Consider the following 57,671-nt stretch of genomic DNA (forward strand, 5'->3'; position numbering starts at 1 on the left):
CTTCATGAATCTCAAATCCATTTGCTGTCTTGATAATGAAGTCGGGAATAATAAAGTGTTGGTTATTGATAAAGATCTGAACTGCTTGTGTTCTGTACTGAAGTATATCTTCATCGCGTTCTAGACTAATTGCATGAGCTAGTTCTAAATTACTCTCAAGACATATGAGTCCTTGATTTTTAATGCTTGGAAAGAGCGAAACACGGCTGCCTATGCGTGATTTTATTCTACGCTCACCAATAAATTTTGATGATACATGTGTCTGTTTTTTAAAAGCATCGTCAAATTTTTCTAATAGGTTACGATTGAGGAAATGAGTTTTCTGTTGAAGATAATTTGATTGCATTGCTATTCTCACATTTTTTTAAGATGAGACAAGGCTTTGAACAACTTTGGTTATATTGCTCTAGACTTGACGGAACATTGCAATCAAGAGATACTAAAAACACGACTAGTTAGCTTTCTCTTGATTGCAAACGGGTAGAGCGGATTCTATGAATCCGCTTTATTTTTTAAGTCATATTTTTTCCTCTTTTTCAAGTAAACCCAAAGCAATTGCTATTCGTTTGCTTTCGCCTCGTTTAGGAATACGATTTGTATTTAATATCCGATAGACAAGATCACGTGAAAAATTATGCTGTATACTCCATTCCGAAATGGTGATACCAGATCTTTCAAAGTCATTTTTAATCTGTTGAATTGTCTTCATAGTAATAAGAATAATTAGATTGATATTGGCAGAATATTGCTTTTAATAAAAAAAACAACTGCTAATTTTTTAGTATATTAAATTTTGTTATGAATTTTATTTTTAAATAATAAATTAATTCTTAATTATTTTTATTATTTTTTTTAGAAATGATTAATAAATACAGTGTTCAATTTTTTTAATAATGTTATTGATATTGTTTTTTCTTTTTATAATATTGTTTACGTCATAATTAATGGTATTGATATACTTTTCTAAGCAAAAATCTAATTCTGGAATTTCTTTAATTAGATCATTAGTTAGTTGAATTTCATTAATTTTCTCAAATTCTTGTTGCTTAATTTCAAGTAATTTTTTGTTTAATATTTTAGTTGCCTTCAATTTGCAATGATCAAATCTGAATTCTTCTAATTTTGAAGTTTCTGAATAATATTTTTTTCCACTCGGACAGAAAATTTCTGTTAAGTATTCGTGCTTAACAAGCTCTTTTAGAAGCGCATAAGTCTGTTGTTTTATTTGATCAGAAATTGTATCAAATTGTGACCATATCTCTTTAGGGGTAAACATTACAAGAACAGTTTGTCGCTCCATAACTAACAAGAACTGGTCTTTAACAGCATTTTTGATTTCTTTCATATATCTTAATCTTGGAAAAAATAATTGCTAATTTTCAGCAAAAAATTGGGAAGGGGTGGTATGTCTTAAAAAATACAAAATGATATGTTTAAACAAATAGCTGACTTCCCCTATAACAAGTCAGCTATTAGCTTTTATTTTGCTAATACATACAGGTATACCAATTATCTTAGCTATCCCAAATTACGCTTCCAGATTCTAAAGGTGTTTGTTTATATCTAACACTCTGGTCACAACCGAAAGTCCAATAATAGATTTAATTATCTTCATTATAGTTCTCTTTAAATTGCTGCTTATTTTTACTTGAATTTGCGATAAAACTTTTCACTGAGCGTTCTCCTCAAAATTATCACCTATAAAAAAATTGAAAAGAAAAGGAAGTAATACTTTCCATTTACAGACATCAAAACTAAGGATTTCTTAGTGATGCAAATACTAAGTAATCCTTAGTAAAAAATCAATTCAAAACTAAGACTATCTTAGTTTTATGATTGATCTTTAAACTCATGGTAAGGCCTACATCAAATATTTTTTCTATACGTTTAAGAGAAGCCCGAAAAGCAAAGGACTTGTCTCAAGAACGTCTAGGAATATTGGCCGGTATTGATGAATCCTCGGCAAGTGCACGGATGAATCAATATGAGACAGGAAAGCATATGCCTGATTTTCTGATGGCATCTAAAATTGCAGATGTCTTAGATGTTCCTGTTGCTTATTTTTATACTGATGATGATTTGATGGCTGAAATAATTTTAAAAATTCATCTGATGTCACATCAACAGCGATTGGAATTTTCAAAACTTATTGATAGGTCAGATTAGTAGATAAATTTATCCTAATGTTGTGTTAAAAATAGGTCTATCTTGAAGATGGATAGTGTTCGTTCAAAGATAATCTACTAATAGGTAATAGAATCATTATCACGTTTTTTAATTTTGTAAGTCCCTCGACCAGTAAATCTTTTCGCAAGATCCGGATTTCGTCCAGATAACTTTTTGACCAATACTGGTTCGCTATAGGGAGCTTTGCTCCATACAATATCATTCTCTACGTAGATTGCTGTTCTAGTACGTGCAACTTCAATAAAACGTTTCTGAAGTACAAGAGCAGCAGCTTTAGCTATTTCACGTTCGTTCTCTGGGCTCTCAATTGTCATATCTAAAACCTTCAGTTGATTAGATTTCGTTGATAGTGATGTTCACTACCTCACGATCAAGTAACACTAATTATTCAATATAGATTTCTTTAGGTTAAATTCCAATGATCATTATGACTAGTGGCTATAAAACTAAAGATTCTATAAGCTTTGAAATTGATCATTTATAAAGAGTTATTCGCTGATATGAAAAGGTCAAATACCTAACAAGATAGGTATTGGCGTAAAGCTCTTGTTATTTCTCTGCTTAATGCTTTTTAAAATGGAATTGTATTTTACGTTTCTTCTTATCAATTATAGTTAGAAATGAGGTGACGGTAATTTAGCAATTGTTAAGCTAGGTGAAATTGCAAAAATATTGAATATTGATATTAAAATGCTTTTACTATGAATAGTATGTATTTTATATAAAAAGTAAGGCTGATTTTTACCTTATTACTTTAAGAACTAATAAGACAAGGGATTAAAAGTGACTCCTCAATCTACAAATTTTGGTTTTTTAGCTGAGTATGATCCCTTATTCGTTGAATTGGCTGGGGCAGCAGAAAGGGCCTTTTATAGTGATCCTAATACAACATTGATTAAACTTCGCCAGTTGGGTGAGGCTATTGCACAGCATATGGCGGTAACACTTGGTATTGAATTTCATGAGCAAACCACACAGGCTGACTTAATTTATAAGTTAAGTAGTGAGCTAAAGTTAGAAAAAGTTGTCCGTGATTTATTCCATACTTTAAGAATTGAGGGTAACAAAGCTACTCACCAATTTAAAACAAAACATAAAGAAGCTGTCAGTGGTTTAGTTATAGCAAGAAATCTAGCAATTTGGTTCCATCGTTCTTTTGGTAAAGCTGGACCAGACTTTAAACTTGAACCTTTTGTGCCTCCTATTGATCCTAGTCAACAATTGCGAGATTTACAGGCTGAAATATCGGAATTACGAAATGATCTGCAAAAAGCCAATGTTCAGCTAGATTCTAGCCAGCAGTTAAATGATTTAATTGCTAAGGAAAAGTCAGAATATGAAGCATTAGCTTTAGCAATGGATGAAGCTGCTCAGAAATTTTCGGCTCAAGCTAAAGCACATGAAGAGGCGCTTGCAAAGCAACAAAGAGAATACGAAGAGAAGGTTAAGGAGTTACAGCAACAACTTTCAAATCAGAATGAAAAAGATGTTTCTGTTAAACGTCAACAGATTGGTCGCAATGCAAGGGCTGCAAGTCAATCTATTCTATTAGACGAAAAGCTGACTCGTATTTTGATTGATCAGCAATTACAAGAGGCTGGTTGGGAAGCAGATACACAAGAACTGGATTATCGTAAAGGTGCTCGTCCTGAAAAAGGGCGAAATATGGCAATTGCTGAATGGTCGATGCAGGGAAACTTTAAAGGTCAACGAGCTGATTATGTGCTCTTTGTAGGCTTGACACCAATTGCTGTAGTTGAAGCAAAAAAAGAAAATCTGAATGTGGCTGGCGCTATCACTCAAGCTGAGCGGTACAGTCGTGGAATAATTATTGAAGCCCCATTACAAGGTGCTTGGTTGGTTGAGGGGCTATCACAACCTTGGTCTGACGGTGTTGATAGCTTCTATCGTATTCCATTTGCATATTCTTGTAATGGTCGCGAGTATTTCAAACAATCAGCAGAGCAGTCTGGAACTTGGTTTAGAGATGTACGAAGTGTGAGTAACATTAAACGTCCATTACAATCCTTTCATAGTCCAGACGGTTTATTCGATATTCTCAAACGAAGTAAAGAAGAGGCACAGCAAAAATTAAAAGATGAGCCATTTGGATATCTAAAAGTTCGTGATTATCAACAAAAAGCAATTATTGCAGTTGAAAATACTTTGTCTCAAGGTGTCCGTTCAGCGCTGTTAGCAATGGCAACAGGGACTGGTAAAACAAGAACAATCATTGGGTTGATGTATCGTTTCTTAAAGGCAGAGAGATTTAAACGTATTTTATTTTTAGTGGATCGTACAGCTCTAGGGCAACAAGCTCTTGATGCATTTAATGAAGCGCCATTAGAGCAAAACTATACCTTATCCAAAATTTATAATATAGCTGAGCTTGGCGATATGACGGCTGAGGCAGAAACGCGTGTGCAAGTGGCAACAGTACAGGCAATGGTAAAGCGCATATTTATGAGCGATAGTCCGCCTCCAGTTGATCAATTCGATTGTATTATTGTTGATGAAGCTCACCGTGGTTATACCCTTGATCAGGAAATGACGGAAGGGGAAATCGCAACGCGTGATATTGGTCAATACTTATCTAGTTATCGAAGAGTGTTGGACTATTTCGATGCAGTCAAAGTGGGGTTAACAGCAACTCCAGCAAAGCATACTAGTGAGATTTTTGGTAAACCCGTTTATACCTACTCTTATCGAGAAGCAGTTGCAGAAGATTGGTTGATTGACCATGAGCCTCCAATCCGTTATGAAACATTGCTGACCCAAAATGGGATTAAATTCACGAAGGGGGAAACAGTTAGTGCGATTAATACCCAAACAGGCTCAATTGAAAGTGCTGAATTAGAGGATGAGCTCAATTTCGAAGTCGATGCTTTTAACCGTCAAGTGATTAATGAAAACTTTAACAGAGTGATCTGTGAACAATTGGCCCAAGAAATTGATCCATTTGGTGATGAGAAAACCATGATCTTTTGTGCGACCGATGCCCATGCTGATATGGTAGTGCGTCTTTTAGGTGATGCATTTAAAGAGCTCTATAATGGTGAATATAATCAGGCCGCAGTCGCTAAGATTACAGGTAAAAGTGATAAGGTTGACCAGTTGATTCGCCAGTATAAAAATGAGCGATATCCAAGTATTGCCGTTACTGTTGATTTACTTACTACAGGGATTGATGTCCCAAAAATTTGTAATATTGTGTTTATGCGTCGAGTGAAGTCTCGTATTTTGTATGAACAAATGATTGGTCGTGCTACTCGTCGTTGTGATGAGATTGGTAAAACAGTTTTCCGCATCTATGACCCCGTGGATATTTATGCTGCTTTGCAAGATGTAAATACCATGAAGCCATTAGTTAAAGATCCGAATGTTACTCTAGAGCAACTTGTTGAAGAGTTAACGGATCCTGAAGTGTTGGATAGGGCATTAAATAGTCCTGGTGAGCAGGAAGGGGAAACACATGCAGATGTTGTTCTCAGTCAGCTAAGTCAAAAGTTGATGAGAGTTTTGCGTAAAGCGGAGATAAAGGCAGAGAATAAGCCTTTATTGAAGCAGAAGTTGAATGAATTACACCAACAATGGGATGTTGAACCTAAGGTACTTCATAAGCATTTACACGATCTAGGCCCTAAAAAGGCTGCTGAATTTATGATAAAGCATTCAGGTTTAGTCAAGCAGTTAGCTAATGTTGCTGAACTTCTTGGTTCTGACAAGAAACCAATTATTTCAGAGCACCAAGATGAACTGGTCAATCGAGAACAGACTTATGGTGCAAATCAAAAACCTGAAGATTATCTAGACCAATTTAATCATTTTATTAAAGAACAGTTGAATCAGTCTATTGCTTTAGGTGTAGTGGTAAATAGGCCTAAAGATTTAACTCGAGAACAGTTAAAAGAAGTGAAGTTGTTGTTGGATGGTAACGGGTATAATGAGGCCAATTTGCGTAGTGCTGTTCTCCAGCAAACCAATCAAGACATTGCCGCGAGTATTGTTGGACATATACGTCGAGCAGCTTTAGGAGAGGCATTAATTCCATTTGAACAACGTGTAATGCAAGGGATGCAGCGAATTTATGCTATGCATCCTTGGACATTAGCCCAACGTAAATGGTTGGAACGTTTAGCAAAACAACTTGTACATGAAGTGATTATTGACCGTGAGTTTGTTAATAACCGCTTTAGTGATCAAGGCGGTGCGAAGCAGATGGATAAAGTGTTAGGCAACCAGCTAAATACTGTTTTAGATCAATTGAGCGAAGCCATCTGGCTTTCGCAAAGTGCGTAATTTTTTAATTTGGATTGACCATGACAAATAATGATATTGTTCAAAAACTCTGGAATCTGTGTGATGTATTGCGTGATGACGGCATTAATTACTCAGATTATGTGACTGAACTGGTTTTATTATTATTTATTAAAATGGTTCATGAAAATACTGAAGCTGGCACTTTAAAGAGTCATCCTTTACCTGAAGGATGCCGTTGGGAAGATTTAAAAGGAAAATCTGGTCTAAATCTACTTAATGATTACAAGCGCATTTTATTGAGCCTATCAACTGGTAAAGACTATGATGGAAAGCAGATTCATGAAGATCCTCTAATTTCTGCTATCTATGCAGATGCGCAGACACGTTTGCGAGAGCCACGCCATTTAGAACAAATGATTAAGACACTAGATCAGATTGATTGGTTTAGTGCCACGAAAGATGGTCTAGGTGATTTATACGAAGGTTTATTAGAAAAGAATGCATCTGAAACAAAATCTGGTGCAGGTCAATACTTTACTCCGCGGCCATTAATCAACAGTATGGTGCGTTGTTTAAAACCACAAGCTGGGGAAACGATTCAAGATCCTGCTGCGGGTACTGCTGGATTTTTAATTGCCGCTGATCAATATATTAAAGAACAAACAGATGATCTATATGATCTAACAGCACAGCAACAAACATTTCAAAAGAATCAAGCGTTTATTGGTGTTGAGCTTGTTCCAAGTACGCGTCGCTTAGCACTCATGAACTGTCTATTGCACGGGATGGAAGGTGATAATGAAGGTGTAATTCATCTGGGTAACTCATTAGGTCAAGTTGGAGAAAATTTAAAACCTGTAGATGTGATTTTGGCAAATCCACCATTTGGTACATCTAAAGGTGGTGAGGCAAGTATTACTCGTGGCGATTTAACCTACCCAACCAGTAATAAACAATTAGCATTCTTACAACATATTTATCGTGGTTTGAAACCAGGTGGGCGAGCAGCAGTAGTTCTACCAGATAACGTTTTATTTGAGGCTAATACAGGTACAGATATTCGCCGAGACTTGATGAATAAATGTAATCTACATACGATTTTACGTTTACCAACAGGAATTTTTTACGCACAAGGTGTAAAAACTAATGTACTGTTTTTTACGAAAGGTAGTGTTGAAGATAAATACCAAGAAGAGAATTGTACTAAGCAAGTTTGGGTCTATGATTTGCGTACCAATATGCCAAGTTTTGGTAAGCGTACACCATTTACAGAGCAACATTTAAAACCATTTGAAGATGTTTATGGAGATGATCCTAAAGGTACTAGCCCTCGACAAGAAGGTGAACACAGTTTTGATGCTTTATCGGTGGAGTTAGCAAATGATGATGCAAACCGAAATGTGGATAAAGAGCTAGCCCATAGCCGTTGGCGTTGTTTCAGCCGCGAATGGATTGCTAAGAACAAGGATGATTCATTAGATATTAGCTGGCTAAAAGATAAAGATAGTGTGGATACTGCTAATTTGCCTGAACCAGAGGTTTTAGCGAGTGAGGCTAAAGAAGAACTTGTTTCTGCTTTAGCTGAGTTAGATTCGTTATTAGCTGCTTTAGGGGTTAATTGATGAGTCAGAAAGAATGGTTGCCTAATGGATGGGTGATAGCGAAGGTCGGTGATTATTTATTTCTAAAGAATGGGTTTGCTTTTAAAAGTAATAGTTATGTTCAACCTAATGATGTGACATATCCTGTTATTCGCATTTCTGATATTGATGGCATGTATGCATCAGATGCGGATGCGATACACGTTTCGGACCCTGTTGTTGGATTCGAAGTCTGTAAAGGTGATTTGCTGATAGCAATGTCTGGGGCAACAACCGGAAAAATTGGAGTATATAAAGGCAAAGAGCCAGCATTCCAGAATCAGCGAGTTGGTAATTTAAAATTACGCTCAGATAAGTTAGGCAGTACGAGATTTAGGAACTATCTTATTGCTTCATTAAGCGAGAATATTCTTAAAGAGGCTTATGGTGGGGCACAGCCTAATATTTCGGGAAAAGCTATTGAGAATATGGAGATTCAACTCCCACCACTAGTCGAACAAAAAATTATTGCAGATAAGCTTGATACTTTGCTGGCTCAAGTTGAAAGTATTAAAGCTCGTTTAGAAAGTATCCCTGAGATTCTTAAACAATTTCGTCAGTCTGTGCTTGCTGCTGCTGTTAGTGGGAAGTTGACTGAGGAGTGGAATGTACAGGCTTGCTTGTTATCGGACGTGGCAGAGTTTCAAAATGGTTATGCTTTTAAGAGTGAGTGGTTTTCTAATGCCGGTTCTTATCAGGTGATAAAGCTCGGGAACATTCGTGACGGTCGGCTATTTGTTGAGAATGCGCCTGCTTATGTTGATGGGAAAATTGGGCAAGAATTTGAGCGGTTTAAACCAAGTGTTGGAGATACTTTGATTAGTATGACTGGCACTAGGTTTAAACAAGATTACGGTTTTGGCTGTCTAGTAGAAACAAACCAGGATATTCTCATAAATCAGCGAGTAGGTAGATTAATTCCTCTTCGGGAAAAGATAATACCAGAGTTTCTTAATCTCTTTATAAGATCAGAGCTGTTTAGAAGGCAATTCTTTCAGGGGGAGACTGGTGGAGTGAATCAAGGTAATGTGGGTTCAAAGCATATAATCTCTTTATCTATTGATGTTCCCCGAATTGAGATTCAGATTGAAGTGGTGAATAAGGTTGTTAAAGCCTTAAATGCTGTAACTGCAATAGAAGAGCAAGTTCAATCAGCCTTAGATCGAGTAAATAATCTCACCCAATCCATTCTTGCTAAAGCATTCTGTGGTGAATTAACTGCTGAATGGCGTGAAGCTAATCCTGATTTAATCAGTGGTGAAAACAGTGCTGAAGCGTTGTTGGAGAGGATTAAAGCAGAGCGATCAGCTAAACCTGTGACGAAGCGTAGTCGAGGTAAAGCATAATGCGTTTACTTTCTTTGGAGCTTATTGGGCAATATAAAGGCTTAAAAGATCAGTACTTCGATTTTCGGAATACCGAGGGAAATATCCTTGCTTTGATTGGTCTGAACGGATCTGGTAAGTCACAGCTTCTTGAACTAATTTCAGAAACTTTTGCTTATTTAGAGCGATGGCAGCGAGAAGATTTCATTACACGCACGCCATTACCATTTGACGTAAGTGTTCAGTATTCAATAAAAAATCAGAGTCAAACTGAAGACGTGATTTTGGTAAATATTGATAAGGATGATGTCAAATCTTATAAGATTACTAATGACGGTGAACGAAATCTATTGCTTTTAGGAGCTCCATTACCTGATTTTATTGTGGGTTATGCTTCCGGGTTGAATGAAAATCTTCAGCGCGCTTTTATGAAAAACTCATTACAGTACTTTGAAATTAAAAGAATTAGTGCAAAACGCCAAAAACAGTTAAGTAGTGATGTTAATGAAGAGCAAATTTCTGAAATTAATCAACAATACCTTAAAAAATATCCTCATATATTTGAGAATATGTACTCTGATGAGTACGATGAGAATAATTATTTAAGTCTTCGAGAGGTTAACCCTAAGCCAAGTAATCACATTTATATTGACTATGACAGTGCAGGCCTTTTATTACTGAGTCTAGTGATATTGCCATCAGAGAAAATTGAACAAGTATTAGGTACGTTAGGATTCAAACATCCTATAAAAGCTAAGATTTATTATGATTTGAGATCTGGTGTAATAGACAGTGATGTGATTCGTGATATTCAAATGCTGAAACGCTTTGTAGAGCAAGATAATTTCACTCCCATAGGTAATATGACTAGTGATGAACAATTTGAACAGTTTGAACTTGATTATTTAGCTGGAATAATTGAACTTGATTTTAGTAATTCAAATATCCTAAATAATTTACGCGAAGCTAATTATCATGATCCTAGATCATTTTTCCTAAGATTGTTGAAGTTGCAACAATTAGGGAATAAGAAGTGGCCTATTGCTAACAGAAGAAAATTAGCTAAAGATGACTTTATTGAAACAGTCAAAACACCTTTAAAAACTCAGTTACCTCTAAGTGTGGTTGAGTTGAGATTTCTGAATAATAAGAATCAGGAAGTATGTTTTGATGATCTTTCGGATGGTGAAGCTCAACTTATGCAGGTGTTAGCAGCTTCGAGTATTTTTGGTCTCGGGCAGTCTCTCTTTCTATTTGATGAACCTGAAACACATCTTAATCCGTCATGGCGAACTTATTTCCACACCTATCTTGAAAATGCCTTGAACATAAATGGGGAAAATGCAGAAGATTCTCAAATATTTTTATCAACACATTCACCATTTATGATTTCTTCACTTAAAAAAGAGAATGTGTTCTTTTTTGAAAGAAATCATAATGGTTTGATTGATTTAAAACCAGTTAATGAAGAAACTTATGGGGCCTCTTTTGATGTGATTATTAAGAGGTATTTTGGGCTGAAGTCTTTGATTTCTCATAGTGTCATTGATGAGATACGCGAGCAATTAAAGCTTGGTGATGCTCAAGCGAAGCAATGGATTGAAGATAATTTAGGTCTTTCTGCTGAACGTGCGTATTTGATTAAGAAGTTGAGTAGTTAATGCTTTTTAAATTACATCCACAAACTCCAAAATTTCGAGTTTTTGAACTTTTAAATGATGAGTTAATTTATTTCTTAGAAAAATCTATTAATCAGCAGAGATTCGGGAGACGGCTGTTTAGCAATACTTCTGTTGGTAAAGCGTGTTGGGATAACTTTAAAAGTCCCGCGGGTAAATATGATTTAACACGAGATAAATTTGAAAAATTATTTGAAAATTTAAAAAGAGAGACAGAGTCTATTCGTGAACAATTACATCGGATAGTACTTGATAATCAAGATTTATCATCATTTTTTCTAACACCTAATCCAGCTTTGTTAGACTTTCTTCTTCGAGATACTTTTGAAGCATTTAAGGTGTTGGCTGCTCATTTATATGGAGCTACTAAAGATTTGCAGCCAATCATTGATGCAGCTGGCGGAATTAATATTCATAGACATTTTGAAGCTTTTCGTACAGATACTTTAAATGGAAATATTTGTAAGGCTTGTGGTATGGAAAAGCTTGCACCATTTAGAGCAAATATCGGTGTAGAGAACCAATGGCGAGCAGATTACGATCATCAATTATGCAAATCTAAATATCCGTTATTTGCAGTTCATCCTGATAATTTAATCCCACTATGTGATGTATGTAATCAGGATGCAAAAAAAGCAAAAGATTTATTTGTAGCGGAAGATACAAGTCTTAGATATAGCTTTTACCCATTTAGCGAAGAAGCTCATAGTTATGTTTTATTAGAAATTGAAAACTTAAGAGATCTTAGTCCTAGTGTTAAAGTGAGTTGGAATACGAGTGATAGTATTTTGATTAGTAAATTAGATACTTGGGATAATATTTATGAAATTAAAAATAGAGTTGAAGGTGAGTTCCGTAATTTAGATCTGATTATAGAAAATGAAATTCAGCCTGAGGACTATACTGAGTTTGAGCGTGAAGTAAATCGGAAAACTAGGGCTATTCCGGATCCAACTCTTAAAAGTAAACCTTGGGCATATTGGTATCATAAATTTTTTTGTGAATTGAATTCAATTGATAAAGAGGCTTTTTGGGAAAGAAGTCGATTCGTTCAAAATATGGCAATAGATGGCGTGGAATATATTTTACTTTCACGAGTATCATCATAGTTAGGATTATTCATACTACAATGGAATATCAAACGTTTCATATTCACAAAAAAGCCCATCTAGATAGAGGGACTTTCTTTAGGAAAGTTTGTGTTTTGTGTTAAGTAGTAAAAAAATAGAGCCAATTAGGCTCTATTTTATTTGTTAATGTAACAGTCTCGAAATATGTGTCAAAAATCTCACATCAACTGTCATTTAACGGTTTAATCTTCTAATTACCAGCTTAACGCACCACCAGTTTGGTAATCTGTTACACGCGTCTCGAAGAAATTCTTCTCTTTACGCAAGTCCATCATCTCTGACATCCACTGGAACGGGTTATTCACACCAGCGAACTGTTCAGGCAAGCCTAACTGCGCCAGACGACGGTTGGCAATGAACTTCAGGTATTCTTCCATCATACCAGCATTCATGCCAAGTACACCGCGTGGCATAGTGTCACGTGCGTATTCGATTTCCAGCATCGTACCTTCAAGAATCATCTGGATGATTTCTTCCTGGAATTCAGTCGTCCATAGCCCCGGATTTTCGATCTTGATCTGGTTGATCATATCGATACCGAAGTTCAGGTGCATTGACTCATCACGCAGGATGTACTGGAACTGCTCAGCAACACCATTCATCTTGTTACGACGGCCCATCGACAGGATCTGGCTGAAACCGCAGTAGAAGAAGATACCTTCAAGTACACAGTAGAATGCGATCAGGTTGCGAAGCAGGATCTGGTCATTTTCAGGTGTGCCGGTTTTGAAAGTAGGATCACTTAAAGACTGGGTGTATTTCAGGCCCCATGCTGCTTTACGTGCCACTGACGGAACTTCGCGGTACATGTTGAAGACTTCGCCTTCATCCATACCTAAAGATTCGATACAGTACTGGTAAGCGTGTGTGTGAATCGCTTCTTCAAACGCCTGACGCAAGATGTACTGACGGCATTCAGGGTTGGTAATGTGACGATAAATCGCCAGTACCAGATTGTTTGCAACCAGTGAATCGGCAGTCGAGAAGAAACCAAGTGAACGCATCACGATGGTACGTTCATCTTCAGTCAAGCCATTTTCAGACTTCCACAGCGCAATGTCGTGGTTCATGTTGACTTCTTGCGGCATCCAGTGGTTTGCACATCCGTCCAGATACTTCTGCCAAGCCCATTCGTATTTAAACGGTACAAGCTGATTCAAGTCAGCACGACAGTTGATCATCGCCTTGTCGTCAACCTGTACACGCTGTGCACCCATTTCAAGCTCTTCTAAGCCTGGAGCTACATCAAGTTGTTCTAGGGAAGCAGATGCTCTTGCCAGCGAATCGGTTGGATTTGATCCTCGGTTTTGAGTGGCTCTAAGGGGTTGTGCAGCTGCCACATCCGGCGATGCGTTGCCTGCATCAGATACCATCTGTGAATTAGTCGCTTTTTGCGGCTCGACGGGCGCAGGCTGCTGTTCAGGTGCAGCCGGTTTTTGCGAATCATCTTCGAAATCGTCCCAACTTAGGATAGACATGGGATTCTCCTTAAGTATAAAAAGGTGAACCCCATTTGAAATAGAGACAAGATTATAAACCTGTCTCTGTTTCAAAACCATTTCATATATTAATGAAATGGGCGGGGGTTCCTATTCCTTTAAAATGTTTAACAAATTTTGGTCAATTGGAAAAACAGCTAGTCTGTCTCTCTGATCGACACAATGCCTAAAATCTTTCATGATTTCATCACTCGATTTTGTTGTATGTAGCAACCAAATCGATTTCTGTAATCTTTCATGCTCATATTGTCCAAGAGCTTGATAAATCTTGGAATAGTTTGAGCGTGGTTTATTGTGTAGATCGTAACTTAAACACATGTAGTGCATTGAAAACTCCTTTAACTTTGGATAAGTAAGACTGTAAATTGCATTGCATTTTTAAAGCTCCTAAAAACAATGTTTTAGATTAAAAATGAGAATTAACAGTTGACTCAAAACTCAAAGTGAACGAAGATTTCGTTACTTTCTTTGCTGAAAGTTATCAGTCAACCGTGTTCTCGGTTATCTGAGATTGATGGAGGGGATACTGCAATATCCCCAACATTTTTCTCAAATCTTTTCTAAATTTCTAATTACTTTTTATCTTTCGTAATCTTCAATCTAGATTTGATTTTGTATTGCTACATAATCAAAAGAAGTAATTCGTCTAAAGAAAACTACTTATTTTGTTTACGCTGCTGGCGAACTTTGAGCCAGAAATAAGCAATTGGTAAATAAAAAGTAATGCCAAAGGAAATCAGCAATGCCGCAAGTCCTAACATGTAGTTGTGGGTCATATGGGGCATTGAGGTTTCCTTATTTGTATTAAATTCTAAATCCTCCCCAAACCCCTCCTTTAATAAAGGAGGGGTTTCCATCCACCTATTTTGATTTCTGGAAGTCCCCCTTTGTAAAAGGGGGATTTAGGGGGATTCTAGAAACTCGTCAATTACTGACAAGCCTCACAATCAGGGTTGTCAATTGAACATGCCATTGGCACTGGTGCTGCTTGCGCAAAACCATCTTCCTCTGCAGGAACTTCAGGTTTTTTCGCTTCAACCACCGGAGCGGCTGCTGCAACAGGTGCTGCAGTTGCAGTCGCTTTAACCGCGTTCAATGCGCCAGTGTTAATTGTAGATTTCTCAGCAGAAGTCGCACCCAATGCACGAAGGTAATACGTCGTTTTAAGACCACGTAACCAAGCCATCTTGTAAGTGATGTCCAGTTTTTTACCATTTGCACCAGCGATGTAAAGGTTCAGAGACTGAGCCTGATCGATCCATTTTTGACGGCGTGATGCAGCATCTACGATCCAACGTGTATCTACTTCAAACGCAGTCGCGAAGATGGCTTTAAGCTCTTCAGGAATACGGGAAATCTTCTGTACAGAACCTTCGAAATGTTTCAGGTCGTTGACCATCACTGCATCCCAAAGACCACGTTCTTTCAACGCACGTACCAGGTACGGGTTAATCACGGTGAACTCGCCAGACAGGTTCGATTTCACATACAAGTTCTGGAAAGTAGGCTCAATCGATTGAGACACGCCACAAATGTTAGAAATCGTTGCAGTTGGCGCAATCGCCATCACGTTTGAGTTACGCATACCGTCTTTTTGAACTTTGGCACGTAAAGTGTCCCAATCCAAACGTTGAGTGCGGTCAACTTCGAACATACGTTCAGGACGTGTTTTTGCAACCAGATCCAGTGAGTCGATTGGTAAAATACCCTGATCCCACAATGAACCTTTAAATGTCTCATAGGTACCACGTTCAACAGCCAAATCACTTGAAGTTGAAATCGCGTAGTACGAAATCACTTCCATTGATTCATCAGCAAACTCAACCGCCGCGTCAGAACCATAGGCCAGATTCATTTCGTATAAAGCATCCTGGAAGCCCATGATACCCATACCGACTGGACGATGTTTCAGGTTTGAATTACGTGCTTGTGGAACAGCGTAGTAGTTGATGTCAATCACGTTGTCGAGCATACGCACAGCAGTTTTTACTGTACGTGCCAGTTTTTCGCGATCCAGTACACCGCCTTGCACGTGTTGAACCAGGTTGATCGAACCTAAGTTACACACCGCGATTTCTTCTTTGCTGGTGTTCAACGTAATTTCGGTACACAGGTTAGAAGAGTGCACTACACCTACGTGTTGCTGTGGTGAACGTAAGTTACATACGTCTTTGAATGTGATCCACGGGTGACCAGTTTCAAACAACATCGACAGCATTTTGCGCCACAAATCTTTTGCACGGATTTTCTTGTGCAGCATGTTTGTTTCTTTGGCAATACCTTCGTAGTAAGCATAACGCTCAGCGAATTCTGCACCGGTCAAATCATGTAGATCTGGGGTTTCAGAAGGTGTGAACAATGTCCATTCCGCATCTTCGAATACACGTTGCATGAACAGGTCAGGAACCCAGTTCGCTGTGTTCATGTCGTGGGTACGACGACGGTCATCACCAGTGTTTTTACGAAGTTCCAGGAATTCTTCAATGTCCAGGTGCCAGGTTTCAAGATATGCACAAACTGCACCTTTACGCTTGCCACCTTGGTTGACCGCAACAGCCGTATCGTTCGCGACTTTAAGGAATGGAACTACACCTTGCGACTTACCATTGGTGCCTTTGATGTAAGAGTTTAAAGCACGCACTGGTGTCCAGTCGTTACCCAAACCGCCTGCCCATTTAGACAGCATGGCGTTATCACGCATTGCGCCATAAATATCATACAGGTCATCATCAATGGTGGTTAAGTAGCAGCTCGACAATTGTGGACGAAGCGTACCTGAGTTAAACAGGGTAGGCGTCGATGCCATATAGTCGAAGCTAGACAACAAGTTATAGAACTCGATGGCACGTTCTTCACGGTTTTCTTCATTGAGCGACAAGCCCATAGAAACACGCATAAAGAACAATTGCGGCAATTCGAAACGTACGCCATCGGAATGGATGAAGTAGCGGTCAAATAAAGTCTGTAGACCTAGGTAGGTAAACTGGTTTGAGCGTTCTGGTTGAATCGCCGCTGCCAGTTTCGCCAGATCAAAGTTAAGCAGTTCTGGTGAAATAAGCTCAAGCTCAATCCCTTTTTTCAGGAAAGTTTCAAGTGCTTCACCTTCATGCGTATCCGTAGGCAGACCCAGGAATTTCAAACCAGTCGCCACCAGATCATCACGCAACAAACGTGCGGTCACATAGGTGTAGTTCGGCTCTTGCTCGATCCGGGTACGGGTCGCCATCATCATAGTGGTGGAGATGTCAGACTCTTTTACACCGTTGTACAGGTTTTTCACGGTCTCATCGACAATGGCTTGTACATCAATTCCTTCAAGGCCTTCTGCTGCTTTAGTAACATGCGCAGTTAAAGCACTTAAATCAAGTGGCTTAAGTTGGCCTTCAGCATCGGTAATTTGCAGGGTCGGATGATGGTGTGCACCTAACTGTTTACGTGCTTCAGAACGTTGTTCACGGTAAATGACATAAGAGCGTGCAACTTTCTGTTCGCCCGTACGCATTAGCGCAAGTTCAACTTGGTCTTGAATTTCTTCGATATGAATCGTTCCGCCAGAAGGTAAACGACGTTTAAAGGTATTCAGTACCATTTCCGTCAGTTGCTCGATACGATCATGGATTCGGCTCGAGTCAGCGCTTTGCTGGCCTTCAACCGCCAAAAACGCTTTACCAATTGCGACAGAAATTTTTTCTGCATCAAAAGCGGCAACATCACCGGTGCGTTTAATCACCTGAAGTTGACCAGGAGTTGAAGTGATTACGCTCATGTTAGCATAGCTCCATTGTCATCTATTTTTATGTTTATGGACCGTTTGAACTGGGCAAGTTTCATGCACAGTGTTTGAGGAATAAACACAAGACCTAGTGGTTTTAAAATTAATTGAACACAAGATACGGGAAAATTTAGGGTAGATCAATATTGACATTTAGCTAAATATTTTTCTTAAGTTTTGCTTTAATCCTTGTAAAAATATCGCTATTTTTATTGATTTTTGTATAAGCCTTATCAGGCAAGGCATAGCATAACAAAGTCCCGGGAAAGTGCTTATAGATAACATTGTGGATAACTAAAAAGTGCTGAATCAAGCAGTCATATTTTGTTCATGTAATAGTTGTGTAAATCACAAATCAGATCTAAATCACTGTTTCAAGCATAGTTGCCCAAAAAATGCACGATAAAATATTACAAAATGCTATCTTGATGTATCAGTTTGGTGAACGCTATCTTGTTTACAATGTAAACGTGTGTATATTGCAAGCATATTAAAAACGTATCTATTGGATTTCAAAAGGATACGCCTATAGCGTAGATCCACCAAATAAGGGGCAATACATGAGCCAAGAAGAAAAGTTACCCAAGATTTTAATTGTTGAAGATGATGAGCGTCTTGCTCGTTTAACGCAGGAATACCTCATTCGTAATGGACTTGAGGTTGGGGTGGAGCCAGATGGTAACCGGGCCATTCGCCGGATTATCGCTGAGCAGCCAGATATGGTGGTGCTGGATGTGATGTTACCAGGAGCGGATGGTTTGACCATTTGTCGTGAAGTGCGCCCGCATTATCATCAACCGATATTGATGTTGACTGCGCGTACTGAGGACATGGATCAGGTCTTGGGTCTGGAAATGGGTGCCGATGACTATGTCGCTAAACCGGTACAACCACGTGTATTGCTGGCACGTATTCGTGCATTACTGCGTCGTACGGACAAGGTGCCTGAAGATGAAGTGGCACAGCGTATCGAATTTGATGATCTGGTCATCGACAATGGTGGTCGTTCAGTCACTTTAAATGGTGATCTGGTTGATTTTACCAGTGCGGAATATGACCTATTGTGGTTGCTTGCATCAAATGCTGGCCGTATTCTTTCCCGCGAAGATATTTTCGAGCGTTTACGTGGCATCGAATATGATGGTCAGGATCGTTCAATCGATGTGCGTATTTCGCGTATCCGTCCAAAAATTGGTGACGATCCAGAGAATCCGAAGCGTATTAAAACCGTGCGTAGTAAAGGTTATCTATTTGTTAAAGAAACTAATGGTATTTAAGCAAATGTACGTTGTTGCTTGAACGAGCGGGATAAACTATAGGTGTTTAAACACAGTATATTTTTGCGTATATACGCAGGACTCGTCATCCTTGTCGTGTTGGTGGCTGTGTTCGGCTATCTGTTGGTACAGATTATCAACTATCAGCGTGCGCAAGAATATCGTGAGTCTCTGACTGATGGTATGGCCTATATCATCAGTGAGGGGGTCGCGCGCCAGCCAAATCTTCAGCAAAAGATGGATTGGGTTTCCGATGCTTCTGATTTGCTGGAATTGCCAATTCACTATGTAGAAGCCAGCAAGGTGGATATCACCCGTGCTGAAGGTCGCCGTATTGCAGATCGTAAAGCCGTGGTGCGCTGGGATGCCAAAACCGGCATTGCCTATATTGTGGTGGGGCTGCGCGATGACCCGAATCATTACCTGTATATAAAGGCCGACAGTATCACCGAGCGCCAGATGAAGGCGCTGCCGGTCTTTATTCTGGATTATCTGGTCTATTATCCGGGTCAGGAAAAAGAATATCTGTCCGCTATTCAGGATCATTTTTCTTATCCGGTATCGATTGAAAACGTACAGAGCTTACCTTTAGATTCCGAGCAGATCGGGCGCTTGCGTCTTGATCACAGTATCATTTTGTATCGGGATAGTGCCTCAATCCGTGGCACTACCATTTCAATTATTTCGCCAATTCCAGGTTCGACCTCACAAGTCTTGGTGATGGGGCCGGTGCCATTGTTTAACTGGATGCCATTCCAGTTGGCCACCGGTATTACTTTATTGAGCCTGTTTGTGCTGAGTCTGGGGGTGTATGGTTTGCTGGTGCCGATGCAGCGCAAGTTGCGTGAAGTCAGCTATGCCTTAAACAAAATGAAAACCGGTAATATGTCATTGCGTCTTCCTGTAGAAGGAAGTGACGAAATGGCAACGCTGGCCTCTAGCTTTAATAATATGTCTGATCATATTCAGCGCCTGATTGAAGCCCAGCGTGAACTGATGCGTGCGGTGTCGCATGAACTGCGTACACCAGTAGCACGGATTCGTTTTGGTGTGGAAATGATGGCAGATGAAGATGATTACGATTATCGTCTGCAACAGGTCGAACAGATTGATAAAGATATTGAGGCGCTGAATACCCTGATTGACGAGATCATGACCTATGCCAAGCTAGAACAGGGCATGCCTTCGATCGAGTTTGAAAAGGTCAATCTGTTTGAAGTGCTGAATCAGGTAGCTCTGGAAACTGAAGCATTAAAAACCCAGAAAATCATTGAGCTACATTCAATGCCTGATGTGGTGGTTGAGGCAGAACGCCGTTATCTGCATCGCGTAATTCAGAATCTGGTCGGCAATGCGGTGCGTTATTGCGACAATAAGGTGCTGATCAGTGGTGGTCTGGATCAGGATGGTCAGGCCTATGTCTCTGTTGAAGATGATGGCCCCGGAATTCCGGAAGTGGATCGTGCCCGGGTCTTTGAAGCCTTTGCCCGGCTGGATGACAGCCGCACCCGTGCTTCGGGTGGTTATGGTTTGGGTTTATCCATTGTCAGCCGGATTGCGTACTGGTTTGGTGGCAAGATTCACGTGGATCAAAGTCCGAGCTTGGGTGGTGCGCGCTTTATCATGAGCTGGCCTGCACAGCGTTATGTAAAGAAGAGCAAGCGCAAGTTGGCAGAAAAGACTGAGGAAATCAGTGATCATTCAGCTTGATGTTATATAAATGCTTTTGAGTTATAAAAAAACGATGCCTGAGCATCGTTTTTTTTATTGGGGAAGAATTTTATTCCTGAATGGTGGCATCCGGCTCAATCAATGGTTTGCCTTCTTTTAGGCCATGCAGGGCTTCAGGATTGAAGTCGATCATTAGCTTGGTATTTTTTCCATCAATGCTATAGCGCTGGATCAGCCTCTGATCACCAGATAAAGTTTCGACTTTGTATTCATCGGCAATATTCATGATGCCATCCAGATTAATGCTGGAAGAGGCATGATCCTCTTGAAACAGTGCATGAATATCGCGCAAGTCAAAAGCGACCTGACTCATATTGGGGTGTTTCTGAACATAATCTTGGATATGTCGCACCAGTAACTGGGCAAATAAAAAATAATTCGGCTTATGCGAGAAGCGTAGAGACATGCAAGGACTCCTTATTGTTACTTTATTAATGTCATTATGTGGCTTAGAAATACAAATAACATATTCTGAATCAGTCTGTTGGGTGTGTTGCAAAAAGATACAATTGCTTGCCTTGAGTGAGGCTGGGCTTAAAGTGCTTTAATCCAAGTTAAAATGTGAAAATCATGTTAAATATCAAATTAAATCAAAAGCTTTATCCGCTGAAAGTTATGGATAGAATAAGTTTTTGTCTGATTTTTCTTTGCTTTGGCCGTGAAAGGGGCTATATCTAAGCCAGAGGCCAAGCAAGAATGATCTGAAATGGATTTATTTTTCAGGAATGCTGTTTATAGAAAAATTAATAGAAAATTAAAACTTAATCCAATAAAACGATTAAATCGGATGTTGAGAGATCAAACGCAAATTAAATGCTGAAATGCCTAAAAAATCATCCCAAAGACTAAGGCTTATAAACTAGCAAGTGAAATCCAAAATCAGGTACAATTGGCGGGATTAATTTTGTGTTTGGTGTATTTGAAGGCCAATACATACATTCTTTGTTAACAAATAGGCCTGCCAGGAGTTATCCCCGCATGAGTGCTATTACTCCATACGAATGGGCAATTATTGCCTTCGTGATCGGCGTTACATTTTTATGCGTCTTTATGCTGACCGTCCCATTACTCCTCGGGGGTAAATCATGGGGCCGTGCCAAGCAGGAGCAGTTTGAGTCAGGTGTTGTTGGTGCAGGTGGGGCTCGTATCCGCTTGTCTGCAAAGTTCTATTTAGTTGCAATTTTCTTCGTGGTGTTTGATTTAGAAGCACTTTATCTATATGCATGGGCGGTTTCTGTTCGTGAAGTAGGTTGGATTGGTTTTGCAACTGCAGCTATCTTTATTTTAGTTTTACTTGTTGGTTTGGTTTACGAATTATCCACAGGCGCACTCAACTGGGCACCTTCAGACAAACGTAAAGCCGCAGGAATTAAAGCTAAGATTGGTTCGCCAAATATGGATCTAGCAGAAATTACGCGCTTTAACTCAATTGAAGAATTGGTAATCGACCCTACAGGTCAAATCCCAGCTCAATCCTCTGGTCGTGTGAAAAGCTCACCGGCTAAATCATCTGATAAGGAGTAAGACGGGATGAAATATACATTAACCCGTGCGAATCCGGATGCTGATCAATATCCACTTCAAGAGCGTATCCTTGTAGAAGATCCGTTACTTGAAGAAGAAGTGAATAAGAATGTATTCATGACTCGTTTAGAGGATGTGGTACATACAGCAGTCAACTGGGGTCGTAAAAACTCAGTTTGGCCGTTTAACTTTGGTACATCATGCTGCTATGTAGAGTATGCGACGACCTTAACCGGTGTGCATGACTTGTCACGTTTTGGTGCCGAGGTGATTCGTGCTTCACCGCGTCAGGCGGATTTAATGATTGTGGCGGGTACCTGCTTTGTGAAAATGGCGCCTGTCATTCAACGTTTGTATGAACAGATGCTTGAACCGAAATGGGTCATTTCAATGGGGGCATGTGCCAACTCAGGTGGGATGTACGACATTTATTCAGTGGTACAAGGTGTGGATAAAATCATCCCGGTCGATGTTTATGTTCCCGGCTGCCCACCACGTCCTGAAGCTTTGATTCAGGCATTAATGCTGTTGCAAGACCAGATTCAACTCGAGCGTCGTCCGCTTTCTGCGGTGATCGGTGATGATCTTAAGCCAGTGTATAAGCCAAAGATGATGCCGGAACGTGACCGTAAGAAAGATCAGCGTGTTGCTGTGAAGAACTTGCGCTCTATGGATGAAATTAAATAATTTAAACGACTGGTCTTTTTTGCTGCACCCGCTATGGGTGTAATTGTCGTTTAGGTTGACTGAATTTGTATTAAATAGGAAGCCAAGCCAATGGCTGAAACTGACATTGCTATGCCAGAATCAACACCAGTTGATTCACGCCCAGCATTTGCCATCATTGAAGAACTCAAAACCAAATTTGGTGAGAACTTCTATGTGCAAACGACTTTCGAGGATTTCCCGACAGTCTGGGTTGAGCGCGCACGTGTACAAGAAGTTTTAATGTTCTTGCGTACAGTATCACGTCCTTACGTGATGTTGTTCGACTTGTCTGCGGTAGATGAGCGTCTGCGTACGCACCGCGACGGTTTACCTGCGTCTGACTTCACAGTGTTCTACCACTTGTTGTCGCTCGAGCGTAATACTGACATTCGTATTAAGGTTGCCTTAGCTGAAAGTGATCTGAATCTTCCGACGGCAACCAACATCTGGCCAAATGCCAACTGGTACGAACGTGAAGCTTACGATATGTTTGGGATCAATTTCGAAGGGCATCCAATGCTCCGTCGTATCTTGTTGCCAACCTATTGGGAAGGTCATCCGCTACGTAAAGAATATTCTGCACGTGCGACTGAATATACCCCGTATTTGCAAGACAAGGCCAAGCAGGACTACGAACAGGAACATCTGCGTTTCGTGCCTGAAGATTGGGGTATGAAGCGCGGTAATGCCGATGAAGACTTCATGTTCCTGAACTTGGGGCCTAACCATCCATCTGCGCACGGTGCATTCCGTGTGATTTTGCAGCTGGACGGCGAAGAAGTGAAAGACTGTGTGCCTGATATCGGTTATCACCACCGTGGTGTGGAAAAGATGGCTGAACGTCAAACCTGGCATTCATTCATTCCGTATACAGACCGTGTCGATTACTTGGGTGGTTGTGCACAAAACATGCCTTATGTGATGGGCGTGGAGCAAATGGCGGGCATTACTGTACCGGACCGTGCGCAATGTATCCGTGTGATGATGTCGGAATTGTTCCGTATCAATAACCACTTGTTGTTTATTGGTACTGCAATTCAGGATGCCGGCGGTATGACCCCAGTATTCTATATGTTCGCTGACCGTCAAAAGATTTATGACGCGATTGAAGCGATCACGGGTTACCGTATGCACCCAGCTTGGTTCCGTATTGGCGGTACTGCGCACGACCTTCCAAACAACTGGCAGCACCTCATTCGCGAAATCCTCGACTGGATGCCGAAGCGTATGAATGAATACTACACAGCTGCATTACGCAACTCTGTATTCATGGGTCGTACCCAAGGTGTAGCGCAATATGACGCTAAATCTGCATTGGCTTGGGGTGTAACCGGTACTGGTCTTCGTGCAACAGGTATTGACTTTGATGTTCGTAAATATCGTCCATACAGTGGCTACGAAAATTACGACTTCGAGGTTCCTTTAGAGTACGAAGGCGATGCTTATGCACGTGTCATGGTTCACTTCCGTGAAATCGAAGAATCACTGAAAATCGTCAAGCAATGTCTAGACAACATGCCGTCTGGTGCCTACAAAGCAGACCATCCACTGGCTGTTCCACCACCAAAAGACAAGACATTACAAGATATTGAAACCTTGATTACGCACTTCTTAAGCGTATCTTGGGGTCCTGTAATGCCGGCAGGTGAAGCATCTGTGATGGCGGAAGTGGTGAAAGGTGCGTCGAACTACTACTTGACTTCAGACAAGTCAACCATGAGTTACCGTACCCGTATTCGTACACCAACCTTCACGCATTTACAGCAAATGCCTTCTGTGATTAACGGCAGCCTCATGTCTGACTTAATCATTTATTTAGCGACCATTGACGTCGTAATGGCTGACGTGGATCGCTAAGGGGTAAACGCATTATGATGATTTTGACTGATAAAAAGCCACGTGTGAACGTTGAAGGAATTTTGACTGCGGACGAAATTCACGATATCGAACATCACATGGGGCACTATCCATACCCACGTGCGGCGTGTCTGGACGCGCTAAAGTGTGTACAACGCCGTAATGGCTGGGTAGATGATGCGCAAATGAATGCCATCGCGCAAATGCTGAGCATGAGCGTTGCAGATCTGGAAGGTGTGGCAACCTTCTATAACCGTATTTACCGTCAGCCGGTCGGTCGTCACGTAATTTTGTTATGTGATTCGATCGCGTGCTTCTTGATGGGTGCGGAAACTTTGGCAGAAGCATTCCAGCGCGAATTAGGCATTCAGTTTGGTCAAACGACTGCAGATGGTCGTTTTACCTTGCTGCCAATTTGCTGCCTGGGCAACTGTGACAAAGGTCCAACCTTAATGATTGATGAAGACACGCACGGTCTGGTTGAAGTGACTTCGGTGAAACAGCTGTTGGAGAAGTATGTATGAATACTGAACCAAAACCAATTTATGGCGACGGTAACCCGGAAACGCATCCACTCACATGGCGTTTAAGCAAACAAGCGAACGTACGTAATGCAGATGATTACGAAGCGCTCGAAGGTTATGCAGGCTTTAAAAAAGCCCTGTCGATGTCGCCTAAAGATGTATTGGACGTGGTGAAGGCAGCGACTGTTAAAGGTCGTGGTGGTGCAGGCTTCCCGGCAGGCATCAAATGGTCACTAATGGCGCCAAATGACAATTCAGGTCCACGTTACCTGATTTGTAATGCCGATGAGATGGAACCAGGTACCTTCAAAGACCGTTTGTTGATGGAGGATCTTCCACATCAACTGATCGAAGGGATGCTGATTGCGGGTTATACACTTGAAGCAACCCACGGTTATATCTTTATCCGTGGCGAGTACATCGAAGCGGCTCAGTACTTAAATGAAGCGCTTGAGCAAGTTCGTGCCAAAGGTTACTTAGGGGATAACATCCTGGGTACCGGCTGGAACTTCGAGTTACACGTGCATACCGGTGCAGGTCGTTATATCTGTGGTGAAGAAACTGCATTGATTAACTCGCTTGAAGGCCGTCGTGCCAACCCGCGTACCAAACCGCCATTCCCGCAAGTTGCAGGTGCTTGGGGTCGTCCTACGATTGTCAACAACGTAGAGACCTACAACAACTTACCCGCCATCATGCTGCGTGGCCCTGAATGGTATATCGGCTTGTCTGCGGGCAAATCGAAAGATCCAGGTACCAAAATCTATGGTGCATCAGGTAAAGTGAAATTCCCGGGTCTATGGGAATTGCCTTTTGGTACGACTGCGCGTGAAGTGATTGAAGATCACGCGGGTGGTATGCGCGATGGCTTAACGCTGAAAGCATGGTTACCGGGTGGTGCATCAACGGACTTCCTGGCGGCCGAGCATATCGATCTTCCGATGGATGCGGAAAGCATCATGAAAGCCGGTTCTCGTTTGGGAACATGTCTGCTCATGGTGGTTGATGAAACCCAATGTATGGTTTCAGCAACACGTAACCTAGAAGAATTCTTTGCACGCGAATCATGTGGTTTCTGTACCCCTTGCCGTGATGGCTTGCCTTGGGCAGTGAAAGCGTTAAAAGCGCTGGAAAATGGCACAGGTAAACAGGAAGATATCGATCACTTACAAGAGTTAACGCGTAAGCTTTGGATCGGTAAAACTTTCTGTGCCCACGCACCGGGTGCAATGGAACCGCTCATGGGCGCACTCAAACATTTCCGTGGCGAATTTGAAGCGAAGGTGGTGAATGCCGCTGCTCAAGTTAGCTCCGTAGAACAAGCTTAAGGAATTCGACTATGGCTACAATTCATGTCGATGGCAAATCGTATGAAGTCAACGGCTCGGAAAACTTGCTACAAGCATGTTTGAGTCTTGGCATTGATATCCCATACTTTTGTTGGCATCCGTCCTTAGGTTCTGTCGGTTCTTGCCGTCAATGTGCCGTGACTCAATACGCGAATCCGGAAGATACCCGTGGTCGTTTGGTCATGTCATGTATGACGCCTGCATCTGACAATACCTACATCTCGATTGAAGACAAAGAAGCAAAAGATTTCCGTGCTTCGATTGTTGAATTCTTGATGACCAACCACCCGCACGACTGTCCGGTTTGTGAAGAGGGTGGTCACTGTCATTTACAAGATATGACCGTAATGACGCAGCATGACCGTCGTCGCTACCGTTTCACCAAACGTACCCATTACAACCAAGAGCTTGGCTCATTCATTTCTCACGAAATGAACCGTTGTATCGCCTGTTACCGTTGTGTGCGTTATTACAAAGACTATGCAGGTGGTACGGACTTCGGCGTGTATGCCAACGCATCACGTGTGTATTTCGGTCGTCCGGAATCAGGCACTTTAGAATCTGAATTCTCGGGTAACCTGACTGAAGTTTGTCCAACAGGTGTATTTACCGATAAAACTCATTCGGCACGTTATAACCGTAAATGGGACATGCAGTATGCGCCAAGCGTATGCCAAGGCTGTTCTTCAGGTTGTAACATCTCTCCGGGTGAGCGTTATGGTGAACTTCGCCGTGTCGAAAACCGTTTCAATGGTGAAGTTAACCAATACTTCCTATGCGATAAAGGCCGTTTCGGTACAGGTTATGTGAACCGCGAAGACCGTCCGCGTCAGCCACAATTCCGTAAAGGTGCGACTGTAGAAACTGTTTCAGTAGATGCAGCACTTGATACGGTCATTGCAAATATCCAGGACAAAAAAGTTTTGGGGATTGGTTCACCGCGTGCATCACTTGAATCAAACTTCGCGCTGCGTGAGTTGGTGGGTCAAGAGAACTTCTCAACAGGTTTATCTCAAAAAGAGCAAAATCTGGTTGAACTTGCAGCTTCAATCATGCAAACCGAGGGTGTTTACAACCCGAATATGCGTGAAATTGAAAGCTATGATGCAGTTTTGATCTTAGGTGAAGACTTAACCCAAACTGCGCCTCGTATGGCTTTATCTGTTCGCCAAGCTGCGAAAAATAAAGGCAAAGAGATGGCAGCGGAACGTCGTACCCAGGAATGGTTGGCTGAGCCGGTGCAACGTATTGCTCAAGATGCGAAATCTCCGATTTACATCCTGGCTGCGACACAAACCCGTCTGTCTGATGTTGCCGAAGGCGAAGTGGTTGCTTCTCCAAACGACATTGCACGTTTAGGTTTTGCTGTTGCTGCGGGCGTGAAGGGCGAAGCAATTCTCGGTTTAGATGACGATGCGAAAGCATTTGCACAAACGATTGCCGACACCTTAAAAGCTGCGAAAAAACCATTGATCATCTCGGGTACCAGCTTACAAGATGCATCAATCATGGAAGCTGCTGCACAAGTTGCACAAAATCTGGGTAATGCAGGCTTGACCTTGACAGTTCCTGAAGTGAACTCGATGGGTATGGCAATCTTCGGTGGTCAAAGCTTAGAGCAAGCCTTTGCACAAGATTATGATGCAGTGATCGTGGTTGAAAACGATCTGTATCGTCGTCTACCTGCTGCACAAGTGGATGCTGCACTGGCAGGCAAAGACCTGATCGTACTGGATCACTCTGAAACTGAAACAGTGAAAAAAGCCGACATCGTGCTTTCTGCTGCAAGCTTTGCTGAAGGTGATGGTACGGTGGTATCGCAAGAAGGCCGTGCACAACGTTTCTACCAAGTGTATGACCCGAGCTACTACAATCCTGAATTGGCAATCAAAGAATCTTGGCGCTGGTTACACGCTTTGGAAACAGGCGTGAAAGGCAAAGCGATTTCTTGGACGTTGCTGGATGATGTGATCGAGTCAGTTGCGAAAAACGTACCTGCACTTGAAGGCATTCTGGATGTTGCGCCTGATGCGGGCTTCCGTGTCCATGGTCTTAAAGTAGCACGTGAACCACGTCGTTACTCAGGTCGTACTTCGATGCGCGCGCCATTGTCTGTCCATGAGCCAAAACAGCCAGTGGACAAAGACTCTGCATTAACCTTCTCGATGGAAGGTTATGTCGGAACTCAAACACCTTCAGCACTGGTACCATTTGCATGGTCTGCCGGCTGGAACTCGCCGCAAGCCTGGAACAAATTCCAGGACAATGTCGGCGGTCATTTGAAAGGTGGTGATTCAGGCGTTCGTTTATTCGACCGTTTGGCAAAACTTCCGGCACGTACCTTTGTTGCACCGGCACCTGTTTTGGTTAATGCTGAAAGCTTCCGCCTAGTTCCAATGCACCATATCTTTGGTTCAGGTGAATTCACCGTAAAAACACCGGCAATGGAAACACGTATTCCTGAAGCGGTATTTGCGGTCGGTGAACAGGATGCAGCCCGCTTGAATGTTCAAGATGGTCAAACAATGACAGTAAAAGCAGGCGAGACCTCTATTGTTCTGCCTGTACAAGTCATTGAATACTTACCGACAGGTTATATTGGCTACCCAATCGGTCTTGCACCGACGGTATCTCTGGCAGAGCCTGTTTCAGTCGCGGTTGGAGTGTAATTCATGGAACAAGAATTAATCCGTCAAACGCCGTTGTGGGCTGAAAACTGGCCAATCGCCTATTCAGTCATTCAAGCGATCGTGATCTTACTGGTTGTGGTATTGATCGCTGCGTTGATGTCTTTTATTGAACGCCGTTTACTCGGCTTGTGGCAAGACCGTTACGGTCCGAACCGTGTCGGTCCGGGCGGTATGTTCCAGATTGTTGCCGACATGCTGAAAATCATGTTCAAGGAAGACTGGACACCAAAATTTGCTGACAAACTGACTTTTCGTATGGCGCCAGCAGTTGCGATGGCAACTGCTGTGCTGTCGTTCATGGTTATTCCTGTTTCACCTTATCTAGGTGTGGCAGACATGAGCATCGGCCTGTTGTTCTTTATGGCAATGGCAGGTATTGCAGTCTATGCAGTACTGTTCGGTGGCTGGTCATCCAACAACAAATACGCCTTACTCGGTGGTTTACGTTCTGCGGCTCAGACCATTTCTTATGAAGTGTTCCTGGGGATCTCGCTGATGGGTGTGGTGGCAATTGCCGGCTCATTCAACATGCGTGAAATCGTTGAAGCACAACGTGATGTCTGGTTCGTGGTGCCTCAGTTCCTTGGCTTCCTGATCTTCGTGGTTGCGGGTGTTGCGGTGACGCATCGTCATCCATTTGACCAACCAGAAGCAGAACAAGAACTGGCTGAAGGTTACCATGTCGAATACGGCGGCATGAAGTGGGGGATGTTCTTCGTTGCGGAATACGTCAACGTAGTACTGATCTCTGCTTTAATCGTGACGTTATTCTTCGGTGGCTGGCTCGCGCCATTCAACCTTGAAATTCCGTTCCTTCCAGCAGCATTCTGGTTCATTATCAAAACAGCATTCTTTGTAATGATGTTCGTGTTGGCACGTGGTTCATTAATGCGTCCACGTTATGATCAGGTAATGAACTTTGGTTGGAAAATTTGCTTGCCATTAGCTCTAGTCAACCTGTTGGTGACTGGTGCCGTGATCTTGTGGTAAGGGCAGGGAGAACAAAATGTTTAAATTTCTAGCTGGATTTGGATCGATTGTTCGTTCGCTTTGGATGGTGTTTAGCCATGTAACGCGTAAACGTGACACGATTTTATATCCAGAAGTGCCGGCCGAAGAAATCGTGCCACCACGTTTCCGTGGTCGTATTGTATTAACGCGTGACCCTGATGGCGAAGAGCGTTGTGTCGCATGTAACCTGTGTGCGGTTGCCTGTCCGGTAGGCTGTATCTCATTACAAAAAGCAGAACGTGAAGATGGTCGCTGGTATCCGGAGTTTTTCCGTATCAACTTCTCACGTTGTATTTTCTGCGGTATGTGTGAAGAAGCCTGTCCAACCACAGCCATTCAAATGACCCCGGATTTCGAACTCGGTGAATATGTTCGTCAAGACCTGGTCTATGAAAAAGAACACTTGCTGATTTCAGGTCCTGGTAAATATCCTGACTATAACTTCTACCGTGTCACCGGTATGGCAGTTGCAGGCAAGGACAAAGGTCAAGCACAGCGTGAAAGTGCACCTGTTGATGTACGGAGTCTATTACCATGATGTGGCCATTTTATTTAATGGCCCTTGTGGCCATTGTCTCTACGGTTCGCGTGGTGACTAACGCGAATCCGGTACATGCTTTATTAAGCCTGATTGTATCCTTGCTTGCTGTTGCAGGCATGTTCATGATCGTTGGTGCGCCGTTCGCGGCTGCCCTCGAAATTATTGTCTATGCTGGCGCGATCATGGTGTTGTTCGTGTTCGTGGTGATGATGCTGAATCTGGGTGAACAAACCGTTGAACAAGAACGTAAATGGTTAACTTCATCGGCGTGGGCTTATCCGGCGCTGATGAGCTTCCTGATCGGTCTGGTACTGGTATGGGTATTAAACTCTGATTACGCACAGCCTTCACTGGTAATGGGTGTGGAAATGGTGGGCCCGAAAGCCGTGGGTCAAGCACTCTTTACGCAATACTTGTTGTTGGTTGAAGTTGCCGCGATGTTATTGCTTGCTGCATTAGTAGCTGCATTCCATTTGGGTAAACGTGAGCCAGATGCAGAAGAGGAAAAAGAATAATGGGCAACATCCCTTTAGAGCATGGTTTGATCGTTGCATCTATTCTCTTTGCACTGGGTTTTTACGGTGTAATGGTGCGACGCAACCTACTATTTATTTTAATGAGCCTTGAAATCATGATGAACGCTGCTGCTTTGGCGTTCGTCCTGGCGGGCAGTGCATGGGCACAGCCAGATGGTCAGATCATGTTCATCCTGATCCTGACGCTTGCTGCGGCAGAGGCTTGTATTGGTCTTGCGATCGTCCTTCAGTTCTATCATCGCTTCCATCACCTGGATGTGGATGCTGCTAGTGAGATGCGCGGATGAGTTATTTATATCTAACAATTTTATTTCCGCTCATTGGTTTTGTCCTGTTAGCGGCGGGGCGCAACAAGCTTCCTGAAAATGTTGCAGCGATAATTGGTGTCGGTGCTGTTGGTTTATCGGCACTGTTTGCACTGATTGCAGGTCTGGACTTTGTTAACAATGGTAAAGAACTCTATGTTCAGCACCTGTGGACCTGGTTCAATGTCGGTGGTTTTGCACCGGGCATCAGCTTGCAGCTCGACGGTTTGTCTTTACTAATGCTGGGCATGGTGACAGGTGTGGGTTTCTTAATTCACATCTTTGCTTCATGGTACATGCGCGGTGAAGAAGACTTTGCACGTTTCTTCTCTTACTTCAACCTGTTCGTTGCAAGCATGTTGCTTCTCGTGCTTGGCGATAACTTGGCGTTATTGTTCTTAGGTTGGGAAGGTGTAGGTCTGTGTTCATACCTGCTGATTGGTTATTACTACCAGAACCCTGCAAATGGTCTGGCGGCAATCAAGGCGTTTACTGTTACCCGTATCGGTGACGTATTCCTGCTGATTGCCATGTTCCTGATCTTCCAGCAATTCGGTACTTTGAACATTCAGTACATCGTTGAAAATGCAGCGACTGTAATGACGCAAAGTTCTTCGCTGACCATCTGGACAGCATTGTTATTGTTCTTGGGTGCGGCAGGTAAATCTGCACAGATCCCATTACAAACATGGTTGGCCGATGCAATGGCAGGTCCAACACCTGTTTCTGCATTGATCCATGCTGCAACCATGGTAACGGCGGGTGTTTACCTGTGCTGCCGTCTGTTTGCAGTCTTTGAACTTGCGCCAGAAGTGATGGTGTTTATTTCGATCACAGGTGCGGTGACCTTGCTTGTGGCTGGTTTTGCTGCATTGGTTCAGACCGACATCAAACGTATTCTGGCTTACTCAACCATGAGTCAGCTCGGTTATATGTTTATGGCAGTAGGTGCTGAAGCATACCAGGCGGGTTTATTCCACATGCTGACTCACGCATTCTTCAAGGCACTCTTGTTCTTGTCGTCTGGTGCGGTGATTTTGGCTTACCATCACGAACAAAACATCTTCAAGATGGGCGGTTTGTTCTACAAGAACAAATTCCTGTTTGCATGTTTCGCGATTGGTGGCGGTGCCTTGGCAGCGATTCCATTCCTGACCATTGGTTTCTTCTCAAAAGACGCAATTCTTGCTGCAGTCTGGACGCAAAGTCATATTGCTGGTTTACCAGTGTATAACACGCTGTACTGGGTCGGTGTTGCAGGTGCTTTCTTAACCTCGATTTATACATTCCGTCTAATCTGGGTGGTATTCTTCGGCAAAGAAAACACGCCTTATCATGAAATCAAAGGTGCAACTTACTGGGCGCCACTGGCGATTCTTGCTGTCCTTTCGACAGGTCTGGCAATCGTACTGAAAGCACCCGTGATGAGCATTCTAGATGCAGCCCAAATTCCAGCCTTCATTATTCCTGAAGCGCTTGAAGCAGGTGCACATGGTGCTGAATACATCGCCATTGCTGTTGCATTGACGGGTCTTGTGGTCGGTGTGGTGCTGTTCGCTTTTGCTTACAATGCAGTCAAACGTTTTGCTGCCACTTCTGTGGGTGCGGGTCTGGTCAATATCTGCCGTAATGCATTAGGTTTCGACAAGCTTTATGACCTGATTTTCGTCAAGCCATATTTGCTGTTCGCTAAACTGTTCGGTCGTGATCCAATTGATGGCTTATGGCTGGTACTTCCTGCACTGGTCAAAAGTGGTCACAGCTTTACAAGTTCACGTCAAACCGGTTCACTGCGTGAATATGCATCTAGTATGGGGCTCGGTGTCGTTGTCCTACTGATGATCTTGATCGTGATTCAGGTCGTGGGGAAATAAAATGGAAGCTCCAAACAATATTATTTTGCCGGCTCTGATCCTCATTCCGTTCATTGCAGGTTTCATATGCTGGTTGGTCGATAAACTCGACCAACACTTGCCGCGTTATATCGCGCTAATCGGTATGCTGGTGACTTTGGTTTTGACCATCGTCCTTTGGCAGACTGGTACCTATAACTATGAATTAGGCGCTGCGACACCTTCGTGGGCTGCCGAATTCAAACTGCCTTGGATTCAGACCCTTGGCATTAACATTCACTTAGCCGTGGATGGTTTATCACTTCTTATGGTTGGTTTGACTGCACTCCTGGGTGTGCTGGCAGTCGGCTGTTCATGGGGTGAGATTCAAAAGAACGTTGGTTTCTTCCACTTGAACCTTTTATGGTCTTTGGGTGGTGTGATCGGTGTATTCCTGGCGATTGACCTGTTCCTGTTCTTCTTCTTCTGGGAGATGATGCTGGTACCGATCTACTTCCTGATTGCCCTTTGGGGTCATAAAGGAGCAGAAGGCAAGTCACGTGTTTATGCAGCTAACAAGTTCTTCATTTACACGCAGGTTGCCGGTTTGGTGATGCTGATTGGTATCCTGGGTCTGGTGACTGTGGGCTATACCATGACTGGCGAAATTCGTTTCGACTACAACTATTTATTAGGTGTGGCGAATACGCTTGATGCTCAGGCTCCAGCGGTGGCTTATGCATTCATGATCTGTTTATTCATCGGTTTTGCGGTAAAACTTCCAGTTTTCCCATTACACGGCTGGTTACCAGATGCGCATGCGCAAGCACCAACAGCGGGTTCTGTCGATCTTGCAGGTATCTTGATTAAGACTGCTGCGTACGGTTTATTACGTTTCGTGATTCCGTTCTTCCCGGCAGCGTCTGCACAGTTTGCAGACTTCGCAATCATTCTGGGTTTAATCGGTATCTTCTACGGTGCTTGGTGTGCTTTCCAGCAAACCGACATGAAACGCTTGTTGGCTTATACCTCTATTTCACACATGGGCTTCGTTTTACTTGCGATCTACGCAGGTAACATCCTGACTTTCCAAGGTCTGATGATCATGATGTTGGCACATGGTATTTCATCTGCTGCACTGTTCATTATGTGTGGTCAGGTATATGAGCGTGTGCATACGCGTGATATGCGTTTGATGGGCGGTATGCGTGGTCAGTTCCCGTATCTTGCATTCTTCCTGATGTTCTTCGTTGCGGCGTTGGTGGGTATTCCAGGTCTAGGTAACTTCATTGGTGAGTTCCTGATCCTGATGGGTGCTTATGCGAAATTCCCGGCGTTTACCATTCTTGCAGCAATCAGTTTGGTATTTGCGGGTCTGTACGGTCTGATCCTGATTCACAAAGCCTTGTTTGGTGTACCAAATGAAGCGCAACAGCAGCACTATACAAATCCGTTAAAAGATCTAAATGCACGTGAAATCGCATTATTGTTGATCTGTGCGTTTGGTCTACTTTGGCTTGGTCTATATCCACAAAGCTTCCTTGACGTTTCTAACTCAAGCATGGCGTGGTTAGCGAATAGCTACATTCCAGTTCAAGAAGTGGTTGAAGTTGCTGATCAAGTAACGACTCAACTTGAAAATGTGGAGATCCAATAAGCCATGAACTTCACAATGTCTTTTTCTGAGCTTATGCCTCTAGCACCTGTGATGATCGTGTCGTTAACTGCGATCGTCGTGATGTTGCTGACCGCAATCAAGCGTAACCATAACCTGGTGGCTACCACCACGGTGATTGGTTTAAACCTTGCTGCGTTCTATATCATTTTCGTTTTGTTGGCGGGCGTATTTGCACCTGCCAACGTGATGAATCTGTTCATCGTAGATCCATTTACGATGCTGTACCAGTTTGTGATTTTGATTGCTGCACTTGCATGTGCAACCCTATCTCACGCGTATATCGAAACCTATAAAGATAACCGTGAAGAGCTGTATATCCTGATGCTGACATCCGTTGCGGGTGCCATGCTGATGGTGGCAAGCTCACACTACGCATCATTCTTTATCAGCCTTGAGTTGATGTCGATTCCTGTATACGGCCTGTTGGCATACACACATCAGCGCTCTCAATCGCTTGAAGCGGGTGTAAAGTACCTGGTTCTTTCAGCAACGGCATCTGCCATGCTACTGATGGGTATGGCCTATATTTATGCCTATACCGGTACTTTAAGTTTCGTTACAGAACCGGGCAAACTGTTTACTGTATTCAGTCAACCGGCTGTGGTGATTGGTCTGGCGTTAATCGTATTTGCTGTGGCATTTAAATTATCGCTGGCACCATTCCACAAATGGACACCAGATGTTTACGCAGGTGCACCAGCACCAATCGCGACTTTCCTTGCGACTGTGGCAAAAGTGGCGATGATTGGTCTGTTTGTTCGTTATGTTTTGTCTTCAGGTTTAATCCTGGCAGACAGCTTCGTAACGATCATTTCGATTATTGCAGTATTGTCGATTCTTGCAGGTAACTTGCTGGCTGTTCGCCAAGTGAACCTGAAACGTATTCTGGCATACTCTTCAATTGCGCACTTTGGTTATTTGCTGGTTGCCATCGTCAGTTCACGTAATACCGATTTCTTACAGGTTCAAGGTTTTGCGACTTTTGAAAGTGTAAACGTGTATGTGATTACTTATGTATTAACCACGATTGGTGCTTTCGGTGTTGTGACGCTGATGTCGAGTCCGTATAACAATACGGATGAAGCGGGTAGTCTGGCTGAATACCGTGGTCTGTTCTGGCGTCGTCCAGTCCTGACTGCTGTATTAACCGTAATGATGCTGTCTCTTGCTGGTATTCCTTTAACTGCCGGCTTTATCGGTAAGTTCCTGGTGATTAAAACTGCAGTTGCAGGCGAGGCTTGGTTCCTGACTGCAATGGTGATCCTGGGTTCAGGTATTGGTTTGTACTACTACCTGCGCGTGATGGTCGTGCTGTACATGACACCACCTGAAACACCACGTCTAGATGCGGTGAATCATTGGGGGCAAAAAGTCGGTGGTATCATGGTATTACTTGCTGCACTTGCGGTACTTGTAATTGGTGTTTATCCAGATCCAGTGATTGCGATTTCTAAATATGCGTTCTTCGCAATATCACCTGAATTACAGCAATTCATTTTCACTTTGGTTCAAAGTGGTTTTAACTAATATCTGTGAAGATTGACGTTATTACAAAAAAGCCTCCATGATTGGGGGCTTTTTTATTTATACAAATCAATAAAAGCCTTTATAATAGCGGAAATTTATCTTTAACCTTTTAGGTGTTCTCCTGTGGCAATCCATGAAATCCGTCATCCGCTCATCCGACATAAGCTCGGTTTACTCCGTCGTGCAGATATCAGTACCAAAAACTTCCGCGAGTTAGCTCAAGAAGTGACCATGCTTCTGACGTATGAAGCGACTAAAGACCTGCCAATGGTTGAACATGATATTGATGGCTGGAATGGTGCTGTTACAGTTGACCGTATTGCCGGTAAAAAAATCACGGTTGTGCCGATTCTACGTGCCGGTATTGGCATGCTGGATGGTTTCTTAAACCTGATTCCAAGTGCAAAAGTATCTGTACTCGGTTTAGAGCGTGATGAAGAAACCCTGGAAGCCCGTACTTATTATAAAAAACTGGTTCCAGACGTACAAAACCGTATCGCGATGATCATTGATCCGATGTTGGCGACAGGTTCTTCTCTTGTAGCTGCAATTGATGTACTCAAAGCCAGTGGCTGTAAAGACATTCGTGTTATGGTTCTGGTTGCCGCACCGGAAGGTATTAAGCGTGTAGAGGCTGCACATCCTGATGTGATCATGTTCACTGCATCAATCGACAGCGGTTTAAATGAAAATAGTTATATCGTTCCGGGTCTTGGTGATGCTGGCGATAAAATCTTTGGTTCAGTTCAGAAAGACTAATTTTTGAACAGGACGAAAAAAGGGGCTACTACAGCCTCTTTTTTATATAATGTAGATCGGGCATTTTCAGCATAGGACAACAGCATGAAAGATGAATTATATCAGGGCAAAATCAAACAGTACGACCCTGCAAAAGGTTTTGGTTTTATTGGTTCAGCTGAGGGAGATGTGTTCTTCCATATTTCAGACTTTCCTGCGGCAGAAGGCGAGCCAAAGCGCAATGAACGTGTGAAATTTAATGTGGTAGAAAATGGCGATAAGTATAAAGCCATTAAGATTGAACGTGTTGAGGATACTTCAAAGAAAGCTAAAAAATCTAAGGTCGCTGCACATAACCAGTCAATTACTTCCGCATTACTATCAAATCTCAAGCGTTAATTAACCGTGAATTTGACTAAATGAAGAGGCGTTTTCGCCTCTTTTTTATCTAAAAATTCATGAACTATAGTCTTACCTCAGGTTTTGTAACTTAAAGCTTATACTTCGTTACGCAAACAATAAAACGTCTACCAAAGCGCTACAATCATCTCTATTCCTTCTCACTTAAAATACTATCTGTTGATTTATAGGGATAAATGTCATGTTTAGGAATGGAAAAATTAAAACTTATGATTCCGAACGTGGTACAGGCAGCATTGAGTTAGCAGATGACGCTCAAGAACTAAGTTTTAGGCTACAGGATTTACCTTCACCTGAAATTGATCCTCAAATTGGAGAACTGCTTAAATTTAGAATGATTCCTCATCAGGAAACCATAATATTGGACAATATGGTACGTCTAGATGTCAAAGTACAGGACGAGTTTGTAGCGGAAGTTGTGGCATTACCATCTTTGGCACCCACAATATCTGTTCCGTTAAAGCGTTCAATTCTTTTTAGCCCAACGCTATGGTTGGCACTGGTATCCGCAGTTGGTTTTATAATTTTGGGTGAAGTATAAATTTAAACCAGAAATTTTTAACTTTCTATTTTTAACTCGGTATTTCTCTATTCTTCAATTTAAAAAAAGCGCCTATAAGTGGTTTTTTGGTTTTTCTATTAAAGAATTTCATAAAAGCTTTTTGATGTATTTTTTATTACAATTATTAAAAATATCAAAGACAAGAGTGAATTATGTTTCAAGAGGGGAAAATCAAAACCTATCACGAAGCGCGTGGTTTTGGTTTTATTCAAATCGAAGGGGAATCTAAAGACTTATTTTTTCACATTAAAGACTTTCCCAATCAAAATATTCCACTAAAAATTGGGGAAAAATTAAAGTTTTTAATGGTTGAAGATAATGGAAAGTTTAAGGCAGACCATATTATCCGGCTGGATATTAAATCAAAATTGGCTATTAAGCAGAATAATGATTTATATGAAGATCCTGAAGCACATGTTTCTCCACGTTATGAAAAGACAAAATTATCAACTCGATCCAAACTAATCACAATATCGGGACTAATTATTATTGCGATTCTTGTTGGGCTTGTTTATAACAAATACCAAAGCTACCAAGTTCAAAAACAGCAGAAGCTTGAACAACTGATGGTAGAGCAGCAACGAATTGTAGTTGAGCAGCGAGCGGCACAAGGTGATTTAGCTATGGAGGGATTATCTGAGCAGGGTAGGCAGAATCTAGAAAATCGTGGTGCTGAGTTACCAAGCCAAAGTTACTCTATTAATCCGAAAACTTCAGAGACGGCTTCGCAATCTATATCTCAATTCAAATGTGATGGAAGAGAACATTGTAGCCAGATGGGTTCTTACGAAGAGGCTTTATTTTTTATCCGGAACTGTCCAAATACTAAAATGGATGGTGACAGCGATGGCATCCCGTGTGAAAGCCAATTTTAAGATACAATAAAAAGCACCTTAAGGTGCTTTTTGATTGAAAACAAATTTAGGCTTCACAGAAATTCATAAAGGCTCTCAGGCCTGGCCCCTGATATTTCTGGCGATGTACCAGCATAAACAATGGACGCGTTAAAGACCAGAACGGAGTATTGAGAATCACCAGTTGACCTTTCTCGCGTAAAGGCTCAATCGCAAGTTTGGAAATACAGGACATGCCGATTCCGCCGGCTACGATTTTCAAAATTGCTTCATTATGGCCAAGTGTCAGACGGATATTGGCATCTGGCACATCTTTCAAAATGGCATTATCAAAGACTTCGCGAGTACCTGAACCTTCTTCGCGCAGAATCCACTCTACAGATTTGAAATCTTCCGCGGTCAGCTCACGGTTCAATTGCGCTAGGGGATGATCCGGTGCACAGCACACCGCCAGCTCATCATCGCGCCAATGGATACATTGCAGTTGTGGCAGATGACAGGAGCCTTCGATCAAGGCCAGATCCAGCTGGAACTGATTCACCGCTTCAATCATTTGACGGGTATTACCAACTTGCAGCTGTAAATGCGCTTGAGGCTGAATTTTTAGAAAATCGGCCATCAGGTCAGGAATCAGGTAATCTGAAATGGTCAGGGTTGCACCTAAACGTAAATCGATACTTTGAAGCTCACCTTTCGCAACCTGTTCAAAAGATTCGCATCGACCTAAAATTTCCAGCGCTTGAGGGAGAAGAAAGCGCCCCAGGTCATTGAGCTGTAAACGTTTGCCTAGACGGTCAAATAATGGAGCACCCAGACCATCTTCCAGATCTGCTAAAGCCATACTAGCCGCACTTTGAGTAAGTTTGACGGCATCGCTAGCCTTCGTTACGGTACCCTCTTGTGCCACTGCTACAAAAACAGCCAATTGGCGTAAAGTCATGCGCATGAGTAGAGCCTTAACATTTAAAAAATATTAATAAATTATATTGCCATGCTACCATGAGCACAGTCTTTCATGCCACGTTGAAATCATGTCAATTGAAAAATTTAGCCTAGAAAAAGTTTTATCTGTACACCGTTGGACCAATACATTATTTAGTTTCACCATGACACGCCCGGCACACTTCAAATTCACTGCGGGGCAATTTGCGCGTATTGGCCTGCAGGTGGGAGATGAACTGGTGGTTCGTGCCTATTCGGTGGTGTCATCTCCTTTTGATGAAACTCTGGAGTTTTTTTCGATTGTGGTTCCAGAAGGTAAATTTACCTCCAATTTACAGCACCTTAAAGTAGGGGATGAGCTGTTTCTGGAAAAAATTCCGTATGGTTATCTGACGCTGGCCCGTTATCAGTTGCCCTTGCCCAAAGACTTGTGGTTACTGGGCACTGGAACTGGTCTGGCACCTTTTCTGTGTATGTTGCAAGACTTTGAAACCTGGAGCAAATACGAAAAAATCAATCTGGTATATAGCGTGCGTAGCCGGGCTGAACTCGCTTATGTGGAACGGATTCAGGAAATTGCCGAAACCTTTGGCGAAGGACATAGCGGATTTAAATTTATTCCGATTATTACCCGTGAGCCTGATGCACCTTTGCACGATCGTTTACCGGTGCTGATTGCCAATGGTGAACTGGAAAAAGCCGCAGGTATGCAGCTCAATCCGCAGACCACCCATGTCATGCTTTGCGGTAACCCGGAAATGGTCGATGATACCAAAGAAGCCTTAAAAGCCCGTGGCCTGATCATGAACCGGCGTGGCGAAGGCAATATTGCAGTCGAGAATTATTGGTAAGTCTGAATTGCAGATAAAAAAGCTCATCCTTGGATGAGCTTTTTTATCTGCAAGGTGAATAATGACAGCTTAGTGCAGAATCTTGTTCAGGAATTGCTGGGCACGCTCACCACGCGCTGTATTAAAGAAATCATCTTTACTGCAATCTTCCACAATTTTTCCCTGATCCATAAAGATGACCCGGTTGGCAACCTGTCGGGCAAAGCCCATTTCGTGGGTGACACACATCATGGTCATGCCTTCTTTGGCCAGACCGACCATGACATCGAGCACCTCATTAATCATTTCAGGGTCAAGCGCAGAAGTTGGTTCATCAAACAACATGGCAATCGGATCCATGCTCAGCGCACGGGCAATCGCGACACGTTGCTGTTGTCCGCCAGAAAGTTGTGCCGGGAATTTATTGGCCTGTGCACTTAAGCCGACACGATCCAGATAGGCAAGTCCTTTCTGTTTGGCTTCGGCTTCAGAACGACCCAATACCTTGATCTGGGCAATGCTCAGGTTCTCGGTAATACTGAGATGCGGGAACAATTCAAAATGCTGAAACACCATGCCCACGCGACTTCTTAGTTTATTTAAATTGGTTTTCGGATCATTAATTTTAATTCCATCGACCAGAATACTGCCTTGCTGAACAGGTTCCAGACCATTGACAGTTTTAATCAGGGTGGATTTTCCTGAACCAGAAGGACCACAAACCACCACCACTTCACCTTGCCGAATCTGGGTGGTGCAGTCGGTCAGTACCTGAAAATCTTTATACCATTTACTGACATGCTGGAGGTCAATCATGACTTTGGCTTCGTTCATACAGTTAACCTCTGCTGTAATTTTTTAACAATATAGGTGGCGATCATACTGATGGTGAAATAGACCAAACCGGCAAAAATAATATATTGGGTGAGTAAGCCCATCAGGTCACCACGCACATAATTGGTGCGAAAAAAGTCCAACAGGCCAATTGCATACACCATGGTGGAATCCTGAAACAAAATAATGGTCTGTTGTAATAATAGCGGTGTCATTTTGCGAAAGGCCTGAGGCAGTACAATCAGGCGCATGGACTGGCCATAGCTCATGCCGAGAGCAGAGGCCGCATCTGTTTGTCCCTTAGGAATAGACTGGATTCCGGCACGGACAATTTCGGAAAAATAGGCGGCTTCAAACAGCATAAAAGCCACAATACTGGACACCAGTGCCGTATCCACGGTCAGATATTTTCCAGTCACCCCAGTATAGATAAAAGGCACAGCGAAGTAGAACCACATCAGTACCAACAGCAGGGGAATTGAACGGAACAGGTTGACATAACCCTTGGCAATCCAGTTCAACACCTTGATTGAAGACAGCCGCATCAATGCCAGTAAGGTGCCAATAAAGACCCCGCCAATGGTGGCAAAAAATAAGACTTTTAAAGTAATACTCAGACCATGCCATAGGGCAGGTGCGGATAATTGTAAATCCTGAAAAAATGCAGTGAACCATTCCATTATTTAGTCCCCGCAATCAGACCGGGCACCTGAAGGCGCTTTTCCAGAAAGTTCATCAAGCCAATCAGGCAGACATTGATCAGGATAAAAATCAGGGTGACATAGGTGTAAATCTCAATGGTATTTTGCGTATATTCGCTGATGGTTTTCATCTGGGAAATGAGTTCCGCAACCCCGACCAGTGAGGCCACCGAGGTGTTCTTGACACAGTTGGTCAGCTCAGAACTTAAGGGAGGTAAGATCATGCGAAAAGACTGCGGTAAAATCACATAGCGATATAATTGTGTGGTGCTAAACCCCATAGCATAGCCGGCATTGATCTGCCCGGGTGGAATGGCTTCAATCCCGGTACGCACCTGCTCACAAACCCGCGCTGCGGTAAACAGTCCCAAACCAATACTGGCTGAAATCAGCGCCGTGGTATTGGCTCCCAGATCATTGATCCACCAGCTTTGAATGCTGTTCGGCAGAAAATTCGGAACCACATAGAACCAGATAAATAACTGGATCAGTAAAGGCACATTCCGAAAAATGGTGACATAAGCGCTACCAATCGCCCGGGCCGTTGGGCTGGGCAAGGTGCGCATGATGCCCAGCAGGCTACCCAAGAGCATGGCAATCGACCAGGCTACAATCGCAATGACCGCTAACCAGCCGAGGCCAGTCATGATCCAGTTGAGATAGGTGCTATCACCAATCCCGGTCGGTTGTAATAAGACACCCCAATTCCAGCTGTAATTCATGATCACTCCAAAATGGGCTTAAACAGGTGATGCTTAAGCAGATGAATAAGATTCAGAATCTATTGATCGCGATCATGCGGGGTGCTGATCAGGGCCTTCAAGTCATCAGACATGGCAAAGTTCAGGTTGATATTTTTCGGTGGAATTGGCGACTGGAACCATTTCTGGTACATGCTATTGATTTCACCGGAGCTATATGTGGCTTTAATCGCGTCATCTACCACCTGCTTAAATTCGGGGTCTCCCTTACGTAACATACAGCCATAGATTTCATTGATGGGCGCTGTACCTACAATGTGCCATTGTTGCGGATTTTTAGCCTTGGATTTTTCTCCCGCCAGTAAAATGTCATCCATCATAAAGGCAGCAGCACGGCCACTTTGCAGCATTAAAAAGGATTCTGCATGGTCTTTGGTCGAAATAATTTCACCAATGCCCAATTCTTTTTCATGCTGACGAATATAGCGTTCCGATGTGGTGCCGGCAGTGGTCACCAGTTTTTTGCCTTTCAGATCGCTAAAATCTTGAATACCAGAATTGGTTGCGGTTAATAGACGGGAACCTACTTGAAAAAAGCCGACAGAGAAATCGACCTGTTGCTGGCGTTCCTTATTATTCGTCGTCGAGCCACATTCCAGATCAACCGTACCGTTGGAGACCAGTGGAATCCGGTTCTGGCTGGTCACCAGGTTGTAGCGGATTTTTAAATCAGGAAGATTCAGCTTTTGTTTGACGGCTTCGACCACTTTTAATTGCAGGTCATGGGCATAGCCGACTGGCTGATTCGGATTGTCAGCGATATAAGAAAATGGAATCGAGGAGTCACGATAACCTAATACAATCGTGCCGGACTGTTTGATCTTATTGAGCGTGCCAGAAGTATTCTCGCTGCCTTGCTGATTGCTTGGTGCCTGATTATCACTACAGGCACTCAGTCCCAAGGTCAGGGCACTGGCACACAGCAGCGTAGCGAATTGAGTCTTTGTTTTCATCGTGAAACTCCATTTTTCATTTTCAATTATTATGAGTACGCCCGTTTTCAGGCGCTGCTAAGACAATATTCTGATTATTGCTATAAAGTCTAAGTATTCGTTTATATTCATCTTAGTTGATGATTCAAGCATGACTCAAGCTGAATTTATTGCTGAAATGTTACTGAATCAGAAAAGGAAATCTGTGGGATGCTCAAAGGAATGCAAATAAATAAAGAGATTGAACTACAAGCATAAGAAAGAAAAAGTCATAAAAAAACCTCCAAACTGGAGGTTTTTTTATCGGTTCAAGCTTAATGCACAAACATATCCATCGATTCACGAATTTCTTGAATGGCCGTTTCGACATCGGAACTGAGCCAGGTCGGTTCAAAGAATCCAGCGTAGTGCTCAAGACGATCCGCAGGGACGACTAAGCGTACCGGACAATCCTCTTCCAATAAACGCCATGGAATAATTGGCACTTCATTGTCAAGCCATGCTGTTACATCTCGGATATCGATAATCATTGCGTTGACACAGTCCGGGAAAGGCATCACGGAAAACTCTTCAGTACGACGACGGAAATACTCCAAGTCTTGCCAGCGCAGTGCAAAACTCGGTTTACTGAATTCGATAATCCCGATCAGATGCTGATCGCGAGTATGATGCAAAGTGCATTGGTGGGTGACATCAGTGTCAAGATCCAACGATACACTTTGTTGACGATACGCCATAGAGCTCGATGAAATAAAAAAATGAGGGACACATTATAGCCCATTTTATAGAAACTGAGCAGTGCTATTGTTTAGCGCAAATTTTAGTGTTGGTTCTGCCCTGAGGTCGCGTACTGAAGCTCTTGAATTTCAAAGGACTGCATACCACTCAGGCAACTCAAGCAAACTGGGATTGGAAAAGAATGGAGAAGCTAAACCTCATTATCAGATTGATTATAAAGCCTTTTTCTTTTCTGATACGCTTTATATCGCTCTATAAGAAGGTTTAAGCGAATAGTGTTGCAATTATTCAAGCGATTAGATGTGTTGATCTGCCAGTAATTTTCTATGTCATTCACATGAGGGAAAAATGAATAGCAGGATAATACTGAGTTAAACCCATTCACCATCAACCAGTAGCGATCAGTGAATTAAAAATGAGCACGATTGCTTAAAGATTATTCTAAATATTATTCATACATATAACTTACATCCCGTCACCATCTCACCATGTTTTGTCACAGAAGCTGTTTTAACTGCTTGTTATGCTAAAAATCTACTTATGAATAACAAAGAGTGAGGATGGTTATGGTCGATGATTTCAATAAAAAACCACCTTTAGATCATCAGACAGCAGTGACGCAAAAAAAGCGTATTCCTGTTTATATCTTGATTTTGGTAGGTATCTTTTTACTGGCATTACTGTTCTATATGTTTGCTGACATGAATCCAGACGCAAATGATGCACCTGCTGGACATCCGAACCCTAATGTGCAACCTGCGACACCAAACAATACGACTCCAGTCGGTGAACCTACAGAAGCTACTGCAACGCTAGGTGATGGAACAGAAGCAACAGCAACTGCGACAGATGATGCACAGGCGGCTCGATAACTCAGACATATATCAAAAGCTCTAGTGAAACCACTGGGGCTTTTTTGCAATATATTGTGATGTTTAAGCTAATGATAGCTAGCTGGCTCAAGTCTAAAAACATCAAATCTGAAGGTGAATCCGAAAGAAGAAGGGGCTGAATGTTTCAAGGATAGGCTCCCGATTTCAGATAAATAGCTTAATAACAAAGAGGGTAAAACAACATGAATGATTATATGAGAAGTCCGCGTGGCGGCTTCGACGCCATGTATTATTGGGATCAGTTTCATCCCATTCTGAGTGCAATTGCCATATTAGTCATTGGTTGGATCATTGCATTACTGGTTTCGGCAGCAGTCAAGAAAGTCTTGCAAAAACTTGGAACCAATACACACTTAAATACGGCGACAGGCCATCGCTCTAATATCGAAAGTATTATTGCCCGGGTGGTGTTCTGGATTATTCTGATTATTGCCGTAATTGGTTCACTGAATGTACTCAACCTGACCAGTATCAGTGGTCCTTTCAGTAATATGATTCAGCAATTCCTGTTATTTATCCCGCAGTTACTAGGTGCAATTGCAGTCGGATTCATAGGGTGGATTGTCGCCAACCTGGTGAAAATAGGGCTACAAAAGCTACTTGACCGAACCCAACTAGACGAAAAACTCAGTGCTGAAGTGGGTGTCAGTCCCATTAGTCAGAACATCAGTGAAATTGCTTACTGGTTAATTTTATTACTGTTCTTGCCAATCGTACTGTCTATTCTGGGACTCAACGGTCTGTTGTTACCAGTTCAGAATATGCTGACTGATGTCGTAAGCTACTTACCAAATATCTTTATTGCTGCAGTGATCATTTTTGTCGGTTATATTCTGGCAAAAATTGTTCGCGGTATTGTTGAAGGCCTATTAAACAGTCTGAATGTACAACAACAAGCTGAAAAAGTAGGTATTTTCAAAAATTCCAATGTGGCACAGGTGATTGGTTCATTCATCTTCGCTGTCGTGATCATTACTGCATTGATTATTGCTTTTGAAGCATTGGGTGTCGAAGCGATTTCTCAGCCTGCCACGGCGATGCTGTATGAAATCATGAATGCCATTCCGAATATTATTGCTGCTGCCTTAATTCTGATTCTGGCTTATGTGGTCTCTAAACTGGTCGCACGTCTGGTGGTTGAAGTGGTATCGGGTACAGGTGTTGATGAAATTCCTGCCAAACTGGATGTACAGCGTTTTTTAGGCACCACTAAACTTTCGAGTGTGGTCGGTTATCTGATCGTATTGTTCACCATGTTATTTGCAGTGTCCGAAGCAGCAGACCGTCTCGGCTTTGAACAGGTGAGCGGCCTGATTGCGATGTTTATTTACTTCGGCGCCAACATCTTGCTCGGTGCCGTGATTCTGGTGATCGGTTTCTGGCTGGCAAATATTGTCGCGAACATCGTACAACGCGGTGAATATAACAGCTCACGCTGGTTAGCGAATCTGGTGCGTGTCCTGATTATGGGCTTGGTCGTTGCCATGGGTCTACGTGCCATGGGTATTGCCGACTCGATTGTGAACCTGGCATTTGGTTTAACGCTGGGTGCTGTCGCAGTAGCATTTGCTCTGGCTTTTGGTCTGGGTGGTCGTCAGCCTGCGGAGCGAGTTTTAACAGATCTGATTGATAAAGCAAAACGCGAAGCCAAAGAACCGAATCCAGTCAAAGATCAAGCTGAAAACAGCATATTTTCAGGATTAGGTACTCAGAGTACTTCAAGTACAACGGACATGGCAGGCACGACAGGTGCAGCGATGGGGATGGGTTCTACAGATACATCAATGGGACAATACTCCGACCGTTCACAAAACATGACCGGTACTACTGATTCTTCAACCACTACGCCAGGAGCAGGTATTGTGCCAAATCAAGATTCAGACGCAGAGGGTACTACGCCAATGAGTACGGACTTATCGCATACCACACCGGCAATCCTCACCACTGCACCGCAGGATGATGAATCATTGGGTATTGATCCGGTCAATCCGGATGCGGATCAAGCCGTACCTGATTCAGTAAAAGTCGATCCGACTCATCCGCCAGTCAATAATCCATTTGGTTCAACCGGAGAAAAAGAACCAAATGTCGATATTGATCGTTCCACTCAGAAAAAAGATGACCTGAAATAACCTGTCATTTTTAACCAAAATCGGCCACGCTCATGTGGTCGATTTTTTTCAGTCACGAGGAAAAATAAATGAATAGCAAGAAACCCAACAAAGTTCTGGCTCCTTTGGTTATCGCGGGAATTACCATTGGCTTTTTTACCGCGGCCTATCGATTTATTTTTGTGAAGAGCAAACAGGACGAGCAGTCAGAGCGAGCGCTGGATAGGAAAATACCTGATAGAGACGAATTTAACTGAAAGAATTCTACTGAATAACAAACAATAGAATTTGGCCTTTAAGAAATATATAATATTCAGGTGAATACTAAAATGATTTTGGTATTCTTCTTGCATTAAAAATATAAAAAAGGGAGATCAACATCATGTGGCAAACACTATCATATACATTCAAGAACACTTCAGCAGATGAAGCACCGCTATATTTGCGAGAAGCCACTCGAAAAATGCAGCTGACGATTGACCGTTTAGGAAATACGGCCAATCTCAAGCTGTTTAAGACAGATTATCTGGAATGAACTAAATATCAGTCTTGATGATCTATTGATTAAACATATTCCGATGCGGCATGCGCGGATGACCATGCCCATTGGAAATTATAGCCGCCCAAATGCCCGGTAACATCCAGCACCTCACCAATAAAATACAGGCCTTTCTGCTTTTGACTTTCCATGGTTTTTGAAGAAACCTCGCTGGTATCCACACCGCCCAAAGTCACTTCCGCAGTACGGTAGCCTTCTGTTCCGGATGGTTTCACTTCAAAACCATGCAGCCGTGTCGCAATCTGCTCCAGTTGATTATCACTGATATTGCCAATTGGGTTTTCTGCGACGTCAGTCCAGATTAGACCCTGTAATTCAGCCACGACACTTTTCGGTAAAAATTCATTGAGTAAAGTACGCAATAACACTTTGGGCTGGCTTTGTTTTTTGGTTTTAAAGAAATCCAGCAAATCTATACTTGGTAAGAAATCGACTTGAAAGCTTTGACCGACATTCCAGTAATTGGACAATTGCAGGGAGCTTGGGCCACTTAAACCACGATGGGTAAACAGCAGTGCTTCGGTGAAACTGTTGAGCTCATTGGAGAGTGTCGCTTCTACGGCATTACCACTCAAACGAGTCGTCACCTCCTTAAATCCATCAGAGAAAGTGAAGGGCACCAAACCGGCACGGGTTGGATAAACATGATGTCCAAACTGTTTTGCGATATCATAGCCAATGCCCGAACCGCCCAGCGTCGGAATGGACAAGCCGCCGGATGCCACTACTACAGATTCAACCTCAAAATATCCAAGTGATGTAGCGACTTGAAAGCCTTGATCATCGACCGGATTGACTGCCTTTACTTCGCAGCTGGTTTTAAGATCGACCAGACCGGTCTTGTCACATTCTGCCAATAGCATTGACAGAATATCTTTTGCACCATTGAGGGTAAACAGTTGTCCATGTTTGCGCTCTTCATAAGCAATACCATATTCACAGACCAGGCCAATAAAGTCCCAATTGCTATAACGCGTTAATGCTGAAATCACGAAATGTGGATTATGCGAAATATAATGGCTTGGTTCGACCTCCAGATTGGTAAAATTACATTTACCGCCGCCAGACATCAGGATTTTTTTGCCAACTTTATTGGCTTTTTCCACCACTACGACTTTACGCCCACGTTGTGCAGCCATATACGCCGTCATTAAACCTGAAGCACCGGCACCTATGACGAGAACATCGTATTGCTTGGAAGACATAAAACACTCGAGGGAGAACAAAAGGAAAGCATTATAGACAATTTTATTTCCGCTTTCTCTATTCCTGAACAATCAACAGGCTGATTGCCGATTCGTATTAGAGTTTAAACATAAAATATTTGTAAGTCGGCTTAAAATCATGCATAGTTTTTGTACAGTTTTACAAAAATCACAATAATAAGGCAGGGCTTATGGCAACGTCAGAGGATCTAAAACAATACAACCTGATCAGTTATATTCTTTATATTCTGGGGTTTTTTCTGGGTGTGACCCCATTTATAGCCATTATCATGAACTATATTAAACGTGATGAAATGCGCGGCACCTGGCTGGAAAGTCATGTGGACTGGCAGATTAAAACCTTCTGGGTCAGTTTGCTGGGTTATATTGTTGGTGGCTTATTAACTATGATCTTGATCGGATTTCTAATCATCTTTCTGGTCTTTATCTGGCATATCTACCGCTTGGTCAAAGGGATGATTGCGCTGAATAATAATCAACCGATTCAGGCTTAAGCAATTGTAGAAGTAGTGTCAATGTTACGGCCTTGCAACCCGCCGCTATGAATCACCAGCAGTCTAGATCCTGCTGGGAAATAATCTTTTTCAATCAAATCAAAGATGCCCATCAACATTTTAGCGGTATAGACCTGCTCTAGTGGAATTGCAAATTCGGTTTCAAAATCCCGAATAAACTGTATGAGGGCTGTGCTGGTTTTGGCATAGCCGCCACAGCAATAATCATCCAGAATAGTCCAGTTGGTTTTGCTGGTTAGTTGCGCGACTTCATCTTTTAAAAATGAGCCTTGCAGCGCTGAAAATCCTAAAACCTGCTGATGCGCCTGACTGGCTTCGATCAGACCGGTGATGGTTCCACCAGTGCCTACTGCGCAGCAAACCACATCAAATTGAGTATCTTGCGGGCTCAAAATTTCCTGACAGCCCTGAATGGCCAAAGCGTTGGTTCCACCTTCAGGAATGAGATAATGCTCAGGAAATTGTTGTGCGATTTCGGCCAGATACTCAGGCTGTTGCTTGCGACGATAGTGTTCACGACTGACAAAATGTAGCTGCATCCCCAACTGCCGTGCGGTGGCTAAAGTCGGATTGAGTGGCCGATGGGCCAGCTCCTCACCCCGAATAATCCCCACACTTTGAAAACCAAACTGCTGTGCGGCAAATGCAGTGGCCGCAATATGATTGGAATACGCACCACCAAAGCTGAGAATCTGCCGATAACCCTGTCTTTGTGCTTCCAGAAAATTGTATTTCAGTTTAAAAAACTTGTTGCCTGAAATTTGCGGATGTACCAGATCCAGACGACGTATTGTTAAAATAATATCGTGAAAATTAATCTGTTGATCGGGAATATTTTGGGCAATCTCTGCAAACATAAAAATTAACACAGTCAGTTATTCGGCCATTATAGCGAAAGCAGTAAAGATCAGGGATTGAGAATAAGTCATTTTCAGGCATGAGATAAAAATTGACGCAGAATGTCACAAATATTCTGCTGATTATTTAAGCAGGGATGCTAATCTAAATACAGGAAACCCTTGAGGAGGGTAGAATAATGAAAATATTGTCCTATGCTGTTTTGGTTGGTGTAATGCTCAGTTTGTCGGGCTGTGATGATGCGATGAATAAACCTAAAACAGAGACCCGTACCATGATTATTGGTGGTGTACCGGTACATGATCAGGATTACCAACTGTTAGGCACGCAATTCATTGCTCAGGATCAATTAAAACAGTAAGCCATTACAGTAACTAAAATTCCTGACCAATACTGAAATTTTTAAAGCAAATCATCCGGTTTTTGCTTAAAATAATCCTTCAATTTTTAAGTCAGGTTATCTCGTGGAATCATTCTGGATTTTAGGCTCAATTGCTGTTGCCCTGATGTTAGGTGCAATGAGTCCCGGGCCGACTTCTATTTATGTGGCAAAAAATTCAATTGCGATTTCACGTAAACATGGTTTATTTACTGCATTGGGGACTGGTCTAGGTGCTGCAATTTTCGGTTTGCTGGCAGTACTGGGTTTGCAGGCATTTTTGCTGGCTGTGCCGTCGGCTTATCTGGCCTTAAAAATTTGTGGGGGGCTATATTTACTTTGGCTGGCTTTTAAAATTATTAAGCATGCCAAAGATCCGATTGAGGCAGATTCGAGCATTACCAAACAGATGTCTTTACGTCGCGCTTTTACCACAGGTTTAATCACGCAGTTGTCGAATCCAAAAATTGCGATTGTGTTGGCCAGTATTTTTACCGCCTTATTACCAAAAGAAATTCCGAACTATTTCTATTTTGCTTTGCCCATTTTATGTTTTTTTATTGATGCTGGCTGGTGCTCACTGGTGGCCATTGCACTTTCTGCTGAAAAGCCGCGCCGTGTGTATTTAAAGTTTAAGGCATTGTTTGATCGGGCAGCAGGTGCGGTGATGACCGTGCTCGGATTAAAACTTATTTTCGGGATGAAATAGTTTCAACACTTGAAGTCATCATCCTTGGAAAGTGATCATTCTTACTAGCTTTCCAAGGGACAGCTGATCATTTGAACTTAATCTTTAAAATGCACGGGAATCCATTGATAGCTTTTAGCATCTTTAGAATAAACATGCCCAATTCCCGGAAATGGTAAATGTGGTGCTGCCACCGTCTGGCCATTCTTTGTATATTCCGCAAAATACTTTAAGCGGGTTTCAACCGCTTTTTTCGGATCGATATCAAAATCTATAGCTGTCTGTGGACGATCAAACTGAATGGTATGGGAATGTACAATATCCCCAATAAATATCATTTCCTGACCTTGTGATTTTAAGCTAAAACCAAAATGTCCCGGTGTATGCCCAGCTGAACTGATCACATCAAAACCATTGATTTTATCGCTAGCCTTAAAGGTCTTTAACTGACCTTTGGCCTGATAAGGTGCGATGGCTTTCTTGATTTTATCGACTGTACCCAAAAAACCGGCCTGTTTTGCTTTTGGTAATTTTTCTACACTTTTAGGATTCATCCAGAAATCCAGTTCGGCTCGCGATACATAAATATTTGCATTGGCAAAATTGGCGACGCCGTTATTACTGATGCCGCAAACATGATCAGGATGTAAATGCGTTAATAAGATCGTATTGACTTGCTCAGGCTTTTGTCCAGATGCCTGTAAATTTGAATAAATAGACCCAAAGTTTGGCCCATTACAGCTAGAAGCACCGCTATCCACCAAGACCAGTTCTTTGCCTGTATTTACCAGGAAAGCATTGACGGAGGTCTGGATGCCTTTGCTTTGGTCAACATAATATTTTTTTAAAATCTGATTCACTTCTGCTTCAGGAATATCCTTAAACAAGGCTTTGGCTAAATAATTGGTGCCATCCAGCAGGGCAGTAATCTGGTAATCTCCAAAGCTGTATTGATAATATCCGGGAACCTGTTTTTGTTGTTCTAAAGTGGAAGGCGTTTGTGCGTGTGTTGGGGAAATACCTGCCAATGAACCTAAAGCAAGGAGTGATCCGACAAGAGAAGAGCTGAGGTATTTCATGGCTATTCTTATGTAATTAAAGTCAACTCTATGTATTAGCATGGATATTGATAAAAAAGAATATGAATATATTTACTATTTTTTTAAATCGAAATGGCGATTTAGCATCTGTACTAAAAATTCAGTGTGAATCTGTATATTGATTTTTTGAAAGTAAAGAATGTGTTTTTTGTAAAAATATTATTATAAATAAAATGCTTAGATGTATTTCACTTTTTATTAAAAGCTCGTTAACATAGGGTATTACGAACAAGCTTTGGATGTCGCTATGAGTTTTTGGAAAAGAAAAAACAATGCCAGCTTTGTATTCTTCATCATTACCTTATATGCGCTGATTGGTTTTGGACTGGGTTATTTCATTTGGGAATTTGTGTTGCAAGGCTAAGTGACCCAGTAATAAAAAGCCTCTAGAGATAGAGGCTTTTTTGATGGATTATTTCGAAGAAAATAGATAATTACTTAATGAGAGCATTGTATGAGCGAACCAGAGTACTCAGGAAAACCTTTAGCTTATTTAGATCAAAATATTCTAGACTTATTTAGTGAATATAAAGAAAAGCCAATGCTTAGTAGAGATTCAGATTTTTTTAGATATTTAAAAGAAGAAGTACAAGCTGTTTATTCACCCATTACTTTAGAAGAAATTTACAGATCAGTAATAAAGGGGAAAAGCAGTAAATATTGTGTTGAGTTTTTAGATATCTTAAGGGAGTTAAATGCACACTATATCGCCTTAACTACTGATGAGCATGGGACTTTAACAAATACTATTTTTAGATCCTGGGATGATCCACTAGTTCATTTTAATAATTACATTGAAAATAATTTTTTAAACAAAATGATTAATCCATCAACTAAGAATTTATTTGCTTTATATGGTGGTGTAAAGGATTTTAAAACTTTTGAATACGAACAAATTGAAGCTTTTGATAATTTATTACTATTTTTAGAAAAATCTTTAAGTGATCTTAAAAACAGTACATACAAAGATGACTATCTTTTATCAGAAATAGAAAAATTTAAAGTTAAAATTCCTAACCTAATGAATCAGCGAGATGAATATAAATTATATATTCAGAGATCGGTAAGGCATTTAGAAGAGTCTAATAAAGAAAAATCACCTCATAAATTTTTACGAGAATCATTGAATATCAATCATGATAACTTACAAAAAATTAAATTACCAAATGCTTTAAATCAAATATGGAAATTACTTCAAGAAAACAATCCTGAATTGGAAAATAATGAGTTAGATGACTTCTTTCAATTGAAAAATTTAATTGGTTCAGGGCAGGAATACTATATTTTTCAAAAAGTAAATCAAATTTATACTATATTAAATCTGATCGGTTATTATCAAGATGAAGGATTACATAAAGAAAAGCGTTTTATTGCATCATTCAGTGACATGTCACATGCATCTTATGGTTGTTTTTGTGAATATCTAATCACTCGTGATGAAGCCTTTGCACAAAAAACTAATGTTGCATATGAGTATTTAAATATTGCAACTCAAGTTTTTTGGCTCAAATTAAAATGATTTCAAACTAAAAATAGTGTTAAGCCAATACTTTATTTAAAAATCTGGTCTGTTCGATGTAATAAAAAAGTTGACTTAGTGATGGTATTAATTTAGTTGGAGGCGACATGGATGTCGCCGTTCACTTGTGGTACATGGACGTATCATCAAGTGAACAAGAGATTTTTGTTACTTTTGATCTTTCAAAAGTAAGGCAATAGTTTCTGATCTCTCCCTAACCCTCTCCTTTAAAAAAGGAGAGGGAATCTAAAGGCATAAAAAAAGCCCCTACATCAGTAGAGGCTTTTCTTATCATCTAAGATTGAAAATCTTAAGACACTTTATCACCCGGTTGAGCACCAGATTCAGGTGAAATCACCCAAACGCCTTCGCCATTACCCGCAGCTAACACCATACCGTTCGAAATACCAAAACGCATCTTACGTGGAGCAAGGTTCGCCACCATCACCACCAATTTACCTTTTAGGTCTTCAGGTTGGTAGAACTCACGAATACCGCTAAATACGTTACGTGGCTCAGCTTCACCGACATTCAAAGTCAATTGAAGCAGCTTGTCAGAACCTTCAACCGTTGCAGCTTCCAAAACCTCAGCCACACGCAGGTCAACTTTCATAAAATCATCAATATTAATAATTTCAGCTTCGCCGACTTTAGCTTCAGGCTTCGTCGATGCTTTCTTCTCTTTTTTCTTTTCCGTTTTTGCTGTTTCAGCAGGGACAGCTAAAGAATCTTTAGACGCATCGACCATTGCGGCAACCGCTTTCGGATCTACACGTTGCATCAATGGTTGGAACAATGCAATTTCGTGACCGACCAGAATCGTTTCACGAGAAGCGAAGTCGAAAGATTCTAACTGCAAGAAATCTTGAACTTGTTGCGCCAGTGTTGGCAACACCGGAGCCAAATAAACAGCCAATTGACGGAACAAGTTAATACCAACAGAACATACGTCATGCACTTGTTGTTCTTCGCCTGCAATCTTCGCTAAAGCCCAAGGCTTTTTCTCATCGATGTATTGATTGGCTTTATCTGCAAGCGCCATAATTTCACGAATCGCAGCAGAGAACTCACGTGACTCATATTGCGCTGCGATTGAATCACCCGCATCAATGAAGCTTTGAACCAATTCAGGCTCTGCACAAGTTGCAGATAATTTATTGTCAAATTTAGTGTTGATGAATTTCGCACAACGGCTGGCAATATTGACCACTTTACCAACCAAGTCAGAATTTACTTTCTGCACGAAATCATCCAGATTCAAGTCAGAATCTTCAACTTTGTCTGAAAGTTTCGACGCGAAGTAGTAGCGTAAATATTCAGGGTTTAAATGTTCTAAATAGGTTTCCGCTTTAATAAATGTGCCGCGAGATTTCGACATCTTCTGACCATTGACAGTCAAGAAACCGTTTACAAATAAACCTGATGGCGTACGGTAGTTAGCACCTTCTAGCATTGCCGGCCAGAACAGCGCATGGAAATACACAATGTCTTTACCAATGAAGTGATACACCTCATTTTTAGAATCTTTTTTCCAGTAGTCATCAAAGCTTAAATCAGGACGTTTGGTTTTGATATAGTTTTCAAAACTCGACATGTAGCCAATTGGCGCATCGACCCACACGTAAAAGTATTTGTTGGGTGCGTCTGGAATTTCAAAACCGAAATATGGCGCATCACGCGAGATATCCCAATCGTTCAGGCCATTTTCAAACCATTCATCTAATTTGTTGGCAATCGAGACCGGTAAGCGGCCTTCATCACGTGTCCATTTTTGCAGGTATTCACCAAAATTCGGCAACTTAAAGAAGTAATGGTCAGATGATTTTTCGACAGGTGTTGCACCGCTTAAAGTCGAATGTGGGTTCAATAATTCGGTTGCATTATAAGTTGCACCGCAAACTTCACATGAATCGCCATATTGATCTTCTACTTTACATTTCGGGCAGGTGCCTTTAATGAAACGGTCGGAGAGGAACATGCCTTTTTCAGGATCGAAAAGCTGGGTGACAGGACGAACCGCGATATTGCCGGCATCACGGTTTTTGAGATAGATTTCAGATGCACGTGCACGGTTGGTATCGCTATGGGTAGAATCATAATGATCGAAGTGCACCGCAAAACCGTCAAAATCACGGATATGTTCTTTTTGCACGTTGGCAATTTGTGCTTCCGGTGAAATTCCGTTGGCTTCAGCACGTAACATGATGGCTGTGCCGTGAGCATCGTCCGCGCAGACATAAGTCACATCATGACCCATTGCACGCATCGCACGTACCCAAATATCAGCTTGGATATAACCGAGTAGGTGACCCATATGAATCGGGCCATTGGCGTATGGAAGGGCGTTAGTGACTAAGATATTACGCACGGATATGACTCTCTCATTCGTATATTATGCAAGGTGGATGATTTTACCTGATGCAGGTCCGAATACAAAGCAATCCTTTAAGCGAATCAATTCCATTTCACCGCGAATTCGTGTCGAAAGGTCTTTGTATTTACAGAATGTCTTGGAAATGTAGATTTCCCTATATTGCGTTGCCAATAACAGTGATAATAGGCCATTGATCTAAAAGCTTTGAGCTAGAAAACCATGATTGACGAAGATGATTTTGATTTTGACCAACCTGTCACGCGTATTAAACAAAATGCAGCGAGTCAAAAACAGTTGGGCAGTCAGATTTTAAAAGATGCAGAAGCTTATCTTGAAGACATCTCGGCAGATGAACATACACTTTTAATCAAAAACTTATCGGGTTTAGTCGCGCAAGATGCTTATTTCCAAGTGCTGGCAGATCAGCTCGATCAACCGATTGGCGCGAAGTTTGCCAATGATGCTTTAAATTTGATGCATTTTTGGCCGGCCACTCACCAGTTTGAAGATATTGAGCAATTTAAGCTACTCGATATGATCAATAGCGAATATTTC

Annotated in this window: 53 protein-coding genes and 1 pseudogene (1 of these 54 only partly in view); 36 read left to right on the plus strand and 18 right to left on the minus strand. The window is 42.0% G+C overall.

Annotation, left to right across the window (positions count from 1 at the left end; all coding sequences use genetic code 11):
• From KT990_RS12210 to KT990_RS12220, 3 genes and pseudogenes are all read right to left on the minus strand, one after another.
• Positions 1 to 346, minus strand: a pseudogene (locus KT990_RS12210) (hypothetical protein); the annotation flags it as partial.
• A 171-nt stretch (positions 347 to 517) separates the two neighbouring features.
• Entirely contained in the window at positions 518 to 709 is a 192-nt protein-coding gene (locus tag KT990_RS12215; protein ID WP_218208858.1) for a DNA-binding protein, read from the minus strand.
• A gap of 153 nt (positions 710 to 862) precedes the next feature.
• Positions 863 to 1,345 (minus strand): hypothetical protein, encoded by a 483-nt coding sequence (locus KT990_RS12220; protein ID WP_218208859.1) that lies wholly within the window; start codon positions 1,343 to 1,345, stop codon positions 863 to 865.
• Between the two features lie 506 nt (positions 1,346 to 1,851).
• Between KT990_RS12220 and KT990_RS12225 the strand changes: the two genes are divergently transcribed.
• Positions 1,852 to 2,166 carry a helix-turn-helix domain-containing protein gene (locus tag KT990_RS12225; RefSeq protein ID WP_218208860.1) on the plus strand — a complete coding sequence of 105 codons (315 nt, stop codon included), beginning with the start codon at positions 1,852 to 1,854 and terminating at the stop codon, positions 2,164 to 2,166.
• A 77-nt stretch (positions 2,167 to 2,243) separates the two neighbouring features.
• On the opposite strand, the gene KT990_RS12230 is transcribed toward KT990_RS12225, so the two are convergent.
• A complete protein-coding gene (locus tag KT990_RS12230) occupies positions 2,244 to 2,501 on the minus strand; it encodes a hypothetical protein (RefSeq protein ID WP_218208861.1) in 258 nt (85 codons plus the stop codon).
• 469 nt (positions 2,502 to 2,970) lie between these two features.
• Here KT990_RS12230 and hsdR point away from each other — a divergent pair, with 469 nt between their 5' ends.
• Genes hsdR through KT990_RS12255 form a run of 5 tightly spaced genes read left to right on the plus strand, consistent with a single transcriptional unit; the run spans position 2,971 to position 12,200 of the window.
• Positions 2,971 to 6,486, plus strand: coding sequence for a type I restriction-modification system endonuclease (gene hsdR, locus KT990_RS12235; RefSeq protein ID WP_218208862.1), 3,516 nt, complete (start codon positions 2,971 to 2,973; stop codon positions 6,484 to 6,486).
• A gap of 20 nt (positions 6,487 to 6,506) precedes the next feature.
• Positions 6,507 to 8,069 carry an N-6 DNA methylase gene (locus KT990_RS12240; RefSeq protein ID WP_218208863.1) on the plus strand — a complete coding sequence of 521 codons (1,563 nt, stop codon included), beginning with the start codon at positions 6,507 to 6,509 and terminating at the stop codon, positions 8,067 to 8,069.
• Positions 8,069 to 9,433: a restriction endonuclease subunit S gene (locus tag KT990_RS12245; RefSeq protein WP_218208864.1), complete on the plus strand. Its 1,365-nt coding sequence runs from the start codon at positions 8,069 to 8,071 to the stop codon at positions 9,431 to 9,433. The genes KT990_RS12240 and KT990_RS12245 overlap by 1 nt, the downstream gene beginning before the upstream one ends.
• Positions 9,433 to 11,073: an AAA family ATPase gene (locus tag KT990_RS12250; RefSeq protein WP_218208865.1), complete on the plus strand. Its 1,641-nt coding sequence runs from the start codon at positions 9,433 to 9,435 to the stop codon at positions 11,071 to 11,073. The genes KT990_RS12245 and KT990_RS12250 overlap by 1 nt, the downstream gene beginning before the upstream one ends.
• Positions 11,073 to 12,200 (plus strand): hypothetical protein, encoded by a 1,128-nt coding sequence (locus KT990_RS12255; protein WP_218208866.1) that lies wholly within the window; start codon positions 11,073 to 11,075, stop codon positions 12,198 to 12,200. The genes KT990_RS12250 and KT990_RS12255 overlap by 1 nt, the downstream gene beginning before the upstream one ends.
• 215 nt (positions 12,201 to 12,415) lie before the next feature.
• Here the strand turns inward: KT990_RS12255 and KT990_RS12260 are convergent, their stop codons facing one another.
• From KT990_RS12260 to KT990_RS12275, 3 genes are all read right to left on the minus strand, one after another.
• Positions 12,416 to 13,699, minus strand: coding sequence for a ribonucleotide-diphosphate reductase subunit beta (locus KT990_RS12260; protein WP_004645882.1), 1,284 nt, complete (start codon positions 13,697 to 13,699; stop codon positions 12,416 to 12,418).
• 677 nt (positions 13,700 to 14,376) lie between these two features.
• Entirely contained in the window at positions 14,377 to 14,505 is a 129-nt protein-coding gene (locus tag KT990_RS13690) for a hypothetical protein (protein WP_257225578.1), read from the minus strand.
• Positions 14,506 to 14,648: 143 nt separating this feature from the next.
• Positions 14,649 to 17,486: a ribonucleoside-diphosphate reductase subunit alpha gene (locus tag KT990_RS12275; protein ID WP_218208868.1), complete on the minus strand. Its 2,838-nt coding sequence runs from the start codon at positions 17,484 to 17,486 to the stop codon at positions 14,649 to 14,651.
• A gap of 566 nt (positions 17,487 to 18,052) precedes the next feature.
• On the opposite strand from KT990_RS12275, the gene bfmR reads away from it, so the two are divergent.
• Together bfmR and bfmS are read left to right on the plus strand one after the other, a co-directional pair.
• A complete protein-coding gene (bfmR, locus tag KT990_RS12280) occupies positions 18,053 to 18,769 on the plus strand; it encodes a response regulator transcription factor BfmR (RefSeq protein WP_005097931.1) in 717 nt (238 codons plus the stop codon).
• A gap of 42 nt (positions 18,770 to 18,811) precedes the next feature.
• Positions 18,812 to 20,479: a sensor histidine kinase BfmS gene (bfmS, locus tag KT990_RS12285; RefSeq protein WP_005097929.1), complete on the plus strand. Its 1,668-nt coding sequence runs from the start codon at positions 18,812 to 18,814 to the stop codon at positions 20,477 to 20,479.
• Between the two features lie 70 nt (positions 20,480 to 20,549).
• Here bfmS and KT990_RS12290 read toward each other — a convergent pair whose 3' ends face one another.
• Positions 20,550 to 20,906, minus strand: a complete 357-nt coding sequence (locus tag KT990_RS12290) for a hypothetical protein (protein WP_005097927.1) — start codon at positions 20,904 to 20,906, stop codon at positions 20,550 to 20,552.
• A gap of 572 nt (positions 20,907 to 21,478) precedes the next feature.
• On the opposite strand from KT990_RS12290, the gene ndhC reads away from it, so the two are divergent.
• From ndhC to KT990_RS12375, 17 genes are all read left to right on the plus strand, one after another.
• On the plus strand, positions 21,479 to 22,024 hold the full coding sequence (gene ndhC, locus KT990_RS12295) for an NADH-quinone oxidoreductase subunit A (RefSeq protein WP_005097926.1): 546 nt from the start codon (positions 21,479 to 21,481) through the stop codon (positions 22,022 to 22,024).
• 6 nt (positions 22,025 to 22,030) lie between these two features.
• Positions 22,031 to 22,711 carry a NuoB/complex I 20 kDa subunit family protein gene (locus tag KT990_RS12300; RefSeq protein ID WP_005097925.1) on the plus strand — a complete coding sequence of 227 codons (681 nt, stop codon included), beginning with the start codon at positions 22,031 to 22,033 and terminating at the stop codon, positions 22,709 to 22,711.
• A 90-nt stretch (positions 22,712 to 22,801) separates the two neighbouring features.
• Positions 22,802 to 24,589, plus strand: a complete 1,788-nt coding sequence (gene nuoC / locus KT990_RS12305) for an NADH-quinone oxidoreductase subunit C/D (protein WP_005097924.1) — start codon at positions 22,802 to 22,804, stop codon at positions 24,587 to 24,589.
• Positions 24,590 to 24,603: 14 nt separating this feature from the next.
• Positions 24,604 to 25,113 (plus strand): NADH-quinone oxidoreductase subunit NuoE, encoded by a 510-nt coding sequence (gene nuoE, locus KT990_RS12310; protein WP_004280775.1) that lies wholly within the window; start codon positions 24,604 to 24,606, stop codon positions 25,111 to 25,113.
• A complete protein-coding gene (gene nuoF, locus KT990_RS12315; RefSeq protein WP_005097923.1) occupies positions 25,110 to 26,441 on the plus strand; it encodes an NADH-quinone oxidoreductase subunit NuoF in 1,332 nt (443 codons plus the stop codon). The genes nuoE and nuoF overlap by 4 nt, the downstream gene beginning before the upstream one ends.
• Positions 26,442 to 26,452: 11 nt before the next feature.
• Complete coding sequence (nuoG, locus tag KT990_RS12320) at positions 26,453 to 29,131, plus strand: NADH-quinone oxidoreductase subunit NuoG (RefSeq protein ID WP_005169625.1); 2,679 nt, start codon at positions 26,453 to 26,455, stop codon at positions 29,129 to 29,131.
• Positions 29,132 to 29,134: 3 nt separating this feature from the next.
• Positions 29,135 to 30,142: an NADH-quinone oxidoreductase subunit NuoH gene (gene nuoH / locus KT990_RS12325; RefSeq protein ID WP_005097920.1), complete on the plus strand. Its 1,008-nt coding sequence runs from the start codon at positions 29,135 to 29,137 to the stop codon at positions 30,140 to 30,142.
• A gap of 16 nt (positions 30,143 to 30,158) precedes the next feature.
• Complete coding sequence (gene nuoI / locus KT990_RS12330; RefSeq protein WP_005097919.1) at positions 30,159 to 30,701, plus strand: NADH-quinone oxidoreductase subunit NuoI; 543 nt, start codon at positions 30,159 to 30,161, stop codon at positions 30,699 to 30,701.
• Entirely contained in the window at positions 30,701 to 31,219 is a 519-nt protein-coding gene (gene nuoJ, locus KT990_RS12335; RefSeq protein WP_171063341.1) for an NADH-quinone oxidoreductase subunit J, read from the plus strand. The genes nuoI and nuoJ overlap by 1 nt, the downstream gene beginning before the upstream one ends.
• On the plus strand, positions 31,219 to 31,527 hold the full coding sequence (nuoK, locus tag KT990_RS12340) for an NADH-quinone oxidoreductase subunit NuoK (protein ID WP_004280769.1): 309 nt from the start codon (positions 31,219 to 31,221) through the stop codon (positions 31,525 to 31,527). Before nuoJ ends, nuoK begins: the two co-directional genes overlap by 1 nt.
• Positions 31,524 to 33,419 carry an NADH-quinone oxidoreductase subunit L gene (gene nuoL / locus KT990_RS12345; protein WP_005097915.1) on the plus strand — a complete coding sequence of 632 codons (1,896 nt, stop codon included), beginning with the start codon at positions 31,524 to 31,526 and terminating at the stop codon, positions 33,417 to 33,419. The genes nuoK and nuoL overlap by 4 nt, the downstream gene beginning before the upstream one ends.
• Position 33,420: 1 nt before the next feature.
• Positions 33,421 to 35,034, plus strand: coding sequence for an NADH-quinone oxidoreductase subunit M (nuoM, locus tag KT990_RS12350; protein WP_218208869.1), 1,614 nt, complete (start codon positions 33,421 to 33,423; stop codon positions 35,032 to 35,034).
• Between the two features lie 3 nt (positions 35,035 to 35,037).
• On the plus strand, positions 35,038 to 36,582 hold the full coding sequence (gene nuoN / locus KT990_RS12355; protein WP_218208870.1) for an NADH-quinone oxidoreductase subunit NuoN: 1,545 nt from the start codon (positions 35,038 to 35,040) through the stop codon (positions 36,580 to 36,582).
• A gap of 123 nt (positions 36,583 to 36,705) precedes the next feature.
• On the plus strand, positions 36,706 to 37,341 hold the full coding sequence (upp, locus tag KT990_RS12360; protein ID WP_218208871.1) for a uracil phosphoribosyltransferase: 636 nt from the start codon (positions 36,706 to 36,708) through the stop codon (positions 37,339 to 37,341).
• An 84-nt stretch (positions 37,342 to 37,425) separates the two neighbouring features.
• Positions 37,426 to 37,719, plus strand: a complete 294-nt coding sequence (locus KT990_RS12365; RefSeq protein ID WP_005097911.1) for a cold shock domain-containing protein — start codon at positions 37,426 to 37,428, stop codon at positions 37,717 to 37,719.
• 202 nt (positions 37,720 to 37,921) lie between these two features.
• Positions 37,922 to 38,281, plus strand: a complete 360-nt coding sequence (locus KT990_RS12370) for a hypothetical protein (RefSeq protein WP_005097909.1) — start codon at positions 37,922 to 37,924, stop codon at positions 38,279 to 38,281.
• A gap of 173 nt (positions 38,282 to 38,454) precedes the next feature.
• Positions 38,455 to 39,177: a cold shock domain-containing protein gene (locus KT990_RS12375; protein ID WP_218208872.1), complete on the plus strand. Its 723-nt coding sequence runs from the start codon at positions 38,455 to 38,457 to the stop codon at positions 39,175 to 39,177.
• A 46-nt stretch (positions 39,178 to 39,223) separates the two neighbouring features.
• Here KT990_RS12375 and gigC read toward each other — a convergent pair whose 3' ends face one another.
• Positions 39,224 to 40,102 (minus strand): LysR family transcriptional regulator GigC, encoded by an 879-nt coding sequence (gene gigC / locus KT990_RS12380; RefSeq protein WP_005169640.1) that lies wholly within the window; start codon positions 40,100 to 40,102, stop codon positions 39,224 to 39,226.
• A gap of 85 nt (positions 40,103 to 40,187) precedes the next feature.
• Between gigC and KT990_RS12385 the strand changes: the two genes are divergently transcribed.
• Positions 40,188 to 40,949, plus strand: a complete 762-nt coding sequence (locus KT990_RS12385; RefSeq protein WP_005169641.1) for a ferredoxin--NADP reductase — start codon at positions 40,188 to 40,190, stop codon at positions 40,947 to 40,949.
• Between the two features lie 69 nt (positions 40,950 to 41,018).
• Here KT990_RS12385 and KT990_RS12390 read toward each other — a convergent pair whose 3' ends face one another.
• The 5 genes from KT990_RS12390 to KT990_RS12410 all read right to left on the minus strand — a co-directional run bounded on the left by KT990_RS12390 (position 41,019) and on the right by KT990_RS12410 (position 44,893).
• The gene (locus tag KT990_RS12390; protein ID WP_171063342.1) at positions 41,019 to 41,744 is read right to left on the minus strand and encodes an amino acid ABC transporter ATP-binding protein; all 726 of its coding nucleotides are present in this window, start codon (positions 41,742 to 41,744) and stop codon (positions 41,019 to 41,021) included.
• A 14-nt stretch (positions 41,745 to 41,758) separates the two neighbouring features.
• Entirely contained in the window at positions 41,759 to 42,442 is a 684-nt protein-coding gene (locus KT990_RS12395; protein WP_005169642.1) for an ABC transporter permease subunit, read from the minus strand.
• Positions 42,442 to 43,185: an amino acid ABC transporter permease gene (locus KT990_RS12400; protein ID WP_074383457.1), complete on the minus strand. Its 744-nt coding sequence runs from the start codon at positions 43,183 to 43,185 to the stop codon at positions 42,442 to 42,444. The genes KT990_RS12395 and KT990_RS12400 overlap by 1 nt, the downstream gene beginning before the upstream one ends.
• 59 nt (positions 43,186 to 43,244) lie before the next feature.
• The gene (locus tag KT990_RS12405) at positions 43,245 to 44,177 is read right to left on the minus strand and encodes a transporter substrate-binding domain-containing protein (protein WP_005169644.1); all 933 of its coding nucleotides are present in this window, start codon (positions 44,175 to 44,177) and stop codon (positions 43,245 to 43,247) included.
• A gap of 293 nt (positions 44,178 to 44,470) precedes the next feature.
• Positions 44,471 to 44,893, minus strand: coding sequence for a hypothetical protein (locus KT990_RS12410; protein WP_005097893.1), 423 nt, complete (start codon positions 44,891 to 44,893; stop codon positions 44,471 to 44,473).
• A 567-nt stretch (positions 44,894 to 45,460) separates the two neighbouring features.
• Here KT990_RS12410 and KT990_RS12415 point away from each other — a divergent pair.
• The 4 genes from KT990_RS12415 (at position 45,461) to KT990_RS12430 (ending at position 48,433) form a co-directional block, all read left to right on the plus strand.
• Complete coding sequence (locus KT990_RS12415) at positions 45,461 to 45,766, plus strand: hypothetical protein (protein ID WP_005097890.1); 306 nt, start codon at positions 45,461 to 45,463, stop codon at positions 45,764 to 45,766.
• A gap of 203 nt (positions 45,767 to 45,969) precedes the next feature.
• The gene (locus tag KT990_RS12420; protein ID WP_074383455.1) at positions 45,970 to 47,919 is read left to right on the plus strand and encodes a mechanosensitive ion channel; all 1,950 of its coding nucleotides are present in this window, start codon (positions 45,970 to 45,972) and stop codon (positions 47,917 to 47,919) included.
• A gap of 68 nt (positions 47,920 to 47,987) precedes the next feature.
• Entirely contained in the window at positions 47,988 to 48,155 is a 168-nt protein-coding gene (locus tag KT990_RS12425) for a hypothetical protein (RefSeq protein ID WP_218208873.1), read from the plus strand.
• A gap of 125 nt (positions 48,156 to 48,280) precedes the next feature.
• Positions 48,281 to 48,433 (plus strand): hypothetical protein, encoded by a 153-nt coding sequence (locus KT990_RS12430; protein WP_167381268.1) that lies wholly within the window; start codon positions 48,281 to 48,283, stop codon positions 48,431 to 48,433.
• Positions 48,434 to 48,462: 29 nt separating this feature from the next.
• Here KT990_RS12430 and KT990_RS12435 read toward each other — a convergent pair whose 3' ends face one another.
• Positions 48,463 to 49,662 (minus strand): NAD(P)/FAD-dependent oxidoreductase, encoded by a 1,200-nt coding sequence (locus tag KT990_RS12435; protein ID WP_218208874.1) that lies wholly within the window; start codon positions 49,660 to 49,662, stop codon positions 48,463 to 48,465.
• 191 nt (positions 49,663 to 49,853) lie between these two features.
• On the opposite strand from KT990_RS12435, the gene KT990_RS12440 reads away from it, so the two are divergent.
• On the plus strand, positions 49,854 to 50,177 hold the full coding sequence (locus KT990_RS12440; protein WP_005169649.1) for a DUF4870 family protein: 324 nt from the start codon (positions 49,854 to 49,856) through the stop codon (positions 50,175 to 50,177).
• On the opposite strand, the gene KT990_RS12445 is transcribed toward KT990_RS12440, so the two are convergent.
• Positions 50,174 to 51,055, minus strand: a complete 882-nt coding sequence (locus KT990_RS12445) for a 1-aminocyclopropane-1-carboxylate deaminase/D-cysteine desulfhydrase (protein ID WP_180083391.1) — start codon at positions 51,053 to 51,055, stop codon at positions 50,174 to 50,176. The genes KT990_RS12440 and KT990_RS12445 overlap by 4 nt on opposite strands.
• A 179-nt stretch (positions 51,056 to 51,234) precedes the next feature.
• On the opposite strand from KT990_RS12445, the gene KT990_RS12450 reads away from it, so the two are divergent.
• Both KT990_RS12450 and KT990_RS12455 read left to right on the plus strand, forming a co-directional pair.
• Positions 51,235 to 51,417 carry an NF038215 family lipoprotein gene (locus KT990_RS12450; RefSeq protein WP_159516138.1) on the plus strand — a complete coding sequence of 61 codons (183 nt, stop codon included), beginning with the start codon at positions 51,235 to 51,237 and terminating at the stop codon, positions 51,415 to 51,417.
• A 103-nt stretch (positions 51,418 to 51,520) separates the two neighbouring features.
• Positions 51,521 to 52,144 (plus strand): LysE family translocator, encoded by a 624-nt coding sequence (locus KT990_RS12455; protein ID WP_100329141.1) that lies wholly within the window; start codon positions 51,521 to 51,523, stop codon positions 52,142 to 52,144.
• Between the two features lie 77 nt (positions 52,145 to 52,221).
• On the opposite strand, the gene KT990_RS12460 is transcribed toward KT990_RS12455, so the two are convergent.
• Positions 52,222 to 53,202 (minus strand): MBL fold metallo-hydrolase, encoded by a 981-nt coding sequence (locus KT990_RS12460; protein WP_218208875.1) that lies wholly within the window; start codon positions 53,200 to 53,202, stop codon positions 52,222 to 52,224.
• A gap of 268 nt (positions 53,203 to 53,470) precedes the next feature.
• Here KT990_RS12460 and KT990_RS13695 point away from each other — a divergent pair, with 268 nt between their 5' ends.
• The gene (locus KT990_RS13695; protein WP_005169658.1) at positions 53,471 to 53,587 is read left to right on the plus strand and encodes a hypothetical protein; all 117 of its coding nucleotides are present in this window, start codon (positions 53,471 to 53,473) and stop codon (positions 53,585 to 53,587) included.
• A gap of 90 nt (positions 53,588 to 53,677) precedes the next feature.
• A complete protein-coding gene (locus tag KT990_RS12465) occupies positions 53,678 to 54,742 on the plus strand; it encodes a hypothetical protein (RefSeq protein ID WP_100534914.1) in 1,065 nt (354 codons plus the stop codon).
• Positions 54,743 to 55,052: 310 nt separating this feature from the next.
• On the opposite strand, the gene metG is transcribed toward KT990_RS12465, so the two are convergent.
• On the minus strand, positions 55,053 to 57,110 hold the full coding sequence (gene metG, locus KT990_RS12470) for a methionine--tRNA ligase (RefSeq protein ID WP_218208876.1): 2,058 nt from the start codon (positions 57,108 to 57,110) through the stop codon (positions 55,053 to 55,055).
• 225 nt (positions 57,111 to 57,335) lie between these two features.
• Here metG and KT990_RS12475 point away from each other — a divergent pair, with 225 nt between their 5' ends.
• A protein-coding gene (locus KT990_RS12475; RefSeq protein ID WP_159516134.1) for a hypothetical protein crosses the window boundary here: on the plus strand, positions 57,336 to 57,671 show its start. The gene runs 468 nt beyond the window's last position; 336 of the gene's 804 nt are visible here — the first part of the coding sequence; it begins with the start codon at positions 57,336 to 57,338; the stop codon falls past the right edge of the window.

The organism is Acinetobacter sp. F9, from assembly GCF_019195275.1.
GTDB classification, from domain to species: Bacteria; Pseudomonadota; Gammaproteobacteria; order Pseudomonadales; family Moraxellaceae; genus Acinetobacter; species Acinetobacter pseudolwoffii.

Bases quoted from the DNA above. Each gene is read 5' to 3' on its own strand.
- KT990_RS12215 (WP_218208858.1), bottom strand. From the start codon at position 709: ATGAAGACAATTCAACAGATTAAAAATGACTTTGAAAGATCTGGTATC.
- KT990_RS12220 (WP_218208859.1), bottom strand. From the start codon at position 1,345: ATGAAAGAAATCAAAAATGCTGTTAAAGACCAGTTCTTGTTAGTTATG.
- KT990_RS12225 (WP_218208860.1), top strand. From the start codon at position 1,852: ATGGTAAGGCCTACATCAAATATTTTTTCTATACGTTTAAGAGAAGCC.
- KT990_RS12230 (WP_218208861.1), bottom strand. From the start codon at position 2,501: ATGACAATTGAGAGCCCAGAGAACGAACGTGAAATAGCTAAAGCTGCT.
- KT990_RS12240 (WP_218208863.1), top strand. From the start codon at position 6,507: ATGACAAATAATGATATTGTTCAAAAACTCTGGAATCTGTGTGATGTA.
- KT990_RS12245 (WP_218208864.1), top strand. From the start codon at position 8,069: ATGAGTCAGAAAGAATGGTTGCCTAATGGATGGGTGATAGCGAAGGTC.
- KT990_RS12250 (WP_218208865.1), top strand. From the start codon at position 9,433: ATGCGTTTACTTTCTTTGGAGCTTATTGGGCAATATAAAGGCTTAAAA.
- KT990_RS12255 (WP_218208866.1), top strand. From the start codon at position 11,073: ATGCTTTTTAAATTACATCCACAAACTCCAAAATTTCGAGTTTTTGAA.
- KT990_RS12260 (WP_004645882.1), bottom strand. From the start codon at position 13,699: ATGTCTATCCTAAGTTGGGACGATTTCGAAGATGATTCGCAAAAACCG.
- KT990_RS13690 (WP_257225578.1), bottom strand. From the start codon at position 14,505: ATGCCCCATATGACCCACAACTACATGTTAGGACTTGCGGCATTGCTG.
- KT990_RS12275 (WP_218208868.1), bottom strand. From the start codon at position 17,486: ATGAGCGTAATCACTTCAACTCCTGGTCAACTTCAGGTGATTAAACGC.
- bfmR (WP_005097931.1), top strand. From the start codon at position 18,053: ATGAGCCAAGAAGAAAAGTTACCCAAGATTTTAATTGTTGAAGATGAT.
- KT990_RS12290 (WP_005097927.1), bottom strand. From the start codon at position 20,906: ATGTCTCTACGCTTCTCGCATAAGCCGAATTATTTTTTATTTGCCCAG.
- ndhC (WP_005097926.1), top strand. From the start codon at position 21,479: ATGAGTGCTATTACTCCATACGAATGGGCAATTATTGCCTTCGTGATC.
- KT990_RS12300 (WP_005097925.1), top strand. From the start codon at position 22,031: ATGAAATATACATTAACCCGTGCGAATCCGGATGCTGATCAATATCCA.
- nuoC (WP_005097924.1), top strand. From the start codon at position 22,802: ATGGCTGAAACTGACATTGCTATGCCAGAATCAACACCAGTTGATTCA.
- nuoE (WP_004280775.1), top strand. From the start codon at position 24,604: ATGATGATTTTGACTGATAAAAAGCCACGTGTGAACGTTGAAGGAATT.
- nuoF (WP_005097923.1), top strand. From the start codon at position 25,110: ATGAATACTGAACCAAAACCAATTTATGGCGACGGTAACCCGGAAACG.
- nuoG (WP_005169625.1), top strand. From the start codon at position 26,453: ATGGCTACAATTCATGTCGATGGCAAATCGTATGAAGTCAACGGCTCG.
- nuoH (WP_005097920.1), top strand. From the start codon at position 29,135: ATGGAACAAGAATTAATCCGTCAAACGCCGTTGTGGGCTGAAAACTGG.
- nuoI (WP_005097919.1), top strand. From the start codon at position 30,159: ATGTTTAAATTTCTAGCTGGATTTGGATCGATTGTTCGTTCGCTTTGG.
- nuoJ (WP_171063341.1), top strand. From the start codon at position 30,701: ATGTGGCCATTTTATTTAATGGCCCTTGTGGCCATTGTCTCTACGGTT.
- nuoK (WP_004280769.1), top strand. From the start codon at position 31,219: ATGGGCAACATCCCTTTAGAGCATGGTTTGATCGTTGCATCTATTCTC.
- nuoL (WP_005097915.1), top strand. From the start codon at position 31,524: ATGAGTTATTTATATCTAACAATTTTATTTCCGCTCATTGGTTTTGTC.
- nuoM (WP_218208869.1), top strand. From the start codon at position 33,421: ATGGAAGCTCCAAACAATATTATTTTGCCGGCTCTGATCCTCATTCCG.
- nuoN (WP_218208870.1), top strand. From the start codon at position 35,038: ATGAACTTCACAATGTCTTTTTCTGAGCTTATGCCTCTAGCACCTGTG.
- KT990_RS12365 (WP_005097911.1), top strand. From the start codon at position 37,426: ATGAAAGATGAATTATATCAGGGCAAAATCAAACAGTACGACCCTGCA.
- KT990_RS12370 (WP_005097909.1), top strand. From the start codon at position 37,922: ATGTTTAGGAATGGAAAAATTAAAACTTATGATTCCGAACGTGGTACA.
- KT990_RS12375 (WP_218208872.1), top strand. From the start codon at position 38,455: ATGTTTCAAGAGGGGAAAATCAAAACCTATCACGAAGCGCGTGGTTTT.
- gigC (WP_005169640.1), bottom strand. From the start codon at position 40,102: ATGCGCATGACTTTACGCCAATTGGCTGTTTTTGTAGCAGTGGCACAA.
- KT990_RS12385 (WP_005169641.1), top strand. From the start codon at position 40,188: ATGTCAATTGAAAAATTTAGCCTAGAAAAAGTTTTATCTGTACACCGT.
- KT990_RS12390 (WP_171063342.1), bottom strand. From the start codon at position 41,744: ATGATTGACCTCCAGCATGTCAGTAAATGGTATAAAGATTTTCAGGTA.
- KT990_RS12395 (WP_005169642.1), bottom strand. From the start codon at position 42,442: ATGGAATGGTTCACTGCATTTTTTCAGGATTTACAATTATCCGCACCT.
- KT990_RS12400 (WP_074383457.1), bottom strand. From the start codon at position 43,185: ATGAATTACAGCTGGAATTGGGGTGTCTTATTACAACCGACCGGGATT.
- KT990_RS12405 (WP_005169644.1), bottom strand. From the start codon at position 44,177: ATGAAAACAAAGACTCAATTCGCTACGCTGCTGTGTGCCAGTGCCCTG.
- KT990_RS12410 (WP_005097893.1), bottom strand. From the start codon at position 44,893: ATGGCGTATCGTCAACAAAGTGTATCGTTGGATCTTGACACTGATGTC.
- KT990_RS12415 (WP_005097890.1), top strand. From the start codon at position 45,461: ATGGTCGATGATTTCAATAAAAAACCACCTTTAGATCATCAGACAGCA.
- KT990_RS12420 (WP_074383455.1), top strand. From the start codon at position 45,970: ATGAATGATTATATGAGAAGTCCGCGTGGCGGCTTCGACGCCATGTAT.
- KT990_RS12425 (WP_218208873.1), top strand. From the start codon at position 47,988: ATGAATAGCAAGAAACCCAACAAAGTTCTGGCTCCTTTGGTTATCGCG.
- KT990_RS12430 (WP_167381268.1), top strand. From the start codon at position 48,281: ATGTGGCAAACACTATCATATACATTCAAGAACACTTCAGCAGATGAA.
- KT990_RS12435 (WP_218208874.1), bottom strand. From the start codon at position 49,662: ATGTCTTCCAAGCAATACGATGTTCTCGTCATAGGTGCCGGTGCTTCA.
- KT990_RS12440 (WP_005169649.1), top strand. From the start codon at position 49,854: ATGGCAACGTCAGAGGATCTAAAACAATACAACCTGATCAGTTATATT.
- KT990_RS12445 (WP_180083391.1), bottom strand. From the start codon at position 51,055: ATGTTTGCAGAGATTGCCCAAAATATTCCCGATCAACAGATTAATTTT.
- KT990_RS12450 (WP_159516138.1), top strand. From the start codon at position 51,235: ATGAAAATATTGTCCTATGCTGTTTTGGTTGGTGTAATGCTCAGTTTG.
- KT990_RS12460 (WP_218208875.1), bottom strand. From the start codon at position 53,202: ATGAAATACCTCAGCTCTTCTCTTGTCGGATCACTCCTTGCTTTAGGT.
- KT990_RS13695 (WP_005169658.1), top strand. From the start codon at position 53,471: ATGAGTTTTTGGAAAAGAAAAAACAATGCCAGCTTTGTATTCTTCATC.
- KT990_RS12465 (WP_100534914.1), top strand. From the start codon at position 53,678: ATGAGCGAACCAGAGTACTCAGGAAAACCTTTAGCTTATTTAGATCAA.